Below are 56,823 nucleotides of genomic sequence, written 5' to 3'. Positions count from 1 at the left end.
GGGATCCATGACGATCCGGTCGTTCGGAGCATGGTCGCCCAAGGGCCGGACGAATTCGAAGTTTTTGAACGCGGTAATGAAATTGGAGATGTGCCAGGAACCGGCGCCAACCTGGCTCTTGAGCGCCATGTCGATGGGGGCCCCCATCTCGCGGGAAATCGCCTGTGCCATCTCCTCGGCGCGGCGATTGTAGATGGCCAGCAGCCGCTCGACTTTCGCCAGGCGCTCAGTGGGGTCCGTGTTCGACCAACTCTCGAACGCGCGCTTGGCGGCTTCGACAGCGCGATCCCCATCCGCGTCGCTCCCCAGCGAGATCACCGCGAAAGCTTCCTCGTTGGAAGGATCGATCACCTCGAGGCTTCGCGCCCCGATCGGATCAACCCAGGCGCCGTCAATATAAAACTTCCGCTTCTCAAGCATTGTCGTCCCTTCGTCACGTCATCAAACCAAAACATTACGGCCACCTGCCGCCTCCTTCAGATGGACGCCCAAATGCCATTCGGCAAGGGCTGACTTGACGCAAGCTGCGGACAGAAGCGGTAATTCCATCCAGCCAGTGCGGGCCTGTCACGGGTTCCTCGTCCAAGTCCTTTTTTCCTCTGCGTCTCAGCCGCGCCCGATATAAGGCATGGTGGTTGCCATGACGGTCATGAACTGCACGTTCGCCTCGGCGGGCATGTCGGCCATATGCAGGAGCGAACGCACCACATTCTCCACGTCCATCGTCGGCTCCGCCCGCATGGACCCGTCGGCCTGCGGCATGCCGTGGCTCATGCCGCCGGTCATGTCGGTCAGCGCGTTGCCGATATCGATCTGGCCGCAGGCGATGCCGAAAGGCCTGCCGTCCAGCGAGAGCGCGCGGGTCATCCCGGTCACTGCGTGTTTCGAGGCGGTATAGGCGATCGAGCCGGGCCGCGGCACCTGTGCCGAAATGGATCCGTTGTTGATGATCCGGCCGCCTTGCGGCCTTTGCCGCCGCATCCGGGCAAAGGCGGCGCGGGCGCAAATAAACATCCCCGTCAGGTTGACGTCGATGACCTGACGCCATTGATCGACCGTGATTTCGTCGATCAGCGCGGTTCTCAGACCGATGCCCGCATTGTTGAACAGGACGTCGATGCGTCCCCATTGGTCTGCCACGCGATCGAAGGCCGCCTCGACCGAGGCCTCGTCGGTCACGTCGCAAGGCAGGACCAGCGTATTGGGCGCGTCTGCCGCCACCTGTTCCAGGGCATCCGCACGGCGGGCAATCAAGCCGACCCGCCAGCCCGCCTCGATGAAGGCGCTGGCCGTCGCCGCGCCGATGCCGCCGGAGGCGCCGGTCACGATAATCGTGCGCCCCTTCTCCTGTGTGGAACCGCTGCTCATGCCAACCTCGCTGATTTCAGGAAACCCATCATGGTGGCGTACCAAGCCTTCGTCAAAGGCCATGCCGATGGCGAACGGCGTCGGGGATCAGGCCGGCCGGGTCTTCAGCATGGCCGAAAGATGAGGATCGAAGGCGCGGCTGATCGGCTCCGCCGCCGCGCCGAGCGCGATGGCCCAGGGATCGGCGATGCCGAGCTGCAGCCTCGGCAAGGCGCGGTCGGGACGGTCCGCGATCGACGGAATGAGAGGATGCATCGCCTCGTAAAGACGCCACGCCAGGGATTGCGGCGCACCGCTGGCCAGGATGATCGTCTGCGGATCGAAGATGGTTTCGACAAGGTGCACGCTCCAGCGAAGATCGGGTGCGGCGGCATCGATCCACGAAAGGATCTTGCTGTCACCGGCAGAGGCGAGCTTGTCTATGCGCTCATGGAGATGCCTGTCGGCGGGGTCCATTCCCATATGCTGGTAGAGCGAGGCGAGCGAAGCGCGGTGCTCCAGCGGCGCGCGGTCTTTTCCGGCCGGCGACAAAAGCGCCATGCCGATCTCGCCGGCATTGCCGTTGCCGCCCCGGTAGGACTCCCCGTTCAGGATAAGACCCGCGCCGATGCCATAACCGACATAGAGGCACACCGCATGGTCGACGCCGTGGGCGGCACCGACCAGGCGTTCGGCGGTGGCGCAGGCCGCCGCGTCGTTTTGCAGGCCGACATTCAGGCCGGTGCCGGCGGCCAGGGTTTCAAGCAGCGGAAATTGCTGCCAGGCCGACATCATCCATTCGTTGTCGCCAAAATCCCGCAACCCGAAGGGACCGGGCATAGCCACGCCAAGGCCGACAATGCGCGTGTCGGAGTGCGGCGATTGCGCCGCCAGACTGGCGCGCACCGTACCGATCAGGTCGAGGATGATGCCGACACCCTGCGCCGGATCGTTCGACGGCAAATTGGCCTGCGCCCGCACCATGACGTTGCCGACAAGATCGACGATGAGCGCGCGCGTGACGTGACGATCAATCTGTAGGCCGATCGCGAAGGCCCGTTCGGGAACGAGACGATAAGGTTTCGAAGGCTGGCCCCTGCCATTGCGAACCGTGTCCAGCGAGACGACGAAGCCATCGCGCTCCAGTTCCTCGATGATGTTGGAAACCGCCTGCTTAGTGAGCTGCGTGGCGCGCGCGAGATCGGCCCGCGACAACGCCCCGTTGAAGCGCAGCGCATCGATCATGACGCGGCGGTTGTGCGCACTGGTGCCTTCCTGATTGCTGCCGCTCTTGGCGCGGATCGGGCGAATGTCGTTCATTCTCGCTTCCCTCTTGACTCGACTAGAAGATTGAAGAACTAATAAGTCAAGAGGATTGACTTAATGAACTGTGCGCGATGCCCGAGCCGGTTCGGCGCTCGTGCAAGCTCGATGAAGCCAGCTTGCCACCATCACAACGGGAGGAAGAAAATGTTGAAATCGATCGGTAAGACCCTTTTGGGAGCAGCCGTTATCGGCGCTGCTTTCACGCCGCAGGCTTTTGCGGAAACTTCGCTTAACGCGCTGTTCATGGCGCAGGCTGCCTATAGCGAGGCGGACGTGCGCGCCATGACGGACGCCTTCACCAAGGCCAACCCCGATATCAAGGTCAATCTTGAATTCGTCCCCTATGAGGGGCTGCACGACAAGACGGTGCTCGCGCAGGGTTCCGGCGGCTACGACGTCGTCCTGTTCGATGTGATCTGGCCGGCCGAATACGCCACCAACAAGGTGCTGGTCGACGTTTCCGACAAGATCACCGACGACATGAAGAAGGGCGTTCTGCCGGGTGCCTGGACCACTGTCCAGTACGACGGCAAATATTACGGCATGCCGTGGATTCTCGATACGAAGTACCTGTTCTACAACAAGGAAATTCTCGAGAAAGCCGGTATCAAGAACCCGCCCAAGACATGGGCCGAGTTAAGCGAGCAGGCCAAGATCATCAAGGACAAGGGCCTTCTGGCCACGCCGATTGCCTGGAGCTGGTCGCAGGCCGAAGCCGCGATCTGCGACTACACCACGCTGGTCAGCGCCTATGGCGGCGACTTCCTGAAGGACGGCAAGCCGGATTTCCAGAACGACGGCGGGTTAGAGGCGCTGAACTACATGGTCGACAGCTACAAGTCCGGCCTGACCAACCCGAACTCCAAGGAGTTCCTCGAAGAAGACGTGCGCAAGGTGTTCGAGAACGGCGATGCCGCCTTCGCGCTCAACTGGACCTACATGTACAACATGGCCAACGACCCCAAGGACAGCAAGGTCGCGGGCAAGGTCGGCGTCGTGCCGGCGCCGGGCGTTGCTGGAAAAAGCGAAGTGTCGGCGGTCAACGGCTCGATGGGGCTTGGCGTCACCACCGCCAGCAAGCATCCGGACGAAGCCTGGAAATACATCGTCTCCATGACGTCTCAGGCGACGCAGAACCAGTATGCCAAGCTCAGCCTGCCGATCTGGGCCTCGTCCTATGACGATCCAGCCGTGACCAAGGGCCAGGAAGAACTGATCGCGGCGGCCAAGCTTAGCCTTGCCGCGATGTATCCGCGCCCGACGACGCCTAAGTACCAGGAACTTTCGGTCGCCCTGCAACAGGCGATCCAGGAAGCGCTACTCGATCAGGCGACGCCTGAAGACGCGCTGAAGACCGCCGCCGAAAACAGCGGCCTTTGAGGGCATAATTTCCACCATCCAGGCGGCGTTCGTGCCGCCTGGGTTTTTCATCTGTTCATGAACGAAGAGAGCCGCCTTCGATGTCAGGCACCTGGATGACGACGCGCGCCTGGCTTTTGATGCTGCCACTGCTCGTCGTCATGGTCGCGGTGATCGGCTGGCCGCTCGTCGATACGGTCGGCCTATCCTTCACCGATGCCCGGCTGGTCGGCACCGCCGGCCATTTCGTCGGCTTCGACAACTACACCAAAATGCTTTCCAGCTCGAATTTCCAGCGCACGCTGGTCACCACGACATGGTTCGCGGTGGTATCGGTCGCTGCCGAAATGGTCATCGGCGTGCTCGCGGCCCTGCTTCTCAACCAGCATTTTCACGGCCGCACCATTTTGCGCGCATTGCTGATCCTGCCCTGGGCGCTGCCGACGGTGGTCAACGCCACGCTGTGGCGGCTGATCTATAATCCCGAATATGGCGCGCTTAACGCGGCGCTGACGCAGATCGGCCTGCTGGATGCCTACCGCTCCTGGCTAGGCGAACCGGGGACGGCGCTGGCAGCGCTGATCGTCGCCGATTGCTGGAAGAATTTTCCGCTCGTGGCGCTGATCGCATTGGCGGCGCTGCAGGCGGTGCCGCGCGACATCACCGCCGCCTCGCTGGTCGACGGCGCTGGGCCGTTCAACCGGTTCCGCTTCGTCATCCTGCCCTATCTGGCGGGGCCGCTGATGGTAGCGCTGGTGCTGCGCACCATCGAGGCGTTCAAGGTGTTCGACATCATCTGGGTGATGACGCGCGGCGGCCCGGCCAACTCGACGCGCACGCTGTCGATCCTCGTCTACCAGGAAGCCTTTTCGTTCCAGCGTGCCGGGTCGGGCGCGTCGCTGGCGCTGATCGTCACGCTGCTGGTGACGGTTCTGGCCGTCGCTTATGGCGTTTTAGTGCGCAAGACGGCGGGGAGTGCTGCCTGATGGAACACCGGAGCCCGATCTTCACCGTCTTCATCTATGCCTGCGCGCTGCTGCTCGCCGCCGTCATCCTGGCGCCGGTGCTGTGGCTGTTCATCATGAGCATATCGCCGCCGGGAGACCTCGCCGCCAAGCCGTTGCGCTGGTGGCCGCAGCATGCCGATTTTTCACGCTACGGCGTATTGTTGTCGACCGCCGAAAACAGCGCCGGGGCCGCCTTCACCTCTTCGCTCAGGAACAGCATCGAGATCGCGGGCATGGCGACGCTTGCCGCCCTGGCGCTGTCGATCCCCGCAGGCTGGGCGGTGTCGCGCACGCCGTCCGTCGGCTGGTCGCTGTCGATGGTCATCGCCACCTACATGCTGCCGCCGGTGGCGCTTGCGGTGCCGCTCTATATGGGCCTTGCGTATCTCGGCCTGCTCAACAACGTATTCGGCCTGGCGCTGGTCTATCTCACCATCCTCGCGCCCTTCACCACCTGGCTGATGAAATCCGGCTTCGATACCATCCCGCGCGAGATCGAGGCGGCGGCGATGATCGACGGCGCCAGCCTGTTCCAGACATTGCGCATCGTCACCTTGCCGCTGGCAAGTCCGGTGATGGCGACGGCGGCGCTGTTTGCCTTCCTGCTTGCCTGGGACGAATTCTTCTATGCGCTCCTGTTCACCTCGGACCAGCGCGCCAAAACCCTGACGGTGGCCATCGCCGACCTCGCCGGCGGGCGCGTCTCCGACTACGGGCTGATCGCCACGGCCGGCGTGCTCGCCGCGCTGCCGCCGGTATTGGTCGGGCTTTTCATGCAGCGCGCCCTGATCTCGGGCCTGACCAGCGGCGGCGTAAAGGGATGACGACAAGCATGGGCAAAGACCGGCCGGCAGGCCTGGCTGCGATAGACCGCGAGATGGCGCGCCAGCACGGCGATGCACTCGCTTCGTTCGAGCAGGCGGCGGCGGCGGCCGAAAAGATCGGTGCGTCGCTGAAACGCAGCGGCCGCCTGCTGCTGCTCGGCATGGGCGGTTCGCATGCGGTCGGCCGCGCCGTCGAGCCGCTGTACCGCGCCCATGGCATCGACGCCATTGCCGTTCCGCTTTCCGAACAGCTTGGCCAGCCATTGCCGCTCGAAGGCCGCACCGTGCTGGTGACCTCGCAATCCGGCGAGAGCGCGGAGGTGGTTCGCTGGTTCGCCGAAGCCGGCGACGTGCCCGATACGTTTGGCCTGACGCTGGAAGAAAAATCGTTTCTCGGGCGAACGGTGCCGTGTCTGGTCGGGGCCGGCGGCAGCGAACTGGCCTTCGCCGCCACCCGCAGCCTGACCATCAGCTTCGCGCTGCATCTCGCCGTGCTGGCGGCGCTCGGCGACGATCCGTCCGCCGCGCTCGCGGCCCTTCGGACCCCTGAGGAAAAAAACATTGAAGGCGCGATTGCTGCCCTTGCAGGGGTAAAAACCGTCGTCACCTCGGGCCGCCGCTTGCAAGGCCTTGCCGAAGCGCTGGCGCTGGGCCTGACCGAACTGTCGCGGTGCCCTTGTTTTTCGCTGGAAGGCGGGCAGCTTCGCCACGGGCCGATGGAAATGCTGGGACCGGAGGTCGGCGTCGTGCTTTTCCGGGGCGACGACCCGACCGCATCGCTTGTAACCGCCATGGCGATCTCGGCGGTCGAGACCGGCGCGCCGGTTATCCTTTTCGATGCTTCGGGGGCCGAGCCGATCGCGGGTGCAGTCACGCTGGCGTTCAAGCCCGCTTCCGGGCTGGCGGCGATCTTCGCCATGCTGCCGGTTGCGCAGCACCTGATGATCGCCTTCGCCGACGCGCGCGTCGATAATGCCGGAACGCCGGTGCGTTCCACAAAAATCACCCGGAGCGAGTGAATGCGGCCTCTCGCGGTGATCGGCAACGTCAATGTCGACCTGATCCTCGGCCCGGCCAAGCCATGGCCGAAAGCCGGCACGGAAATCATCGTCGATCACGACGAACTGCGCGTCGGTGGCCAGGCCGGCAACAGCGCGCTTGCCTGGCAGGCGCTTGGCGTCGATTTCGCCATCGCCGCCAATGTAGGCACGGACCAGTTCGGCCGCTGGCTGCGCGAGGAATTTGGCCATCGCGCCGAACATTGGCCGGTCAGTACCGAGGGCACGACGCTCTCGGTCGGCATCACCCACCCGGACGGCGAGCGCACCTTCTTCACCACGCGCGGCCACCTGCCGCGCTTCGATCTTGCCGGTGTCCTGTCGGTTCTCGACGGGCCAAAACTTTCCGGCGGCTGGGCGCTGCTGACCGGTTCGTTCCTGACCGACGATCTGACGAAGGACTATGACGCGTTTTTCGACTGGGCCGACCGGCACCGCATCGCGGTCGCGCTCGACACCGGCTGGCCCATGGACGGCTGGACTGGGGCGAACCGCGCCAACGTGAAGACATGGCTTTCGCGCTGCGAACTGGCGCTGTTCAACGAGATCGAAACGACGACGCTGGCCGAACGGGAATGCCCGGAGGAGGCCGCGCGGCAGCTTCGATCCGGCATGAAAAAAGGGGCGGTCGCGGTCGTCAAGCGCGGACCGGATGGCGCAATCGCAATCGGCGCCGACGGGGTTCTGGCCTCGGCTGAGGCTCCCGCCGTAAAGGTCGTCGACACCATCGGCGCGGGCGACGTGTTCAACGCCGCGTTTCTGGCATTCCATGCCGCTGGCCTGCCGCTTGCCGCCTGCCTCGCTGCTGGAACGCAGGTGGCATCGCGGGCGATCTCCACCCATCCCCGCGCCTATGGCGGATTGCAGTCTTTCGAGGTAATCACGGCATGAGCAGGCTTGAAATCCTTAACGTCCGCAAGAACTACGGCAAGGTCGAGACGCTGAAAGGCATCGACATCGCGCTGGAGGACGGCGAGTTCCTGGTGCTGCTCGGGCCTTCCGGCTGCGGGAAGTCCACGCTTCTCAACATCATTGCCGGGCTGGCCGAGGCAACGAGCGGCGACGTGCGCATCGGCGACCGCTCCATCCTTGGCGTCCATCCCAAGGACCGCGACATCGCCATGGTGTTCCAGTCCTATGCGCTCTACCCGAACCTTACCATCCGCCGCAACATCGGCTTCGGGCTGGAAATGCGCAAGGTTCCAGCGGCCGAGCGGGAAAAAGCGGTGAACGAAGCGGCAAGGCTGCTGCAGATCGAGGACCTACTCGACCGCAAGCCGAGCCAGCTTTCCGGCGGCCAGCGCCAGCGGGTGGCGATCGGCAGGGCGCTGGTGCGCAAGCCGCAGGTGTTCCTGTTCGACGAGCCGCTTTCCAACCTCGACGCGAAGCTCCGCCTTGAAATGCGCTCCGAGATCAAGCGCCTGCACACCATGCTGAAGACCACCGTGGTCTATGTCACGCACGACCAGATCGAGGCGATGACGCTGGCGACCCGTATCGCCGTCATGCACGAGGGCCGGATCGAGCAACTCGGCACGCCCGAGGAAATCTACAACCGCCCGGCGACGCTTTATGTGGCGGGTTTTGTCGGCGCGCCGCCGATGAACATGCTGCGGGCAAGCGTCAGCGGCCATAGCTTGACGATAGAGGGCACCGACGCGGCCTTGCCGCTGCCCAGCCGGTTTGCCGGCGCACTCGACGGCGACCGGCAATTGCTGGCCGGGATCAGGCCGGAAACCCTGCGGCTCGCCGCTGCCGGGAAATCGGATTTCTCCTTTACGGCCGAGATCGAAAGCGTCGAACTGACCGGCCCGGAACTGATCGCCGTCGCGCGGATTGGCGGGCAGCGTGTGACGGCCAGCCTGCCGCCGCGATCCCGTGTCGGCATCGGCGAAACGCATGCCTTCGCTTTCGACGAGGAAGCCCTGCATCTGTTCGACCCCACAACCGGTAAGGCCTACTGACGGGTCACCCAACTTTTAGCGTGTCTGACTTCGCCGCCTGCTTTGCTGCCGTGCCGCTTTGGCCCCATCGGCACCAAGCAGCACGCGCACGGCGGTTTCATGAAGCGGCTGTACCGCGCCCTTGACGACATAGTCGAGGCTGGAGCGGTCGGCGATCAGGATCGGCAGGCGCAACGTGCCGACCAGCCCTTCCGCTTCGAAACGGGTGCGCAGAAGTTCGTAGATGCCAGCATTGCCGGTAAACGGCCCGGTGATGAATACCTTCTCGGGGAAAAGCAGCCGGCAGGCGTTGCCCAGCGCGCGCGCCATGAGATCGACGGCGGTCCGGATTTCGGGAATATCCACCAGGTCCATCGTTGCGATCTGACTGGAAAGCAGTTCCTCTTCCACCGAAGCCTCCGGATATTTCTCCCGTATGACCGGCAGCAGCGCCGATAGCGAAACGGCCGTTTCGAGGCAGCCCCGGTTGCCGCAACCGCAGGGGCGGTCCTTGAGGACATTGAAACGCCAATGGCCGATTTCGCCGAACGGGCCGCCCTGGTGCATCGGCGAATCGCCGCCGGCGCGGTAGGCGAGGCCGACACCCCAGCCCCAGTGCAGGATGAAGACGCCTTCGATCGCACTGTTTCCGGCGGCGGCGTAGCGGGCACTCAACTCGACATCCAGTTGGCGAAACAGGAACACGCGCGGCGTGATGCCTTCGAGCGCCTCGCCGACATCGAAGTCGCGAACGTTCGGCCAGCGCGACGTCAAGATCCAGGTCCGCGTCTTCACGTCTACGATGCCCGAAACGGTAACCGACGTTCCGATGTGGCGCATGCCCGGCGGGCAGTTTTCGTTCAGAACGGCGACAAGCCCCCGCATCGCCGCCGTCATGCGGGCTTTGTCGGCATCGGCCGGGACATGGGCGGTTTGCCGGGCGAGGACATTTCCCCGAAAATCAACCAGGACGCCGATCAGTTCCTGGCTGGAAACGTGAAGGACGGTCGCGCCCGCGCAGCCGGGGTTCAAGACGATGTGCGCCGGCGGCCTGCCGCGGCCGCTCGCCTGGCCGACGCTTTGCTCGATGATGCCCCTGCCGATCAGGTCGGCGATGGCGCGCGACGTCGCCATCGAGGTCATGTCCAGTTCGGCGGCGAGCGCCGCGCGGGATTTGCCGCCGCCATCGTGCAGGTTGGCGATGACGCGCGCGCAGTCGCGCTGATGGGCGTCCGCGAAATCGGTGGTATCGAGCGTCAGCATGCCGGGTAACTTTCAATTCTCTTTTCGGATAACATTATTCAAAAATTTCTTGCAAGCGGTTTCGACCCGTGTAGTGTTTGGACAGCGCAACATTGGCGATCGGCAGCATCATGCTCACTTCCGGCCTGGTCGACATGCAGATCAACGGCTTCGCCGGCGTCGATTTCAACTCGGACACATTGACGGCGGCGGAACTCGACAGCGCGCTGGAGGCCCTTCTGGCGTGCGGCGTGACAACTTGCCTGCCGACGGTCATCACTGCAAGGCCGGATGAATTGGCGGCGCGATTCAGCGCCCTGGACAAAGCGGTTTCCGAGAGCCGCCTCGGCCCGCTCATGTGCCCCGGCTATCATCTGGAAGGCCCTTTCCTCAATCCCGCCCCCGGCTATTGCGGATGCCATCCGGCATCGGCGATGACGGCTGCCGACCCCGCACTCATCGATCGCCTGCAGCGGCTGCTGGCGCGCCCGATCCTGTTGACGACGCTGGCGCCCGAAGTGGAAGGCGGCATCGCCTTCATACGGGCCATGAAGCGGCACAACATCCTTGTTTCGGTCGGCCACTCGGCCTGCGGCTTCGATCTTGCAACGCAGGCCGCGGATGCGGGCGCCGCCCTTTCCACCCATCTCGGCAACGGGGTGCCGCAAACCCTGCCGAAGCTGGACAATACCCTGTTTGCCCAACTGGCCGAAGACCGCCTCGCCGCGACGTTCATCGCCGACGGGATTCACGTTCCGCCAGGCGCTTTGAAAGCTCTTATACGGGCAACGGGGCTGGAGCGGTCGATCCTCGTCACCGATGCCGTTTCGGCAGCGCGTGCGCCGCGCGGCCTTTACCAATTTGCCGGGATGCAGGTCGAGAGCCACGCCGACGGTTCGGTTCGCGTTCCGGGCGGTGTTGGCCTTGCCGGCTCGGCGCTATGCTTGGACGACGCCGTGCGCAATCTGGTGCGCTGGGGCATCGCCGGTTTCGCGCAGGCCGTCGACATGGCTTCGACCAACGCGATGGCGCTGCTCCAGCCCGTTCTGGACGCGCATGGCTTTCGCCTGCCCGCGAGCGAGATCGAGTGGACACCTGACATGACCGTCGCCCGCGTGCGGGTCGGCGAAGAAGAACGCAAATACGATCGGCAAACGACAAAATGGGAAGGAAAACAGCCATGACTGCTCATGAATTCAAGGTAAGCCGCCGCACCGTTCTTGGCGGCATCGGCGGCACGTTCCTCGCCGGAACGACGGGGGCCTGGGCGCAATCGCCCAAACTGCCGGCCTCGCCCGTCACCATCTCGGTGATGGACGTGGGCGGCGCGCTGGCGCTTTCGCAGCCGGCGTTCGAGGACTACGCCAAAAAATATCCCGAGCGCGCCGAGCGCATCGTGTTCACCAAGGCGCCGGTGACCGAGCTTGCCGGAAAGCTGCGCGCGCAGCAGGCAGCGAACCGCGTCGATATCGACATGGTGCTGACCGGGTCCGACGGGCTGGCCGCAGGCCTTGCCAACGACACATGGATAAAACTGCTGCCGGACTATAACGACAAGTTTCCCAATATCGAGGACAACTACGAACCCGCCGCATTGGCGCTGCACAAGAAGCAGGGCGCGGGATTTGGCGTCGTGGTCAATTACTATCCCTCCGGCCCGCTGATCGAATACGCGCCCGAGCGGGTGAAGGACGTTCCGGATTCGGCCGAGGCGCTGCTTGCCTGGGCGAAGGCCAATCCGGGCCGCTTCATGTATGCTCGGCCCACCAATTCCGGCCCCGGCCGCACCTTCATGATGGGCCTGCCCTATCTGCTCGGCGACAAGGACCCGCAGGACCCCGTCGACGGCTGGGAGAAAACCTGGGCCTATCTGGCCGAGATCGGCCAGTATATCGACTATTACCCGGCCGGCACCGGCGTCACCATGAAGGAATTCGGGGAAGGTAGCCGCGACATCATCATTTCGACCACGGGATGGGACATCAATCCGCGCGCACTTGGCATCGTGCCGGAATCGGCGAAGATCGGCACGCTCAAGGGCTTTCACTGGGTTTCGGACGCCTTTTTCATGTGCGTTCCCAAAGGCATTTCCGACGACAAGCTCGCCGTGGTGCTCGACCTGATGGCGCACCTGCTCACCCCCGAGGCGCAGGCCTATTCCTATGACGAGGGCTATCTCTACCCCGGCCCGGCTGTGAAGAACGTGCCTGTCTCCATGGCGCCGCAGCACAGCCAGGACATCGTCAAGCGCTACGGAAGGGACGAATATGCCGGCCTCATCGCCGATAACCCGATCGAACTGCCGCTGCCGCCGGAAAAGATGATCGTCGCCTTCCGCAAATGGGACGAACTGGTCGGTGCCAAGAAGTCCTGAGGCTTCGCTCAATAGCGGCCGGCCGCTTTCTGCGGTCGGCCCTTTTTGTGCGTGCACCCGCGTGAAGCGGAAGGCTTCGTCCGGCGTTCCATCTGTCCGGCGTGAGGTACTCGTTTTTCGTTGCCTTCGAATACTAATAGACTAATATATCATTTGGCCAGAGGAGCCGGGCGAAAGCGCAGCAACGCCGCTTTGCCATGAGAAACTTGAGGAGGACGACGATGTTCACGATTTCACGCCGCCAGGCGCTTGGCGGGCTGGCCGGTTTTGCCGCGCTGCCCTTTGGCAGGGCATTCGCCGATGAGCTTGCCCTTCCCACTTCGCCGGTGGCGCTCAACATCATCGACGTTGCGGGCAATCTGCAGCTTACCCAGGCGGCAATCGAGAAATTCGCCAAGGAAAATCCGGAAATCGTTTCCAAGATCACCTTCTCGCGCGCGCCGTCGCCCGAACTGCCGGCCAAGCTTGCCGCGCAGCAGGCGGCCAACCGGGTCGACATCGACCTGGTGCTGACGGGGCCGGGCGCCATGTCGGACGGCATCACGCAGGGTCTGTGGATCGACGTGTGGACGAAATATCCTCAGGCGCTGCCCAAGGCCGAGGACGTCTATCACGAGAGCGCCTTGATGATGCAGAAGAATTTTGGCCAGAACGAAGGCGTGGCCGTCGTCTATTCGCCGTCGGGGCCGCTGTTCGAGTATGCGCCCGACAGGGTCAAGACGATCCCCAAGAATGCCGAGGAACTGCTGGCATGGGTAAAGGCCAATCCCGGCAAGTTCTGCTATGCGCGGCCGGTAAACTCGGGGCCGGGCTGGACCTTCCTGATGGCCATGCCCTACATCCTCGGCGATAAGGATCCGTCCGACCCGATCAATGGCTGGGAGAAGACCTGGGCCTATCTGAAGGAAATGGACGAAGGCATCGACTACTATCCGTCCGGCACCACGGTGACGATGAAGGAACTGGCCGAGGGCACCCGCGACATGATCGTGTCTACCTTCGGCTGGGATATCAACCCGCGCGTGCTGGGCATCGTGCCGAAGGAGATCGAGACGTTTGCGCTGGAAGGCACGCATTGGGTGCCAGACACGCAGTTCATGTGCATTCCCAAGGGCGTGGCCGACGACAAGGTCGCGGTGCTGGTCAAGCTCATGGCCTTCATGCTCGAGCCGGCGCAACAGGCCTACACTTACGACAAGGGCTATTTCTATCCCGGCCCGGCGGTCAAGGACGTGCCGCTCAGCGCAGCACCCAAGGAAAGCCAGGATGCGATCGCCGAATTCGGCCGTCCGCAATATGACGAGCTGATCAAGAAGTTCCCGGTCGAAGCGCCCCTGAAGCCGGCAGCGCTGGTTGCCGCCTTCGAGAAATGGGACCGCGAGGTCGGCGCCAACAAGACGAAGTAGCGGACTGATGCGGTTTGCCGTTATCGGCATCGATCATCGTCATGTCTATGACCTGATCGGTGGGCTTCTGGATGCCGGCGCGGAGTGCGCCGGCTACTATCCCGCGACGACCGATCCCAAGGTAGCCGCCGGCATCACCGAGCGTTTCCCGAAGATCGCGGCGGTCGAGCGGCAGCGCCTGCTCGACGACCCCGCCGTCGATCTCGTCGTCACGGCCGCTGTCCCGTCGGACCGGGCCGGCATTGCCATCGAGGCGATGCGGCACGGCAAGGACGTTTTGGCCGACAAGCCCGGCCTGACCACGTTCGAGCAGGTTGCCGCAGTGCGGCAGGCGGTGCGCGACACGGGACGCATTTTTTCGATCTGCTTTTCCGAGCGCTTCCTGACGCGGGCCTCGACGCTGGCGACGAAGCTGGTAATGGACGGCGCCATCGGCGAGGTCATCCATGTGACTGGCCTGGGTCCGCACCGCCTCAACCGACCGCTGCGCCCGGCGTGGTTTTTCGATCCGGCGAACTATGGTGGCATTCTCGTCGATATCGCCTCGCATCAGATCGACCAGTTCCTGTTCTATACTGGCTCTTCCGATGCCCGTATCGTATCGAGCGCCATCGGCCATTACGGCGCACCCGATATCCCGGATTTCCAGGATTTCGGCGATGTGTTGCTGCGCTCCGATAAAGCGAGCGGTTATATCCGCGTCGACTGGTTCACCGCTGACGGACTGCCGACCTGGGGCGACGGGCGGTTGATCCTGCTCGGCACCAAGGGCACGATCGAACTGAGGAAATATGTCGACATCGCCGGGCGACCCGGCACCGATCATGTGTTCATGGTCGACGGCCAAGGCACGCGCCATTTCGATGCGTCGGGCGAAAAGATCAGCTATTTCGAACGCCTGCTCGCCGATGTGCGGGATCGCACCGAAACCGCGACGGCGCAGGAACATGTCTTCACCGTCTGTCGGCTGGCGCTTGAGGCGCAGGCCGGGGCCGTCGTCGTGACGGCCAAGGAAAGGAACGCGCGATGAGCAGGCTACGTGTCGCCATGATCGGCCTCGGTCCGGCGGCGCTGCCGCATGCGAAGAGCCTCGTCGATCTTGCCGACATCATCGAGCTGAAATGGGCGGCCAGCCGCAGCCAGGCGACGGCAGACGCCTTTGCTGGCCAGTTTCCCTTCCCCGTGACGACCGACATCGCCGCCGCGATTGCCGATCCGGAAGTCCAGGCGGTGCTGGTGCTGACGCCGGCCAACGCGCATCTGGCAGTAGCCGAGGCAGCCCTTGCCGCCGGCAAGCATGTGCTCGTGGAAAAGCCCCTGGAAACGACGCTGGCGCGTGCCGAAAATCTGGTGGCGCTGGGGCGCAAGACGGGCCTGCTTCTTGGCGTCGTGCTGCAACACCGGTTCCGACCGGCCAGCCTGCGGCTGCGCGAAATACTGGCCGCAGGCGCCATCGGCACGGTCGAGGCAGCCAGCTTGCGTGTTCCGTGGTGGCGACCGCAGGCCTATTACGATGCGGCCGGCCGCGGCAGTTTCGCGCGGGACGGCGGCGGCGTTTTGTTGTCGCAGGCGATCCATGTCATCGACCTGTTCCGCTCGCTGCTGGGAGAGGTCGATGTGCTGGCCTCGCAGGTGCGGACGACCAGCCTGCACAAGATGGAAGCCGAGGATCATGTCACCGCCCTGATGCGACTCGACAACGGCGCACCGGCTTCGCTGCTGGCGACCACCGCAGCCTATCCCGGTTCGCCTGAAACCATGGAGATCATCGGCTCGCTCGGCACGGCCACTCTGACCGGCGGCGCGCTGCACGTTGCCTGGCTCGACGGGCGCGAAGAGCGTGTCGAGGCGGAAGGGAAGACCGGCAGCGGCGCCGCCATCATGGACTTTCCCCATGACGCGCACCGTGCGCTGATTGCCGATTTCGCCGATGCGGTTGCGCAAGGCCGTGATCCCGCTGTGACGGGAGAAGAAGCGTTGGCAACGCAACGCCTGATCGCCAGCATCATCCGCGCCGATCCTACCAGCAACCAGCCGGTATAACGCCCCCTTCAAAATCTGAAACGTTTTCGAGACTACCTCAGAAAGCGGTCTTTCCGCCGCGATCATGCGGCGGAAAGACAAGTTCTTGTCAGGTGGAGGCGGGCTGCTGCTTGGCGCGCGCCACGATCTGCGTCGGGTTGACGAAGCGCAGCGCGATCAAGAGCCAGATCAGCGTCGTTATCATGTAGATCACCGCCATCGCGTCGATCGACTGTACGGCGCGAACGCCCGAGGCGAAGACCGAATAATACAGCGCCACGACGAGTGTCTGGCTGGTCGGACCGGCCGTCAGGAAGGTCAGTTCGAACATGCCGATGGTGCGAACCAAAACCAGGAGAAGCGCCGCCAGAATGCCCGGCACCAGCATCGGCAGCAGGACATGGATAAAAAGCTGGAACGTGCTGGCCCCGAAGACGCGCGCCGCCGCCTCGATCTTGGGATCGATCTGCTCGATGAACGGGATCATCACCAGGATGACGAAGGGCACCGTCGGCACGAGGTTGGCCAGCACCACGCCCCAGAACGTGCCGCCCACGCCCGATTGATAGAGCACGGTCGCCAGCGGAATGCCGAAGGTGATCGGCGGAACCAGAAGCGGCAGCAGGAACAGGAGCATGACCAGCTTCTTGCCGGGAAAATCGCGCCGCGCCAGCGCATAGGCCGCCGTGACCCCGAGCAGGCCCGAAAGCGCGACCACGGTGAAGGCGATCTGGAACGTCACGATCAGGATGTCGTAGAGCTGGAATTCCGCCCAGGCGGAGAAATACCAGCGGGTGGTGAAGCCGGCGGGAATCCATGTGCCCAGCCAGCGCGTGCCGAAGGACGACAGGATGACGGTGGCGATCATCGCCGCGAGGTTGAGGATGAAGAAGCCCACCACCACCCATATTGCGGTGATCCAGAGCTTGGCGCCGATGGTTGTATCGCGGATCATGTCAGCCCTTTCCGCCGGTGGTGCTGCCGCGATAGAACAGGTTGCGCAGCATCAGGATGGCGACGACGATGACCAGTTGCACGCCAGCCATGATCATCGCGATGGCCGAAGCCATGGAGTAGTCATATTGCTCGAAGGCGGCCTGGTAGGCCGCGATCGAGATGACGCGCGTCGGACCGGCCGGCGCGCCGAGCAGGATTGCCGACGGGAAGACGGCAAAAGCCTGCACGAAGGAAAGCAGGAAGGCGATGGCCAGGCCGGGGACCAGAAGCGGCAGGAAAACGTAGCGGAAGCGCTGCCAGGAGCGGGCGCCGTGGGTCGCTGCCGCCTGTTCCAGCGCCGGGTCGATGCCCGTCACGTAGGAAAGCGTCAAAAGGAACGTGAACGGGAAGCCGGTGATGATCAGCGAGGCGAAAACGCCCCAGTAATTGTTGGTGAGTTTCACGGGGCTGCCGATGATGCCCAACAGCATGAGCGTGCGGCTGAACCAGCCTTGTGGGCCGAGATAGTTGAGCAGCCCTTCCGCCACCAGCACCGTGCCCAGCGTGACCGGCAGAACGAGGATGGTGGTCAACATGCGCTGGTGCGTCATCAGGCGCACGCGAAAGGCGATGGGCAGCGCCAGCGCCAGGCTGATGACGGTGACCGGCACCGCCAGCCAGAGCGTCGTGGCAATGGTGTTGTAGAGGAACGGATCGGAAAAGAAGCGCTGATAATTGGCGAGCATCCCGCCTTCCTTCGGCTCGAAGGACAGAAGCAGGCCGTAGAGGAACGGGTAGACGAAGATCGCCAGCGTGAACAGGGCGGCGGGAAACACCAGAAGCGTGACGCCATCGATACCGTGCACGGCCAGCCGCTGGCGCAGCGACGGAGGGGGCGTATGATCGAGCGTCGACATCGCCGCCCTCACGCCGCGTAGATCAGGGCGTGGGCAGGATCGATCGAGAGCGAGACCGTGTTTCCGACCGACGCGGCCTGCTTGGCGTGGAAAATAAGCTCCATGCCATCTGCGGCGCGCGCCGTGCCGACGAATTCGCGGCCGCGATATTCGATGGTTTCGACCGTCGCGTCGAGCGTCTTGGCGCCCCTGGCGGTCATGGTGACATCGTCGGCGCGGGCTGCGATCACGGCTTGCGCGCCGATGGCGAGATCGTCGCGCAACCTGCCGGAAAGGCTGACGTCGCCGACTTTGACCGTGCCGATGTCGCCGTCGCGTGCCGTGACCTTGCCGGTGAGCCGGTTGCGGTAGCCCATGAATTCGGCAACGTCGAGATGGTCGGGGCTTTCGTAGAGATCGCGCGGCGCGCCGACCTGCCGGATCTTGCCGTCGCTCAAAACGATGATGCGGTCGGCAAGCGACAAGGCCTCGTCCTGGTCGTGGGTGACGTAAAGCGTGGTGGCCCCCAACTGGTTGTGGATGCGCCGGATTTCGGCGCGCATCTCGAGGCGAAGCTTGGCATCGAGGTTGGAGAGCGGCTCGTCCATCAGCACCAGCGGCGGCTCGATGACAATGGCGCGGGCAATCGCCACGCGCTGCTGCTGGCCGCCGGACAATTGGCCGGGAAGCTTGTGCCCCTGTGTCTCCAGCCGCACCAGTCCCAGCGCCTCGTCGACGCGCTTGGCGATTTCGGCCTTGGGCGTGCCGCGCATCTTCAGGCCGAAGCCGATATTGGCCCTGACCGTCATATGCGGGAACAGGGCATAATTCTGGAAGACCATGCCGAAGCCGCGGTCTTCCGGCTTCAACTGGTCGATGCGCTTGTCATCGAGATAGATGCTGCCGCCGGTGGTGGAAAGCAGACCTGCGATGCAGTTCAGCGCGGTCGACTTGCCGCAGCCGGAAGGGCCTAGCAGGGCGATGAATTCCCCCTTGCGGACGGTCAGCGAAACGTCACTCAGCGCGCTCACCGAGCCGAACTTTCGGCTCATGTGATCGAGGCGGAGTTCGTCGAATTTCGACGAGGCAAGCAGCATCCGTTCGTAACCCCATTGTTGCAAACGATCCGGGCGGCATGCCCGGATCGTGTCAAGTGCCGACCGTCAGAGACGCGTCATTTCGCGATGGCGGCGACCTGTTCGTCCCAGATGCGGAATGCCGTGACCATGTCCGAGGGCTGCAGCGGCAGTTCGATCGGATTGTTGGCGATCAGGTCGGCATATTCTGGCCGGCCATACTCGGCGATTGCGTCCTGGCTTTCCTGCGGGGCCATGTCGAGCGTGACGCCCTTGACCGCCGGGCCCGGATAGAAATAGCCCGCATCATAGGTGTAGGCCTGCTGCTTGGGGGTCAAAAGGAAGGTCATCAAATCCTTCAGCACCGCCATCTTTTCTTCGCTGACGCCTTTTGGCACGCACATGTAATGGGCGTCGGCGACCCAATGGAAGCCTTTCAGCGCCGCAACCTTGGCTTCTTTCGGCACGACGCCGAGAACGCGCGGGTTGATGTCCCAGCCGGTCGTCGTCACCGTCATGTCGCGCGTGCCTTCACCGAGTTCCTTCATCAAGGCGCCGGTGCCGGTCGGATAGTACTCGATGTATTTGTGCAATTCCTTGAGGTAGGCCCAGGTCTTGTCCCAGCCCTTGACCGGATCGTTGGCATCGGTGTCGCCGAGCAGGTAGGGAAGGCCCATCAGGAAGGTGCGGCCGGGGCCGGAATTGGCCGGGCGTGCATAAAGGAACTTGTTCGGATTTTCCTTGGCCCAGGCCAGAAGCTCCTCCGCCGTGGTCGGCACCGTCTTGACCTTGTCGGGCATGTATTCGAGCAGCGGCCCGGACGGATAATAGGTGACGACGACGCCATGGTCCTTGGCCAGCGACTGCATGCGCACTGCCGGCTCCTGATAGATATCGGCCAGATTCGGCAAGGCGCCCGATTCATCCGGCAAAAGCTTGACCCACAAATCCATCTCCAGGCCCGCCGACAACGCATCCGTTCCGGTGAGCACGAGGTCGATGTCAACGCGGTCCGCCGCCTGCTGCGCCTTGATCTTGCCCGGAAGCTCCGGCGCGGGCGCCTTGGTGAATCCGATGTTCGACACCCATTCCGGCTTGGCTGTCTTGTAGTTCTCGATCGCCTTTTGGGTCAGCGCCAGATTGCCGGCGACGTCGACGACATTGATGGAAACGGGCGAGGTCGGCGCCTTGGCGGCCCCGGTAGCAGCGGTTTGGGCAAAGGCGCGCATAGCCGGCAGCGCCGCCATGCCGGCCAATCCGCCCACTGCCTGCCTGCGGGTGATCTTGATCATCTTCATCTCCTCCACTGGGTGATCCTGTCTTGTCGGGCAGGGTTTCAGTTTTGATATATTAATCTACCAGTCACTAAAGACAACCGCTTTCTGTTCGATTGCCTCACCGCCGGTCGGCCCATCGCGCCACCGTGGCGGATGCGCCGTCGTTCAACAAGTCGGTCAATGCGGATTCGACGGCAGCCCGAAATTCCGGCATGGCCGCAAGGTCGGTGCCAAAAACCTGCTCCAGGCGCAGAAAGGCAGCCGCCAGCTCGGCAGCCGAGCCGGCTCCTTGCGCGCGGTCGCGCATGGTTTCGGCGAGCGGATCGCGCACGTCGATGCGATTGCCCTTTTCGTCCGTGCCTGCTGCATAGCGCATCCAGGCCGCGACACCGAGCGCGAGCCGCGCAAACGGCGCCTTCGCCGCGATCCGGTCGCGGATGGTGTGGAGAAGCCGTTGCGGAAGCTTCTGGGAGCCGTCCATGGCGATCTGCCATGTGCGGTGGCGCAGCGCCGGATTCCGGAAACGCGCCAAGAGTTCCGCCTTGTAGGCGTCGAGGTCTATTCCGGCGAGCCGGGGCAGGGTCGGCGTGACCTCATCGTCCATCAACGCTTCGACCAGCGGGCCGAAGCCGGGCGCCGCCATCGCATCCGACACGGTTTCATGGCCGGCGAGATAGCCGAGATAAGCGAGCGTGGAGTGGCTACCGTTGAGCAGCCGGAGCTTCATCAACTCATAGGCGTCCACATCCTTGACGAAGGTCGCGCCGACCTGCTCCCATTGCGGCCGCCCCGACGGAAAGTCGTCCTCGATCACCCATTGCGAGAACGGTTCGGTGACGATCGGCCAGGCATCTTCCATGCCGAGCGCCTCGGCAACGGAATTGCGGTCGCCATCCGTGGTCGCGGGTACGATGCGGTCGACCATGGTCGACGGGCAGGCGATTTCATCGGCGACATAACGGCCGAGATCGGGGTCGCGCAGTTCCGCGAAACGCGAAACGACGCGCTTCAGCGTCCGGCCATTGGCCGGCAGGTTGTCGCATGACAGCAGCGTGAACGGTGCGCTGCCTGCGGCGCGCCGGCGCGCAATCGCCTCGACGATGAATCCGGCCGCCGTGCGCGGCGCACCCGGCGAGGCGAGGTCGTGGCAAATGTCGGGATGCGCTTCGTCGAGGACGCCGGTTGCCGGCGCATGGCAGTAGCCTTTTTCGGTGACCGTCAGAGACACGATCTTGACTTGGCGGTGCGTCAGCGCGGCAAGCAGCGCCTCGGGGTTCTCCGGGGCGACAAGCAGGCCCGCGCTGGAGCCGATGACGCGTAGTCGTTCGCCGTCGCCGTCGCGCGCAACCACCGTGAAGAGCCCGTCCTGCGGGGCCAGCGCGTCGCGCGTATCGGCGCTGCGCAGCGATGCGCCGACAATGCCCCAGCGCAGATCGCCCTTGCCCAGCACCGTATCGGTATAGACGGCCTGGTGCGCGCGGTGGAATGCGCCGATGCCGAGATGCACGATCCCTGCCTGCATGGCGCTTCGGTCATAGGCGGGGCGTGCGATCCCCGCCGACAGGTCGTCAAGGGTTCGATTGGAAAGCCGCTGCGCCATGGTCAAAGCCGGTAGGCTTGCTTGGCCAGGCGGTAGGCGAGATCGTGCGCCACCTCCTGCGCCTCATCCTCGTCGAGCCGGTGGTCGGCCACCAGTTCGGCCAGGAAATTGCAGTCGACGCGCCGCGCCATGTCGTGGCGCGCGGGGATCGAGCAGAAGGCGCGGGTGTCGTCGTTGAAGCCGACCGTGTTGTAGAAGCCGGTCGTCTCCGTGGTAAGCTTGCGAAACCGGTACATGCCTTCGGGGCTGTCGAAAAACCACCAGGGCGGGCCGAGCCGCAAGGCCGGATAATGCCCGGCAAGCGGCGCAAGCTCGCGCCCGTAGACCGTCTCGTCCAGCGTGAACAGGATCAGCGTCAGGCGCGTGTCGTTGCCGAAAGCGTCGAGGAGCGGCTTGAGGTCGTGCACATAGTCGGTCCGGGTGGGAATATCGGCGCCCTTGTCGAAGCCGAATTCGGAAAAAACCTGCGGGTTGTGGTTGCGGAACGAACCGGGGTGGATCTGCATGACCAGACCGTCCTCGACGCTCATGCGCGCCATTTCCGTCAGTATCTGCGCACGGAACAGGTCGGCGTCCTGCGGCGAGACATCGGCCTTCAGCACCCGGTCGAACAGGGCTTGCGCGTCTGTCTTCGACAGGTCGGCGGTGCGGGCATTGGGATGGCCATGGTCGGTCGAGGTCGCGCCGCGATCCTTGAAATAGGCGCGGCGGATGCGGTGCGCCTCCAGATAGCCGGCATAGCTGGTGGGCGTTCCGGCCAACGCCAGGAACCGCTCGACCTCGGCACGAAAACCCTTGCGCGCCGGATCGACGACGGCATCGGGCCGATAGGCCGGCACAACCCGCCCGTCCCAGCCGGAAGCCTTGATCGCGTCATGCGCGGCAAGTGCATCGGTGGCGGCGTCCGTCGTCGAGATGGCTTCGATGTTGAAGCGCTTGTAGAGCGCGCGCGGGCGCATTTGCGGCTGTTCGAGTTGTTCGGCGATGCGGTCGTACAGCCGGTCGGCATTTTCCGCGCCAAGCCGCTCTTCGATCCCGAACACCGTTTCCAGCGAATGCTCGAACCAAAGTCGTGTCGGGGTTCCTCGGAAAAGGGCGTAATTCTCGGCGAAACGGCGCCAGATCTTGCGCGGATCGGTTTCGATCGGGCCGCCATCCAGCCGCGGCACGCCGAAATCCTCCATGCGCATTCCCTGGGAGTAGAACATGCGCAAAATATAGTGATCGGGCTTGACGAACAGCGTGGCGGGGTCCGGGAACGGCAGGTCGTGCGCATACCACTCCGGCTCGGTATGGCCGTGCGGGGAGATGATCGGCAGGGCATGCACGCTTTGATAGAGGCGTCTCGCGATGGAGCGGACGGTGGGGTCCGGCGAAAAAAGCCTGTCAGGGTGGAGCGGCATTGCAAATCCTTGGCGTCGGGCAGTGAAGCGGCATTCGGAACGGAGGGGCGACCAAACGCCCGCGATCATAATGTGGGATGAAGCGGCGTTCCGATATTGGCGAACTGTAAGGAATAATATATTAATATGTCAACTGGTCGAAGATCGGAGATCGAGGAATGAAATCAGCAAAGGCGCGTGAGAACGTTGCGGGCTCCGAGCCGGCCGCTGTTCCCGCCGCTCCGGCTCGAGCGAAGATGCGGCCGTCCGGTATCGTGCGCACCACCGCCGCATCGGCGGTTTACCGCGAACTGCATGCGGCGATCGTATCCATGCAGATAAAGCCCGGCAACGCCTTGAACGAAAAAGCCCTGACCGAGCGCTTCGGGGTCAGCCGGACGCCGGTGCGCGAGGCGCTGATTCGCCTGGTCGAGGACGGGCTGGTCAACATCTACCCGCAGTCGGGAACTTTCGTCGCGCCGATCCCGATCTCGCTCATCCCCGAGGCTGTCGTCATCCGCAAGGCGCTGGAGGGTGCTACCGTCGAAAAGGCCGCGCAATGCGCGACGAGCGAAGACGTGGCGCTGCTCGACGAGATACTGGCGCGGCAGCGGTTCCTTGCCGAGCGCCAGGACATGAACGGCTTTCACGAGGCCGACGAGGCGTTTCACGAGGCGATTGCCAAGATCGCCAGCTATTCCGGCATCTGGGACTATCTGAAGCCGGTCAAGGTGCAGATCGACCGCGCGCGGCGCATGACGCTGCCCGCACTTGGCCGCATGGACCACGTGATCGGCGAGCACGCGATCATTCGCAACGCCATTGCGGCGCATGACGTGAACGCCGCCTGCGAAGCCATGAAAATCCATCTTGGCGCGGTCATTCCCGATGTGGAGCAGTTGCGCGATACCTACCCCGACTGGTTTGTCTGATCGGACCGGTCCCTAAAATAGTTTGGAGATTGAACGAATGCGTGAGGCATGGAGATGGTTTGGACCGGATGCGGGGGTTCCGCTCGATGCCGTGCGTCAGGCCGGCGCCACCGATATCGTATCGGCCCTGCACGAAGTGCCGATCGGGCGCGCCTGGACCAAGGCGGAGGTGGCGGCGCGCAAGGCGATGATCGAGGATACGCCGCCCGGCCGCTCGCCGCTTACTTGGTCGGTCGTTGAAAGCATACCGATCCCCGACGCCGTCAAGCGCCACGGCGGTGAGGCCAAAGCCGAGATCGAAGCCTGGATCGCCAGCATGGAAGCGGTCGCGGCCAACGACATCCGCATCATCTGCTTCAACTTCATGCCGCTGGTCGACTGGACCCGCACCGACCTCGACTATGAATTGCCAAGCGGCGCGACGGCGATGCGTTTCGATCAGGACCGGTTTGCCGCCTTCGACCTGCATCTCCTGCAGCGCAAGGGCGCGGAAGCCGACTATTCGAAGGAAGACCGCGAGCGCGCGAAGGCCGTCTTCGAGGCGATGAGCGAAGACGAGGCCGCGGCCCTCGTCGCCAATATCGCCAGCGCGCTGCCCGGCTCGACCACGGAGCCGTTGACGGTCCCGCAATTTCGCGAGCGGCTGGAGCGTTACGCCGGCATCGACGCCGCCAAATTGCGCCGCCACCTCACCGAATTCCTGGCGGCGATCGCACCCGCTGCCGAAGCGAGCGACGTCCGGCTTGCGCTGCATCCCGACGATCCGCCCCGCTCGCTGTTCGGCCTGCCGAGGGTCGCCTCGACCGCAGCCGACTACGACGCGCTGTTCGAAGCGGTGCCGTCGCCTTCCGTCGGCATGTGCTTTTGCACGGGGAGCCTCGGCGTGCGCGCCGACAACGACCTGCCGGCCATGGCGAGGCACTTCGCATCGCGTATCCCCTTCGCGCATTTGCGGGCGACCCGGCGCGAAGGCGACGGCCGCAGCTTCCATGAATCCGCCCATCTGGAGGGCGACGTCGACATGGTCGCGGTCCTGCGCGAATTGCTTGCCGAAGACGGCAAAAGGGCAGCGCACGACAGCATCGTCTTCCGCCCTGACCACGGCCACCGCATGCTGGACGATCTCAGCAAGAAGGTGAACCCCGGCTATCCGGCCATCGGCCGGCTGCGCGGGCTGGCGGAACTGCGCGGCATCATCCACGTGCTTCAGTCGAAGGCCTGACGGAGCGGCAACGCTCCCGGCACCGGCCGCCGGGGGCCTCTTGACACACCTCTGTGCAAGCGCTTTCATGCAAGCGCTTGCACAGGAACGCACATGACCGGGCGAAGGCGCAACAATTCATCCTCGACACCGACGCTGAGCGAAGTAGCGAATGCGGCCAACGTCTCCTCGGCCACGGTTTCACGCGCGTTCGGCCGGCCGGAGCTTCTCAATCGCGAGACGGTGGAACGCGTCCATTCGGCTGCGGCGCGCCTCGGTTATGTCCCCAACCATGCCGCTCGCGCGCTGAGCACGGGCAGGGTAGGCAACATCGCGCTGATCGTGCCCGACATCACCAACCCGTTCTTCGCCGCCCTGATGCGCGGCGGGCAGGCAACGGCCCGCGAACGCGGCTATGCAACATTCATCGGCGATTCCGACGAGACGCCGGAACTGGAAGACATGCTCCTCACCAAGCTGTCGGCGCAGGTCGAAGGCTTCATCATCGCTTCCTCGCGCCTGCAGACCAAGCAGATCCTAGAACATGCGCGGCGGCGGCCTTGCGTTCTCGTCAACCGGGATATTCCCGGCATGACGCGGCTGCTGGTCGATACCGGGCCGAGTTACGCGCAGGCGCTGGAACATCTGGTTTCACTCGGCCACCGGTCGATCGCCTATGTCGCCGGGCCGGCATTTTCCTGGTCGAACAGCCAGCGCTACGGTGCCGTGACCAAGGCGGCCACAGAGCTTGGGGTCGACATCGTGCGGGTTGCGACATTGCGGCCCAGTTTCGAAGCGGGCCAGGCCTGCGTTGATGAACTTGTCCAGACCGGGGCAACCGCGGCCCTCGCCTTCGACGACGTCATGGCCCAGGGCATCATGTCCGAGCTTGCCGCGCGCGGCCTGTCGGTGCCGGGCGACTACAGCGTGGTCGGGTGCGACGGCATATTGGCGCCGACCCTTTTCCCGCCCCTGACATCCATCGTCACCCATTGCGCGGAGGCCGGAAGGCAGGCGGTAGAGCTTCTTGCCGCCATGCTGCAAGGCAAGCCCCTGCCCCACCGGCGCATCAATCTCGCCACCGAACTCGTCATCCGGGCGACGACCGAAAGCCCGTCCGCGCTGCGAGGCATGGCGCGGGCCGACCGACTTACAGCAATGGAGTGAACATGCGAATTTACGTGAAACCGGACAAACAGGCGCTGGGCACTGCTGCCGCCGAACTCGGGGCGCAGGCGATCCGGGCCGCGATCGAGGCGCGCGGTGCGGCGAACATCATCGTCGCCACCGGCGCCAGCCAGTTCGAGGTGCTTGCCGCGCTGGTGAAGCGGGACGACATCGACTGGTCGCGCGTCACCGGCTTCCATCTCGATGAATATGTCGCCATGCCTGATACGCACCCGGCGAGCTTTCGGCGCTATCTGAAGGAGCGCTTCACAACGCAATTGCCGTCGCTCGGGGCCTTTCATCTCATCGATGGGGACGTGGCCGACCCGGCCGCGGAGGTTGCCCGCGTCAGCGCGCTGATTGCCCGCCATCCCATCGACGTCACCTTCGCGGGCATCGGCGAAAACGGGCATCTGGCCTTCAACGATCCGCCCGCCGATTTCGAGACGACCGCTCCGTACCACATCGTGACGCTGGACGACCGCTGCCGCCGCCAGCAATTCGGCGAAGGCTGGTTTCCGACGCTGGAGGACGTTCCGCACAAGGCGATCTCGATGACCGTCAACCAGATCATGAAAAGCGGCCTGGTCGTGCTGGCGGTGCCGGACGCCCGCAAGGCCGAGGCGGTGCGCGATACGCTCGAAGCGCCGATCACGCCGATGGTGCCGGCAGGCATCCTGCGCAGACATGGCGCCTGCCACCTGTTTCTCGATCCGCAATCGGCCGCTTTGCTTCGCGAAGTACCGGACACAGTGGGCGAATAGACGCCCACACAACTTGGAAAAAGGGAGGAGATACCGATGACAACTCGACGCAATGCCCTTCTGACGATCTTGGGCGCTGGCGTTGCCGTGACGGCAAGGCCGGTTTTCGCACTCGCCAAGGAGTTTCCGAAACCGAAGGAACCGCTGGTCATCAACGTGGTCGACGTTGCCGGCGACCTGCAACTGAGCCAGCGGGCGCTCGACAAATTTGCCGCGACCCATCCGGAACTGGTGTCGAAATTCGTCTACACCCAGGCGCCCGCGCCGGAACTTGCCGCCAAGCTCATGGCCCAGCAGGCGGCAGGCCGGCTGGATATCGATTTCGTGCTTACCGGCAACGACGCCCTTGCCGCCGGCATCGAGCAGGGGTTGTGGACGCAGATCCTGCCCGACTATGAGGATATGTTCCCAAAACTCGACGAGCGCTACCTGCCCGGCGCCTATGCCATGCAGAAGATGGCGAGGGGGCAGGGCTTCGTCGACAGTTGGTATCCTTCAGGCCCGCTTCTGGAATATGCGCCGGAGCGCGTAAAAGATCTTCCGCAAACCGCCGAAGAGCTGCTTGCCTGGTGCAAGGCGCATCCGGGCAAGTTCATGTATGCGCGCCCGGCGAATTCCGGCCCCGGCCGCACCTTCGTCATGGGCCTGCCCTATCTGCTCGGCGACAAGGACCCGCAGGACCCCATCGACGGTTGGGAAAAGACCTGGGCCTATCTCAAGGAACTGAACGACTGCATTGACTATTACCCGTCCGGCACGACCGTGACCATGAAAGAACTGGGCGACGGCACCCGCGACATCATCGCCACGACGACCGGATGGGACATCAACCCGCGCTATCTCGGCATCGTTCCCGAGGAATACAAGGTTGCGACCCTGAAGGGCTTCCACTGGGTCAGCGACGCCAATTACATGGCGATCCCCAAGGGCGTCTCGGAAGAAAAGCTCGGCGTTCTCCTGCAACTGATCGCCTACATCCTGGAGCCGGAACAGCAGGCGTTCATGTACGACCACGGCTACATGTATCCCGGCCCGTCGATCAGGGACGTGCCGATCGAGATGGCGCCGCAGGACAGCCAGGACACGATCAAGCGTTTCGGACGACCCGAATATGCGGCGATGATCGCCGACAACCCGATCGAGCCGCCGCTCGACGCCAAGCCGCTGGTTGCCATGTTCGAGAAGTGGGACAAGGAGATCGGCGCCGCCAACAACGTCAAATAGGAACCTGTACGCTCCAACCATTCGATTGAGCATCGGAATAGGCCGAAAACCGGTACCTGCTTTCCGATCCGGTGCTCTTGGCCGGCATTTGCATGAAATCCCTCGGTCCGGCGGCGGGTCGAGGGATTTGGCGCTTGCGCCGGCCGGTCTTTGAAAGACGACGCACTCTTATGGGTGGGAAAACAACCGGGGTTGCCCGGAATGGTTTGGTGGAGCCAAGCGGGATCGAACCGCTGACCTCCTGCATGCCATGCAGGCGCTCTCCCAGCTGAGCTATGGCCCCATTCCGGCACAGGCCGGTGCCGTTTCCGGCGAAGTCGACGTGGCTGGAAACCGCGCCGTCAGTGCAGGCGGCTTCTAACCCCGCCTCTCGTCAAGATCAAGCCTTGGTCGCGCGCTTTTTTACGCCCAGGGCGAAAAGCCGGCAGGCAACGTCTCGCGCGCCCGCCCCGGCTTCAGACGTCGTCGTCGTTGTCGCCTACGCCGATGATGTCGCCGACATCGTCGTCTTCCTCTTCATCGTCGGCGAGGAACGTGTCTTCATCGTCGTCGCCGAGGTCGACATCCTCGTCTTCGTCGAGGTCGGGCACGTCGTCGGTCTTCTTTTCTTCGTCCGCCTCTTCAAGCGAAACGACCTCGACGCTCTCTTCCTCGTCGGCGTCGGCTTCCTTGACCTCTTCTTCTTCCTCCTCGAGGGCCGCAGCCTTGCTGTCCTCGAAATAGGAGCGCGGATAGGTCTTGCCGGTATAGGGCGAAACGATCGGATCCTTGTTCAGGTCGTAGAATTTCCGACCCGTCTCGGGGTCGATACGTTTGGTGCCGAGTTCGGATTTTGCCACTGCAAGCCTCGTATGGAAAAGTTTGGTCCCCTTAACCACAGTTTGCGGCCCTGTCAAAGACTTAAAGCCGCGCCCCGAAAACGTGTTTCCAAACAGGCAGGCTCAGGGGATGACCGTTCGCTGCTGCCGTGATACGAGACTGCCGCAACAATAAGAAAACGCCCGCATAGCGGCCGTTGCGCAAGGAAGAATCATGCCGCACGAAGCAGCGCCGCTGCCGGCCGTCAGCCGAAAATCAAACCCGCTTTCCGGCACCGTGCGCGTGCCCGGCGACAAGTCCATTTCGCACCGCTCCTTCATGTTCGGCGGCCTCGCGTCGGGCGAGACCCGCATCACCGGCCTGCTCGAAGGCGAGGACGTGCTGCGCACCGGCGAGGCCATGAAGGCGATGGGCGCGCATATCGAGAAGCACGGCGACGAATGGGTGATCCGTGGCACCGGCAACGGCGCGCTGCTCGAACCGGAGGGGCCGCTGGATTTCGGCAATGCCGGCACCGGCTCGCGCCTGACTATGGGCCTGGTCGGGACTTACGACATGGAAACGACCTTCATCGGCGATGCCTCGCTGTCCGGCCGGCCGATGGGCCGCGTGCTCGATCCGCTGCGGCAGATGGGCGTGCAGGTACTGAAGGCGACGCCGGGCGACCGCATGCCGATCACGCTGCGCGGACCAAAACACGCCGCCCCGATCACCTACCGCGTCCCCATGGCCTCGGCGCAGGTCAAGTCGGCGGTGCTGCTGGCCGGGCTCAATACGCCGGGCATCACCACCGTCATCGAACCGGTGATGACGCGCGACCATACCGAAAAGATGCTGCAGGGGTTCGGCGCGAACCTGGGCGTCGAGACCGACGAAAGCGGCGTGCGCCACATTTTCATCGAGGGCCAGGGCAAGCTGACCGGCCAGACCATTGCGGTGCCGGGCGATCCGTCTTCGGCCGGCTTCCCGCTGGTGGCGGCGTTGATCGTGCCGGGTTCCGATATCATCATCGAGAATGTGCTGATGAACCCGACCCGCACCGGTCTGCTGCTTACCTTGCAGGAAATGGGCGGCAAAATCGACGTGCTCAATCCGCGCAACGAAGGCGGCGAAGACGTTGCCGATTTGCGGGTGCGCTCTTCCGAATTGAAGGGCGTCACGGTGCCCCCGGAACGCGCACCGTCGATGATCGACGAATATCCGGTCCTAGCCGTCGCCGCCTGTTTTGCCGAGGGCGAAACGCTGATGCCGGGACTGGAGGAACTGCGCGTCAAGGAGAGCGACCGGCTGGCGGCCGTCGCCAATGGGCTGAAGCTGAACGGCGTCGACTGCACCGAAGGCGAAGCTTCGCTGGCGGTGCGCGGCTCGGCCGATGGCAAGGGGCTCGGCGGGGGTGCCGCCGTCAAGACCCATCTCGACCACCGCATCGCCATGAGTTTCCTCGTCATGGGACTGGCCAGCGAAAAGCCGGTGACGATCGACGACCAGGCCATGATTGCCACCAGCTTCCCGGAATTCATGGATTTGATGCGCGGACTTGGCGCGGAGATAGATGTCGTGGGGAGCGCCTAATGAAACCGATGCTGTCGCCGCGCAGCCCGATAAGGGGTGCTTGCCGATGACCACTGTTGGCGAAGCGCTTATCAGCCTGCTCGAAGCCCATGGCGTCGATACCGTCTTCGGCATTCCCGGCGTCCATACGGTCGAGCTTTACCGCGGGCTGGCGGGCTCCACCATCCGCCATGTCACCCCGCGCCACGAGCAGGGCGCCGGCTTCATGGCCGATGGCTATGCCCGCGCCTCGGGCCGGCCGGGCGTTGCCTTCGTCATCACCGGGCCGGGGCTGACCAACACGATCACCGCCATGGGACAGGCCCGCGCCGATTCGGTGCCGATGCTGGTGATCTCCGGCGTCAACGCTGCCGCTACGCTCGGCAAGGGCCTGGGCTTCCTGCACGAATTGCCGGACCAGCGCGGCATGATGGAAAAGGTGGCGCTGTTTTCCCTGCGCATCGAAGACGCGGCGGAATTGCCCGCAGCCCTTGCACGCGCATTCTCGCTGTTTGCGACGGCGCGGCCCGGACCCGTGCATATCGAAATCCCTATCGACGTGATGGCCATGCCTGCCGATGGGCTGGTAGCAATGCCTGCAAGCGAGGCGTCGCCTTCTCCCGAACCAAAAGCCATTGCCCAAGCCGCAAAACTCGCCAGCGCGGCTGAGCGGCCCGTACTCCTCGTCGGTGGTGGGGCCAAGGGCGCGGAAGCGGCGCTGAAGCGCCTCTCCGAGCGGCTTGGCGCGCCGGTCGTCCAGACCTCCAATGCGCGCGGCCTGCTGCACGGCCATCGGCTCTGCGTGCCGGCCAGCCCCAGCCTGAAGGCGGTGCGTGCCTTGATCGCCGATGCCGACCTCGTCATCGCGGCCGGCACCGAGTTCGGCCCGACCGACTACGATATGTATGGCGATGGCGGTTTTTCGATGCCGGCCAATCTGGTGCGGATCGATATCGGCGTCGACCAGCTTGATCGCCATCCAGCAAGCGTTTCCATCCACGCCGATTGCGGCGCGGCCTTCGAGGCGCTGCTGGCGCAAATCGAGGCGTTGCCGGGTGCGGCCGACGGCGCTTCCCGCGCCGCATTCGCCCGGGAAGCCGCTTTCGCCGAGATCGGCGCCGCGATGCAGGCGCAGGTGCGGGTGGTCGAAACCATCCGCGACGCGCTGCCGGGCTCGATCATCGTCGGCGATTCGACCCAGCCCATCTATGCGGCTAATCTCTATTATGATCACGACCGTCCTGCCGGCTGGTTCAACGCCGCCACCGGCTTCGGCGCGCTGGGCTTTGGCCCGCCGGCGGCAATCGGTGCGGCTATCGCCATGCCCGATGTGCCGGTCGTGTGCCTTTCCGGCGATGGCGGTTTTCAGTTCACGCTGCCCGAACTGGGCGCGGCACTCGATGCGGACGCGCCGGTCATCTTCGTTGTCTGGAACAATCGCGGCTACCGCGAGATCGAGACATCGATGCGCGATGTCGGCGTCGAGCCGGTCGGCGTCTCGCCGGCCCCGCCGGATTTCTGCAAACTTGCCGACGCTTACGGCATCCCGGCGGAGCGGCTTTCCAGCCCGGATGGGCTGAAGGACGCGCTGTTGCGGGCGAGAGGGTCAAGGCGCTGTTATCTTGTCGAGATTTCGGTTGAGTGACTGGCCGAAAGGCGCGACACTTCTGCCGGAATAGCCGTGGGGTAATCGATTATGGCCGAAACATTGCAGGACAGGCACATCGTCATAACGGGCGGCACCGGTGCGCTCGGCGGGGCGGTACTGGCGAAGCTGCTTGCCGAAGGCGCCGTCTGCCATGTGCCGAACGCGCATGCGTCGGCACCGCCGCATTTTGCCTTTGCCGGCGACGAACGCGTGAAGCTTGCGCATAATGTCGATCTGGCCGATCCAGCCAAGGTCGAAGCTTTCTATGCAAGCGTTCCGGACTTGTGGGCATCGGTCCATCTGGCCGGCGGCTTTGCCATGGCCCCCGTGGAAGCCACGGATCCGGCTTCGTTCGACGAAATGATGGACACCAACGCGCGCACCACCTTCCTGTGCTGCCGCGCCGCGATCCGCTCCATGCTGGGTTCCGGCCTGGGCGGCCGCATCGTCAACGTCACGGCCCGGCCCGGCCTTGACCCCAGGCGCGGCAGCGGCATGGTGGCCTATACGGCAAGCAAGGCCGCCGTCGCGGCAATGACCGTGGCGCTGGCGGAAGAAGTGAAGGGCAAGGGCATCCTGGTCAACGCCATTGCACCCTCGATGCTGGACACGCAGGCCAATCGCGCCGCCATGCCGAAGGCCGATTTCACCAAATGGGTCAGCCTGGAGGCGACCGCCGAGACGGTGGCCGCACTTATCTCCACCCGCAACATCGCGACCAGCGGCGCGCTCCTGCCGCTATATGGCGGGGCTTAGTCCCGCCGCTACATGGTCGGACAAAGCGCGTCCGCGTCTTCGGTCCGGCGATAGAAGCGCAACGGCTTGTCCTTGCCGGACGGACATTGCGTGAGCCACGAAGGCGGGTTCCCTTCCATCAGCATGAAGGCCAGGGGCGATTTTTTTCGAAACGCTTCGGCAAAGCCGGCGGGCGCGGCACAGACGGCAACGAGATTTGCTCCCGTCTCGGCAAGCACACTGTCCGCGTCTTGCGTCGCCGGGTCGAAGAACCGATGCACGCGTTCGATGCCTTGTGCGGCCGGGTGATTGGGTATCGCCACCACCACCGGTCCAGCCGGCTGCGCCAGCAGGTCGGCGCCGACAAGCGGAGGCGCAAGCACGACGGCCCCCGTCGGCCAGTCATATCGTCCCACGGACGGCGTCGCGCCGCAGTAGCCCGCCAGATCGACCGCTGTGACCGGCAGCGGCGCGGTTTTGACGCTCAGGTGATAAAGCGCCAGTAAAAGCGCCAGCGCCATGCCGGGAACGATCAGCATGAGCCGCCTGAAGGTCGTTGTCGGGAAGCGGCCATGGGCATATTTTTCTGCCGCCAGACGCGGCGGCAAAAGGGCAGCAACGACAAACAGCAGGCCTATGCCGGAAAACAGAGGCAGGTAGCGCAAATAGCGAAAATAGACGATGGCCTGGACCAGCGCGAGAAGCGACGCAAGCGCGAACAGGACGAGGCCGCGTTCCCGACGCCGCTCGACCAGGCACAGCATGATGGGCGCCAGCGCGCCGACAAACAGCACCATCATGGCGGGAAAGCTTTCCGACAGCACGAAGTCCGGCCGTTGAAAGAAGCTCAGTTCCTGCGGAATGCCGTCAAGCACCAAGGCGCGCAGATGCGCATCCATCCCGGCATAGGGCCCTTCCAGGCATAGCGGAAAAAGGGCTGCGACCACGGCCATGCTGGCCATAGCGGGGATGACGAGTACGCCCGCCCGCAGCAACGGGCCGTGACGGCTGGCCAGCAATGGTGCTGCCGCGAAGGTCAGGCCGGCCAGAACCAGGGCCAAGGCATAGGGGACGGAATAGGTGTCGCACTTGGCCACGGCATAGGCGGAAGGCGGCACGATCACTGCAAAAAGCACCAGTGCCGTAACCGCCAGCGCCCCGCCGAAGATCGCGATCCGCGCCCGCCCGTCCTTGCGGCCAAAAACGAAGTCGAACGCATAGAGGCCGACGACCAGCGCATGGAAAACAGCGAATTCGAGGCTGATGGCCATGCCGAGAGCGACCAGCGCCCCGCAAGCAACCGTGGCAGTGCGGCGCGGCGACAAGGCGAGCGCAAGCGCCGCGAAAAAGATCAGCACTTCCAGATTGTGATAGTCGATGCGGCCCGGCGCGAACTCGAAGAAGCTTTGCAGCGCGCAGAACACGGCCAGCGGCAAGGCGATTACCGTTCTGGTGAAGCCGGACGCGACCGCCAGCCGATTGTAGAAATACAGGGCCGGAGCCAGCAAAAGCAGCGGCACGGTAAAGGTCGCTACCGACAGGGCGGTTTCGTTGCCGACAAACGGCATGACCAGCCACGCGACGAGCGCATAGGGAAGATCGACGATCCAGGGCCAGTGCGTGACATAGGGTTCCGGCTGCAGGATGCCCGGCAGCGTGCGGTCGAAGACGTTTCCTGTTGCGATGAACGTGCGGATTTCGTGCAGTTTCAAGAGATCGTCGGGATCGTTGGCCATGGCCAGGCCCAGCACATGCCGAAAGATCATGTAGAGGGCGAGGCCGAGATAGCAGAGCGCCAGCGGCAGCAGCCCGCCGCCCGTAGGTGCAGCCGCCCGGCTGACACCCAGACCGTCATAATCCGCCGATGTTAAATCCCGCCCCATGCCCCTGTATAGACCGGCAAGATTGCCTTCGCGTAAACGATGCCGCTCCATGCAAGGGCCGAACGACGGATGCATGGTCCAAACAAAACCCCGCCGGATCGCTCCGGCGGGGTTTTTCGTCAGGTCGCGCGAAAGGCGCGGCCGATAGTTAGGCTTAGCTGCCCTGCTTCTTCAGCGCGGCACCCAGAATGTCGCCAAGCGAAGCGCCGGAGTCGGTCGAACCGTACTGGGCGACCGCTTCCTTCTCTTCGGCGATTTCCAGCGCCTTGATGGAGACCTGCAGCTTGCGGGTCTTCTTGTCGAAGGCGATGATGCGGGCATCCATCTTCTGACCGACCGAGAAACGCTCGGGACGCTGCTCGTCGCGGTCGCGCGACAGGTCGTTGCGCTTGATGAAGGTCTCGATGCCGCTGTCGACCAGCCGCACTTCCAGGCCACCTTCCTTGATACCGGTGACTTCGCAGGTAACGACCGCGTTCTTGCGCAGTTCACCGCTTGTCGCCGCTTCGCCGACCGTATCCTGCGCCAGTTGCTTGATGCCGAGCGAGATGCGTTCCTTGTCGATGTCGACGTCGAGCACCTGCGCTTTGACCATGTCGCCGCGGTTGTACTCTTCGATCACCTGCTCGCCCGGACGGGTCCAGTCGAGGTCGGAAAGGTGAACCATGCCGTCCACGTCGCCTTCCAGGCCGATGAACAGGCCGAACTCGGTCTTGTTCTTGACCTCGCCCTCGACCTGGCTGCCGACCGGGTAGGTACGTGCAAAGGCTTCCCAAGGATTCTCAAGCGTCTGCTTGAGGCCGAGCGAAATACGGCGCTTGGCCGGATCGACCTCGAGCACGACAACGTCGACCTGCTGGGTGGTCGATAGGATCTTGCCGGGGTGCACGTTCTTCTTGGTCCACGACATTTCCGAAACGTGGATAAGACCCTCGATGCCCGGCTCCAGCTCGACGAACGCGCCGTAGTCGGTGATGTTGGTGACGGTGCCGGTGATCTTCTTGCCAATCGGGAACTTGGTGCCGATGTCGGACCATGGGTCGCTCTCGAGCTGCTTCATGCCCAGCGAGATGCGGTGCGTCTCCTGGTTGATGCGCACGATCTGCACCTTGACCGTCTGACCGATGTTGAGGATTTCGGTCGGATGATTGACGCGGCGCCATGCCATGTCGGTGACGTGCAGCAGGCCGTCGATGCCGCCGAGATCGACGAACGCACCGTAATCGGTGATGTTCTTGACGACGCCTTCGACAACCTGGCCCTCTTCGAGGTTCTGGACGATCTCCGAACGCTGCTCGGCACGGCTCTCTTCGAGCACGGTGCGGCGCGACACGACGATGTTGCCGCGACGGCGATCCATTTTCAGGATCTCGAAGGGCTGCGGGTTGTGCATCAGGGGCGTGACGTCGCGGATCGGGCGGATGTCGACCTGCGAACGCGGCAGGAAGGCAACGGCACCGTCCAGATCGACGGTAAAGCCGCCCTTGACCTGGTTGAAGATGACGCCTTCGACGCGCTCGCCCTTGGTGAACTTCTCTTCGAGCTTGACCCAGCTCTCTTCGCGGCGGGCCTTTTCACGCGAAAGCATGGCTTCGCCCAGCGCGTTCTCGATGCGCTCGACATAGACTTCGACGGTGTCGCCGACCTTGAGGGTCGAGTCCTTGCCCTTGACGCCGAATTCCTTCAGCGGCACGCGGCCTTCGACCTTCAGGCCGACGTCGATGATGGCCATGTCCTTTTCGATCGCGGTGATGATGCCGCGCACGACCTGGCCTTCACCGGAATGACCGGTGGCAAATGTTTCTTCAAGCAGGCTCGCGAAATCGTCGCGAGTGGGATTTGCAGCTGACATTGTTTCTCCTGAAAGGCTCCGCCTGGCAGCGAAGCAGGCGCCGTGGGTTAGCGTTGCGGTTTACCTGCCGGCGTTCCGGGTCTTTTCAAAACCCTGGCCGCCTTTCGAGGCGGCAATTTCGGCGCATAAAGAATGCTGGCAGGCTGGTTTGTTTGCCCGTTCTTTTTTCTCCGCTTCCACTTTCCGGAAACGAGAAGAAAATCGATCAGACGGCGTCTCTCTTGGCCGTCGCGTCGTCTATGATCGCCATGGCTGCAAGAAACGCGGCTTCTATAGACATTTCCGACGTGTCGAGCAAGTGCGCGTCCGCCGCCGGCTTCAACGGCGAGTCCGCGCGGCCCATGTCACGTTCGTCACGACGAAGGATGTCGACAAGGATGTCCTTGAAATCCGCTTTCCCGCCGATGGCCTCGATCTCGTCGAAACGGCGCCGTGCGCGCACATCCGCACTTGCCGTCACGTAGAGTTTCACCGTGGCGTCCGGGCAGACCACCGTTCCGATGTCGCGCCCGTCAAGCACCGCGCCGGGCGCTGTGTTGGCGAATTCGCGTTGCTTTTCCACCAATATCCGGCGAACGCTCGGGAATACAGCCACTTTCGAGGCCGCTTCGCCCACGGCATGCGCCGAAAGAACCGTCCGGTCGAGCTTTTTCAGATCGACCTGGCGCGCCGCCGTCTCGGCTGCCGAGACATTGGCCAGCGGCAGGCCAAGTTCCAGCAGCGCATGCGCCACCGCGCGATAGGTCAGGCCGGTGTCGAGCAGGTTCAGCCGGTAGTGGTCGGCAAGCCGCCTTGCCAGCGTTCCCTTGCCGGCGCCCGCCGGCCCGTCGATGGCGACGACGATATTGGCATCCGTGGCGCTCATGCCCGCCCCTCCATCATGCCCGATGCACCGGCCGTGTCAGGCAGGTCGGGCCTCCTTCGCAAGCGACGCACAGCGCATCCGCCTCGAAGGTCGTGACGGTGCAGCCCGCCGCTTCCATGGCGGCCTTGGTTTTCGGGAAGCCGGCAATGGCGATGACCTGCCGATGGTCGGTCGGCAAAACGTTGAGGCTGAGGCCGTTGGACAGGCGAAACTCCTCCGCATCGCCTTCGACCAGTCGAATGCCATGCGCCTTCAGCATCTGATAGAAGGGTGCCGGCAGCAGCGGCGAATAGACGAGCGCCAGATCGTCGGCCAGCGGGCTGATGACCGACATCAGGTGCAGGCAGGCCTCTTCGCCTTGCCACAGCGGCAGGTCGAAGCCGTAAACCGAAATGCCTTTGGGGCCAAGCATTTCGGTAAGTTGCCGCACGCCCTCCTGGTTGGTGCGAACGCCCCGCCCGACAATCAACGTATGCTTGTCGAGCCAGATGGTATCGCCGCCCTCCACCTGGCCCGGCGCTTCGATGCGGCCGAGAATGGGAATGCCCATGCGCGTATAGGCCGCCTCATGCAAGCCGGGCTCCGGCAGCCGCAGCGCCTTGCCCATCGAAAGGATGATCGCGCCGTGATCGCTCATCAGCGACGGATCGAAGGTGAAGACAGAATCGGCCAGGCCGTCATCCTCGTCGGTCAGCCATTCGATTGTCGCGCCCGAATCGGCCACGAGCCTGGCCAGGCCCTCATGCTGAACGGCCGCCTTTTGCGGATCGAAACCCGGCCCGTAGTGCCACTGGCTGGCGTCGGCCCGACGCATGGCGCTGGCCGCCGAACGCATCATCACCCGCTTGAGTGGCCCCGCCATCGACTGCGATCCGTATGCCTTTTCCACCGCGCTCTCCTTGAAAATCCCTGACTGAAATATGCCGTGGCTCAATAACCATTGCAGCACGGTGCGATCAATGGTCCAAATACGATGGTTGACGCCGGCAAGCGGAACGGTCCATCTTGAAAAGAAAAAGCTGGCTAGTGGCGGGTAATGGGTAGGAAATTCCAGAGACGACCGGTTGATCCTCGCCACGGGGCGGCGAAGCGCTGATGGTGTCCAGCACGGCAACGACCTTGAGGCCGGGCGCGCAGCAGGATGCGCCCGAAGCCATCCACATCGACAATCTGCATAAGAAATTCGGCCAGTTGCATGTGCTGAAAGGCGTTTCCCTGTCCGCGCGCGACGGCGACGTCATCGCCATCATCGGCGGCAGCGGATCGGGCAAGTCGACCTTGCTGCGCTGCATCAACTGCCTCGAAAACCCGACCAGCGGCGTCGTTCGCGTCAATGGCGAAGAAATCCGCATGAAGGCCGATAGCCAGGGCAACACCCAGCCCGCCGACCGAAAGCAGATCGAACGTATCCGCTCCAAGCTCGGCATGGTGTTCCAGAACTTCAATTTGTGGAGCCACATGACGCTGATCGACAACGTCATCGAGGTTCCGGTGCATGTGCTGGGCGTCAAGCGCGACGAGGCCATCGCGGAGGCGGAAAAGCTGCTTGCCCGCGTCGGGCTGGCCGAAAAGCGCGACGTCTATCCAGCCTATCTGTCCGGCGGCCAGCAGCAGCGCGCGGCGATCGCCAGGGCGCTCGCCATCAAGCCGCGCGTCATGCTGTTCGACGAGCCGACCTCGGCGCTCGACCCCGAACTGGTCGGCGAGGTGCTCAAGGTCATCGGCGACCTGGCGCGCGAGGGCCGCACCATGGTGCTGGTCACGCACGAGATGAAGTTCGCGCGCGAGGTCGCAACGCATGTCGTCTATCTCTACAACGGGGTAGTCGAGGAGGAAGGGCCGCCGGAGGCGATTTTTGGCGCGCCGAAGTCGGAGCGGCTGAAGCAGTTCATCCGCAGTATCGGATAATTTGGGGCTAACAGACAGGAACGTCACAAAGTGGGAGAACGAAGAATGAAGACTTTTCTGAAGATGGCGACGGTGGCCGCCGTAATGACGCTGACCGGCGCATTTTCGGCGAGCGCGGAGCAGACCAAGGTCGGCTTTTCGCCGGAGGCCTATCCACCCTTCTACACGCAGGATTCGTCCGGCAACTGGACCGGCTGGGAGGTGGATATCACCATGGCGATCTGCGCCGAGGCCAAGCTTGATTGCGTGCTGACCCCGATCCCGTGGGATGGCCTGATCCCGGCGCTGAAGACGAAGAAGATCGACACGATCATGAATTCGCTGTCGATCACCGCCGAGCGCAAGAAGGAGATCGACTTCTCCGACAAATATTACAACACGCCGACCGTGATCGTCGGGCCGAAATCCGAGAAATTCGATGCGACGCCCGAAGGGCTGAAGGGCAAGATCCTCGGCGTTCAGGTTTCCACCGTTCACGCAGCCTATGCCAAGAAGCACTTTGCCGACAGCGCAGCCGAGATCAAGGAATACCAGACGCAGGATGAGGCCAACCAGGATCTGGTTGCCGGCCGCATCGATGCCACTCAAGCCGATGGCATCGCGCTCGATGCCTTCCTGAAATCCGACCAGGGCAAGGAATGCTGCGAACTCAAGGGTGCTGTCGCGCCCGATCTTGAAGTGCTTGGACCCGGCGTCGGCGCTGGCGTGCGCAAGGGCGACACCGAACTTGCCGGCAAGATCAGCGAAGCCATCAAGGCCATCCGCGCCAACGGCAAATATGCCGAAGTCACCAAGAAGTACTTCGATTTCGACATCTTCGGCGACGAACCCGCCGCCAACTGACGGTATCGGCCGCCGGCCAGCTACCCCTTTATCGACAGGGGACGGCTGGCCGGTCGCTTCCTGAGCGGCCCGTTCCGGCAGCCGTTCACTTTCCGTTGATTTCGTATCGGGTCACAAAAGCATCTGCGCTTTGATCCGATGCCACACCGTGAGGAACTACCCTGTACGACATTCTTGCCGCTGCCTTCGGAAGCAGCACGCTGGCGCTGCTGTCGCTTTCGCCTCCGGGCTGGGGCGCGAACCTGCTGGTCGGCCTCGTCAAATCGATCGAGATCGCGGCGGGCGCATTCGGCCTCGGCCTGTTGATCGGCATTTGCGGGGCCTATGGCAAGCTCTATGGTGGCCCGGTCGTCCGCGACCTGTTCGAAGTCTATACGACGGTCGTACGCGCGGTGCCCGAACTGGTGCTCATCCTGCTGCTCTATTATGCCGGCACCGACCTCATCAACCAGTTGCTGGGTGTGTTCGGCCATGCGCCGGTCGATATCAACGGGCTTGTCGCGGGCATCGGCGTGCTGGGTGTCGTGCAGGGCGCCTATTCGACGGAAGTCTTGCGCGGGGCGATCCTCGCCATCCCGCAAGGGCAGATCGAGGCGGCGCGTGCCTACGGCATGCCGCCTCGCCTGCTGCTGCGGCGCATCACGCTGCCGGCGATGCTGCCTTTCGCCATTCCGGGCCTTTCCAACCTATGGCTCATCGCCACCAAGGACACCGCCCTTCTGGCCATCGTCGGCTTCAGTGAACTGACGCAGACGACCCGGCTCGCGGCCGGTTCCACCAAGGCCTATCTGACCTTCTTTCTCGCGGCGGGCGCCTTGTATCTGACGCTGTCGCTGGTTTCCAATTTCTACATCGCGCGCATCGAGCGGCGGGCGCGGCGCGGCATGCCCTCGCTCAAGGACGCGCGCTGATGTCCGCCGGCATGGATCCCCTTATCCAACGCGCGGCGCGCGCTTCGCTGTGGCTGCAGCCGCACCGGATCGTCATGCTGGCCGTCGCGCTGGGTCTCGTGCTGTCGGCGGCATTCTTCATGCGCTGGGATTGGCTGCCGCGCTACTGGCCGCTGGCGCTGGAGGGCATCTGGCGGACCCTATGGCTGCTGGTGGTCACCTGCGTGCTCGGCATCGCGCTTGCCATCCCGCTTGGGCTGGCGCAAGCGGCGGGGCCTAGATATCTCAGCGGGCCGGCGCTGGCCTTCTGCTCGATCATTCGCGGCACGCCGCTTTTGCTGCAATTGTGGCTGCTCTATTTCGGGCTGGGCTCGCTGTTTCCGCAATTCCCGTGGATACGCGAATCCTTTCTTTGGCCGTATCTGCGGCAGGCCTGGCCTTATGGCGTGCTGGCGCTGACGCTGTCCTATGCCGGCTACGAGGGCGAGGTGATGCGCGGCGCCTTTGCCGGCGTGCCGCGCGGTCAGCTAGAGGCCGCCCGCGCCTTCGGCATGACCCGCTGGACCGCCTTCCGGCGTATCTGGCTGCCGCAGGCGCTCTACCGGGCGTTGCCGACGCTGACCGGTGAAACCGTGCTGCAATTGAAGGCGACGCCGCTGGTGGCGACCATCACCATGGTCGACATCTACTCGGTGGCTTCGCGTGTGCGGCAGGAGACGTTCATCACCTACGAGCCATTGCTGCTGCTTGCCGTGGTCTATATGGCGATCACCGGCATCCTCGTCTTCGTTTTCCGCAAGATCGAAGCCCGGATGCCGAACAGGGTAGGATAGAACCGCTATCCAAAATCAGGATCGCGTCATGCAACTCAGTCTCGATCAGGCAACCGGCCTGTGCCGCATGGCGGCGCTGGGGGCCGGCGCTGGCGACGAGGCGGCGCAATCGCTGGCGTCGGCGACCGTGACGGCGGAAGTCGAGGGCAATACCGCAGTCGGGCTTTCGCATTTCATCGATTATCTCGATGCGCTGGAGGCGGGCCGTATCGACGGCAAGGCCGATCCCGTCGTGACGAGGCCCGCGCTGGCGCTCTATCTGTCGGATGCCAAGGGCGGCATTGCCCATACCGCCTTCGACCGCACCATTGACGATCTCGCCAAGGCGGCCCGGCTGTTCGGTGTCGCCATCTTTTCGCAGAATAACGCCTATACCTGCGGCGCGCTCGGCTATTTCACCCGGCGGCTGGCCGAACGGGGGCTGGTTTCCTTCGCGGCCACCAACGGGCTGGCGCTGCTTGCCGGGGCGGGATCGATCAGGCCGGTCTATTGCACCAACCCGATGTCGTTTGCAGCACCTGCCGCCGATGGCACGCCGCTGGTCATCGACCAGGCCTCGAGTGCCGCCGCCTTCGTCACCATCCGCAAGGCGGCTGAGGCGTGCGAAAAAATCCCCGAAGGTTTTGCGCTCGACGCCCTCGGCAACCCGACCACCGATCCGGCGCAGGCCATGAAGGGCGCGCTGCTGGCTTTCGGCGGCAACCGCGGGGCCAATATCGCGCTGATGGTGGAAGTGTTGGCGGCAGGTCTGTCGGGCGCGAACTGGTCGCTCGACGCGCCTTCCTTCGCCGATGGTTCGCAAAGCCCCGGCAGCGGCCTGTTCATCCTCGCCATCGAGCCAAAACTGCTCGACGCGGATTTCGAGCAGCGCATGGCGGATCAGCTCGAGCGCTTGCGGGGGCACGGCGTGCATCTGCCGGGTCGCGCCGGCGTGGAAGCCTCGCAACGGGCGGCCTTGCATGGCCTGACTGTCTCAAAGGATGTCGTGCAGCGCATTTCGGAATTCGCGGCCCGCTATTCGGCCTGAACGGCGCATTCCGTTAGAGAATAGGCGCCTCGATCAACTAATGTTCATTTGACTGTGAGCGAGCGGATCGAGTCGTTCGGCTCCTCAGCAAAGGAGATATTTTACCGATGACGTCCGAAAATTCCCGTGAACGCCTGATCGTACCCGTCCTTGGCTGCGTCTACGCAAAGCTGCACGACAGCGCCGAGACGCTGCTTCGTGTCGTCGCCGGCGGCATTCTCGCCGTTCACGGCTCGTCGAAGATCGGCAATCCGTTCGGCGCTGCCGAAATGGTCGAAGGCCTCGGCTTCTATCCCGGCGTCTTCTGGTCGCCCTTGCTGGCAGTCACCGAATTCTTCGGCGGCATTCTGCTGGCGCTCGGCCTGTTGACTCGGCCCGCCGCCTTCGCCGGCATGATCGTCCTGCTGGTCACGGTGTGGTTTCATTGGGTCACGATGGGTCAGGGTTTTTCCGGCGCCGAAAAGTCGATCCTGTGGGCGGCCATCATGGCCTTCTTCGTCGTTCGCGGTGGCAATCGTCATTCCGTGGACGCCCGGCTCGGCAAAGCGTTCTGATTGTCCGGGAAGCGGGTGCGGCGACCAGTCGCCGCCCTTTGCCTTTGGCGAAAAACCGACTATGAAACGGCTTCAGCCAGACCCCTGACGATCCACAGGGGCGCAGTTTGTCGGAGCGTGTCATGACCGAAATCCTGGAAACGCCAAAGCTCGTCGTCGTTTTCGGCGGCTCGGGCTTCATCGGTCGCCATGTCGTGCGAGCTCTGGCCATGCGCGGTTATCGCATCCGCGTCGGCTGCCGCCGCCCCGATCTCGCCGGCCATTTGCAGCCGCTCGGCAATGTCGGCCAGATCCAGCCGGTGCAGGCCAATCTTCGCATGCGCTGGTCGATCGACCGGGCCGTTCAGGGCGCAGACCATGTCGTCAACCTTGTCGGCATCCTGCATGAAAGCGGCCGCCAGCGGTTCACAACCGTGCACCAGTTCGGCGCACGCGCCGTCGCCGAGGCCGCGCGCGCGGTCGGCGCGGGCCTCACCCACGTTTCGGCGCTGGGCGCCGACCGAAATTCTGAATCGTCCTATGCACGCACCAAGGCGCTGGGCGAAAAGGCGGTGTTCGAAACCGTCCCTGATGCTGTCGTGCTGCGGCCGTCGGTTGCTTTCGGACCGGAAGACGCTTTTTTCAACCGGTTCGCCGCCATGGCCCGTATTTCGCCGGCGCTGCCGCTGATCGGCGGCGGCCAGACCCGCTTCCAGCCGGTCTATGTCGCCGACATCGCCGGGGCGGTAGCCCGTTCCGTCGATGGCGATGCAGCGGCCGGACAGGTCTATGAACTCGGCGGCCCAAGCGTGCTCACCTTCAAGGAGTGCATGGAAGAACTTTTGACCGTGATCCACCGCAAGCGGCCGCTGATCCCGGTGCCGTGGTGGGTCGCCAACGTCCAGGCCTCAATCCTCGGCCTTTTGCCGAACCCTCTTCTTACGCGGGACCAGGTGACGCAACTGCGTTCGCACAACGTCGTTTCCGCGGCCGCCGCCGCGGAAGGCCGGACGCTGGCGGGACTTGGCATCCAGCCGCAGGCCATCGGCACCATCCTGCCCAGCTATCTGTGGCGTTTCCGCGCCGCCGGACAATTCCAGCGCAAGCCCGCGGCTTAGGAAACCGTTTGAAAATCTCGTGAGACCGGGCTGCAAACGGCGCTCGGCTGCACTCCGGTGCTCACGTACTTAAAGTACGCTCCGCTCCGGCACTCGCCGTGCACCGTTTTCGCCTCGGCCTGACGATTTTTCAAACGGTTTCCAAGGTGCCGTTAACCCCAGACCAGCAGCGCGATCATCCCCGTACGTGAGCACCGGAAGCGCAGAAACCTGCGTCAGATGGCCGGCTGGGTAGAGTTTGCAAACAGACTCTCAGCCCCAGATCAATAGCGCGATCATCCCCACCCCGCCGACGATCAGCCGCCACCAGCCGAACAGCGAATAGCCGTGGCGCGAAACGTAGTCGAGCAGGAAGCGCACGACGAACAGGGCCGAGACGAAAGCCGCCACGAAGCCGATGGCGATGAGTGAAAGATCGGAGCTTGTCAGCACGTTCCGGTTCTTGATCAGGTCGAAGGTGAAAGCGCCGAGCATGGTCGGCATGGCGAGGAAGAAGGAAAATTCGGCCGCCGCCCGCTTTTCGACGCCCAACAGCATGGCGCCTACGATGGTTGCGCCGGAGCGCGAGGTTCCGGGTATCATGGCGAGGCACTGGAACAGGCCGATCTCGATATAGCGCCGGAGCGGGAAGCGCTCGACGTCGCGATAGATCGGCTTGAGGTCCATGCGGTCCACCCAAAGCAGCACGACGCCGCCGATGATCAGCATGGTGCAGATCAGCTTTGGCGATTCGAACAGCACCGTCTTGATGAAATCATGCGCAAGCGCGCCGATGATCGCTGCCGGCAGAAACGCCAGCACGATGCCGAGGACAAAGTGCCGTGTCAGCCGATCATGCCGAAAATCGACCAGCATCTTCCACAGGCGCTGGAAATAGAGGCTGAGGATAGCCAGGATCGCGCCCAACTGGATGAGGATTTCGAACGCCTTGCCGGTCGATTCGAAGCCGAGAAAGTGCCCGGCGAGCAGGATATGCCCCGTCGAGGATACCGGGATGAACTCCGTCAACCCTTCGATCAGGCCGAGCAGCAGCGCTTCAACGATGGTATGGGTTTCCATGGAACCTCGATCACGGCTTGCTTGTCATGGCGCGGAACTAACCCTATAGGTCGCTGGACATGACCGCCCTCAGATCGGGCGGACAACACTTACCGGCGCGAGCGGCGATTCGCCAGAGCGCTTTTTTCACCGCTGGACCATGCTGACGCTTTTTCATCACCCGATGTTCGCCTCCTGCCGCTTCGTCCGCCTCGCCTTCGGCGAGTATGGCGAGGAACTGGCGTTGATCGAGGAAAAGCCGTGGACGCGGCGCAAGGAGTTTCTGGCGCTCAATCCGGCGGGCACGCTGCCCATCCTGCTGGCCGAAGGAGACGTGCCGATCGTCGGCGCCAGCGTCATCGCCGAATATCTCGATGAAACGCGCGGCGTGCTGAAGCGCGAGAAGCGGCTGTTTGCCGAAGACCCGATGGACCGCGCCGAAATTCGCCGGCTGACCGACTGGTATCTCAACAAGGCCGACAGCGAAATCACGCGGCATCTGGTGCGCGAACGCGTGCTGAAGCCGGTCATGCCCGAAGCGTCGGGCGGCGGCTCTCCGGATTCGGCCGCGATCCGGGCGGCTCGGGCCAATATCCGCCAGCACATGAAATACACCAACTGGCTGGCCGGCACCCGGCCGTGGCTGGCCGGCGGCAGGATCACCTATGCCGACCTGGCCGCGGCAGCGGCGCTGTCGGTGCTCGACTATCTCGGCGAAATCGACTGGCGCGAGCATAATGCCGCGCGCGAATGGTACACGCGCGTCAAGTCGCGGCCATCGTTCCGGCCGCTTTTGGCCGACCGCGTGCGCGGCCTAACCCCGGTGTCGCACTATGCGGACCTCGATTTCTGATCCGACCAAGCTTCGCGCGCTGATCGACCGCGAGGCGCAGGCTGCCGGTTTCGATGCCGTCGCCGTCACCACGCCCGATGCCATCCCGATGGCGCCAGCGCGGCTTGCCGAATTCGTCGATGCCGGCTTCCATGGCTCGATGGGCTGGATCGAAGAGACGCTGGAGCGCCGCAGCAGCCCCTCCACGCTATGGCCGGAAGTGCGCTCCATCGTCGTTTTGGCCATGAACTACGCGCCCGACCACGACCCCCGCGAAATCCTCGGCCAAAAGAGCAGCGGCGCGATTTCGGTCTATGCGCAAAACCGCGATTACCACGACGTGATGAAAGGCCGGCTGAAGGAGATCGCCGGCAAGCTCGTCGCCAGGGCCGGCGGCGACGTAAAGGTGTTCGTCGATACCGCGCCCATCATGGAAAAGCCGTTGGCGGGGGCCGCCGGCCTTGGCTGGCAGGGCAAGCACACCAATCTGGTCAGCCGCGAGCATGGTTCGTGGCTGTTCCTCGGCACGATTTTCACCACGGCCGAACTGGAGCCGGGCGCGCCGGAAATCGACCATTGCGGTTCGTGCCGCGCCTGCCTCGACGCTTGCCCGACGAATGCCTTTCCCGCGCCCTACAAGCTCGATGCGCGGCGCTGCATCTCCTACCTCACCATCGAGAACAAGGGGCCGATCCCGCTGGAATTCAGGCAGGCCATCGGCAATCGCATCTATGGCTGCGACGATTGTCTTGCCGCCTGCCCGTGGAACAAGTTCGCCCACGCCGCATCGGAGGCGAAGCTGGCCGCCCGCGACGATCTGCGCGAACCGGCGCTGGCCGAGCTTTTGCGGCTGGACGATGCTTCGTTTCGCAGCTTTTTCTCCGGTTCCCCGGTCAAGCGCATCGGCCGTGACCGTTTTTTGCGCAATGTTCTGATCGCGGCGGGCAATTCCACAGACGCTTCGCTCGTCCCTACTGTGCGCGCCCTGCTTGCCGATCCGTCGCCGCTGGTGCGCGGCGCGGCCATCTGGGCGCTGTCGCGGCTTGTGCCGGATGGCGAATTTTCCGATCTTGCCAAAGTGGCCCTGCGCACCGAAAGCGACGACGACGTGCGCAGCGAATGGCTTCCGGTCATTCCGGGCCAAATCGAGATGGAAAGCCAGGCATGAGTCGGGAAAAGATATTCATTTTCGGAGCGGGTTATTCCGGCCAAGCGTTTGCACAGGCTAGCCCCAGTGCGACGATTGTCGGCACGACGCGCTCGCCGGAAAAATTCGATGCGCTGCGGCAGGCCGGCATCGCGCCATTGCTTTTCAACGGTTCTCTGACGCCAGAGATCGCGGCAGCGCTTCGCGAAACCACCCATCTCGTCATCTCCACCGCGCCCGAGGAAGCCGGCGATCCGGTACTGAATGCGGCGCGTGAAGCCATCGCGAAAAACATGCCGGCGCTGACTTGGATCGGTTATCTGTCGACGGTCGGCGTCTATGGCGACCATGGCGGCGGGTGGGTCGACGAGGCCGCCGAATGCCGGCCGCAGTCGCGCCGATCCGTCATGCGGGTGGCGGCCGAGCTGGAATGGCTGGCGCTCGGGCGGGAAATCGGCCGGTCGGTCGCGGTGCTGCGCCTGTCGGGCATTTACGGGCCGGGTCGCAATGCCTTCGTCAATTTGCAGAACGGCACCGCCAAGCGGCTGGTCAAGCAAGGCCAGGTGTTCAACCGCATCCACCGCGACGACATCGGCGGCGCGCTCAGCCATTTGGCCGGGCAAAATCGCGGCGGCGTCTTTAACGTCACCGACGATTTGCCGGCGCCGCCGCCGGATGTTGTGGCTTACGCGGCAAAATTGATGGGCGTCGAGCCGCCGCCTGAAATTGCCTTCGAGACGGCCCAACTTTCGCCCATGGCGCGTTCTTTCTATGGCGAGAACAAGCGCGTGGCCAATGCGGCGATCAAGGCTACCGGCTATCATTTCCGTTTCCCCGATTACCGCGCTGCGCTGGACCGGATGTGGGCGGACGGCAACTGGAACGACGGTGCGGCACGCAGCCCTATTCGGCGTTAAGTTTTGCGTAACCACGACGGCTCAAGGTCCGGCAAAAAGCTCGAAGGTCCGTGATGAGAAAAATCCAGCCCTGTTTTCGTCGTGGCGGTCGCCTGCTGGCCGGCCTGATCGCGATTGTGGCGCTTCTGGCGCTTGGCGCGCAGCCCTCGGCGGCGGCGGAAAAGGCCAAGGACCTGTTCGGCGCCAAGAGACTGCCGGCGGTGGCGGCGCCGCAATCCTTCGGTTTCTATTCCAAGGGGTGTTTTGCCGGCGGCATGGCGATCGCCACCGACGGCCCGACCTGGCAGGCGATGCGGCCATCGCGCAATCGCCGCTGGGGCCATCCGACCATGATCGCCCTCATCGAAAAGCTGTCGCGGGACGCGGTCGCCATCGGCTGGCCGGGCCTGCTGCTGGGCGATATTTCGCAGCCGCGCGGCGGCCCGATGCTGACGGGCCATGCCTCGCACCAGATCGGGCTCGATGCCGACATCTGGTTCACGCCGATGCCCGACCGCCGCCTGTCAATCAGCGAGCGCGAGAACATGAGCGCCGTTTCGCTGGTCAACGAAAAGACGCACCGTGTTAAGGAAAATATCTGGAACCCGGTTTATGCGCGCCTGCTCCGGCAAGCGGCGAGCTATCCGGAAGTCGAACGCATCCTGGTCAATCCCGGCATCAAGAAGAAGCTGTGCGATACGGTGACCGGCGACCGTTCCTGGCTGCACAAGATCCGGCCGTTCTGGGGCCATGACTATCATTTCCATATCCGCATCGGCTGCCAGCCGGGTTCTCCTTCCTGCAAGCCGCAGCAGGCGACGCCGATGGACGACGGTTGCGGCAAGCCGCTGGCATGGTGGTTCACCGAGGAGCCATGGCGGCCCAACAAGAACCCCGATGCGCCGAAGGCACGCGACCTGATGACCATGGCCAACCTGCCGAAGCAATGCCAGGCCGTGCTCGACGCGCCAAGCCCGGTGTCTGCGGAAGCGGTCACCTACCATGGCGTCGGCGGCGCGCCGGCGGTTGCCGCGGCCCCGACCACGACGGTTCGCGCGGCCATCGAAGCCGCCGCGCCTATCCCGTTCAGCGCCAGCGCTTTTGCCCCGACTCCGGAGATCGGCATTCCGTTGCCGCTGCCCCGCCCCGGCCATTAGGGCCAATCGGCATTCAATCGATTCACGCGGTGTTTTTGGCGCTGTTTATAGGGCGCGCGGTGCTCGTTTCGCCATTGCGCGCGGCGGCGATCCTGCATAAGCCTCTTTCGCCATCATGGCCGACCGCCATTTGAAAATCGGAACGATCAGGACACTACATGCCGGCCACCAGCGACATCGAAACGCCATTGCGGTTTCCGATCCTGATCGGCGACATCGGCGGCACCAATGCCCGTTTCTCCATCGTCTTCGACGCGGTGACGGAAGCCTCCGAGCCTATCATCGTGCGAACGGCCAGTTTCGACACCATCGACGAGGCGATCCGGTCCGCGGTGCTCGATCATGCGCCCGTGCGCCCGAACTCGGCCGTTCTGGCCGTTGCCGGCCCCGTCGAAAGCGACGAAATCCCGCTCACCAATTGTCCGTGGATCGTCAAGCCGAAGCAGATGCTCGCCAATCTGGGCTTGAGCGACATCGTCGTGCTCAACGATTTCGAGGCGCAGGCGCTGGCGGTCGTGGCGCTGGGCGAAGAACATATGGAAAAGATCGGCGGCGGCGCGCCGGAACCGAATGCCGGGCGCGTCGTGCTCGGCCCCGGAACCGGCCTTGGCGTTGCCGGGCTGATCCATTCGGGCGGGCGCTGGATACCCGTTCCCGGCGAGGGCGGCCATATGGATATAGGTCCGCGCACCACGCGCGATTTCGAGGTGTTCCCGCATATCGAGAAACTGGAAAGTCGCATTTCCGGCGAGCAGATTTTGTGCGGGCGCGGGCTGGTCAACGTCTATCGGGCCGTGGCGGTTGCAGACGGCAAGCCTTCGCCGCTTGACCAGCCGGCCGAAATCACCGCTGCCGCGCTGGCTAAAACCGACCCGGTGGCGCAGGAGGCGCTGTCGATCTTTACCGCCTGCCTGGGACGCACCGCAGGCGATCTGGCCTTGGTGTTCATGAGCCGGGGCGGCGTTTTCCTGACCGGCGGCATCGCCCAGAAAATCCTGCCTGCTCTGAAGGACGGTAATTTTCGCGCCGCATTCGAAGACAAGGCCCCCCATCGCGCTCTGATGGGGACCATGCCGGTTTACGTCATCACGCAGCCGCTGGCGGCCCTGGCCGGCCTCGCCGCCTATGCGCGCATTCCCTCCCTTTTCGGCGTCGAGACGAGGGGACGACGCTGGAGAACGGCTCTGGCCTGAAGTTTCCATAGGCAAGCCGGCCTCCTGCCGCTATGAGGTGCACCGGAAGGTGGGGCTTCAAACAGGCAGCGCCGGCAATCGCGGAATGGCTCGTTGAAAGCAGATACCGAAAAGCACAGGGCCCAGCCCAGCGAGATCGTGGCGGTCATTCGCCGCATCCTTGCCGAGAACGGCCGCGAATATGCGTGGTACTACGCGCTTGCCATCTTGTGCCTGGTGCTGGTGGCGGGAACGACGGCGTTCACCGCCTGGATTATGCGCGACGTGATCGACGAGATTTTCTATCGCCAGCGCAGCGACCTGATCCTGCTGATCTGCGCGACGATCATGGCCGCCTTCGTCATTCGCGGGCTTGCCTCCTACGGCCAGGCGGTAACGCTGGCCAAGATCGGCAACAATCTGGTCGCGCGCTACCAGCGCCGCATCTTCGACCATGTGATGAAGCTGGGCGTCGGCTACTTCAACGACACGCGCTCGGGCCGGCTTGCCGCCCAGATCAACGAGAACGTCAACGGCATCCGCGACCTGCTCGGCATGACGCTGACCTCGATCGCGCGCGACGCGGTATCGCTGATTGCTTTGGTCGGGGTCATGATCGCGCAGGACCCGCTGCTGGCTGCGATGTCGCTGCTGATCGGCCCGCCCTTGGTCTACTCCGTCTCCTATCTCATGCGCCGGCTGCGCCGCGCCACGCGCGAGGCTGTGCAGATCAACTCGCACCTGATCGGCGCCATGCAGGAGGCGACGCAGGGCATCGCCATCGTCAAGGCCTTCACCATGGAGGAAGAGCTGGCGCGCCGCATCAGCATCCTCGTCGGCGAGGCCGAGCAGAAGGCCAACCGGATCGCCCGCGTGTCGGAACGGTTGACGCCGATCGCCGAAATTCTGGCCGGCTTCGCCGTCGCCGGCGTCATCGGCTATGCGGGCTACCGCGCCACCGCCGGCGGCCACCCGCCGGGCGCGATATTCTCGTTCATTTCAGCGTTGCTGCTCGCCTACGATCCGGCACGGCGGCTCGCCCGCGTTCAGGTCAACATGGAGCGTTCGCTGGTCAATGCGCGCATGATCTACGAATTGCTCGACCTCAAGCCGCAGCAGGGCGACGCACCGGACGCGCCCGCAATCCAGGTCGGCAAGGGCGAGGTCCGCTTCACGGATGTGTCCTTCAGCTATGCGCCGGAGGTGCCAGTGCTGCGGAGCTTGAGCTTCGTCGCCGCTGCCGGCAAGACGACCGCCATCGTCGGAGCTTCGGGAGCCGGCAAATCGACGCTGGTGGCCTTGCTGCAACGCTTTTACGACGTCGAGTCTGGCTCCATCGAGATCGATGGCCAGGACATTTCGAAGGTAACCAAGCGGTCGCTTCGCCAATCGCTCGCCTATGTCTCGCAGCAACCCTACCTGTTCGAAGGCACCATCCGCGACAATATTCGCTATGGGCGGCTTGAGGCGAGCGACGCCGAAATCGAACTGGCCGCACACCAGGCGGCGGCCGACGAATTCATCCGCCAGCAGCCGCAGGGCTACGACACGCCGGTCGGCGAAAACGGCGCGACGCTGTCGGGCGGGCAGCGCCAGCGCGTGTCGATTGCGCGCGCCATCGTGCGGCAGGCGCCGGTGCTTTTGCTGGACGAGGCGACATCGGCGCTGGACAATGAATCGGAAGCGCGGGTGCAGGATGCGCTGACCGAAATCATGCAGGGGCGCACCACCATCGTCATCGCGCACCGGCTTTCAACGGTCGTCAACGCCGATAACATCCTCGTTCTCGAGGAAGGCAGGCTGGTCGAAGAAGGCACGCATAAGTCGCTGATGGCACGGCCACACAGCATTTACGCACGTTTCCACCGCTTGCAGGGCGCGACCGGGCTAGGCCTCGTCGACGACGGGCAGCCGGCCCAGGTCTCGGCCGGCGAGACCGCTGCACAGCAGCCGGCGCGTGAACAGCAGGAGAACGAGAAAAAAGCATGAGCGACATGGAACTGGTGGTCGTGGGTGCTGGGGGCCGCATGGGCCAGACCTTGATCCGCACCCTTGCCGAAATGCCGGGCGTGCGCCTCGGCGGAGCCGTCGAAAGGGCCGGCTCGCCGGCGCTTGGCAAGGATGCAGGCGAACTTGCCGGGACCGGCGCGAACGGCATCATCATCGGCGATGACCCGCTACCCGTCTTCGCCAAAGCGGACGGCGTTGTCGACTTCACCGCGCCGGCGTCCAGCGTGGAATTTGCCGGCTATGCCGCGCAGGCCCGCATCGTCCACGTCATCGGCACCACCGGCTGTTCGACCGAGGACGACGCCAGCATCGCCGCCGCCGCGCGCCACGCCACCATCGTCAAGTCGGGCAATATGAGCCTCGGCGTCAATCTGCTCGCGGCGCTGGTGGAACAGGCCGCCGCCGCGCTGGATGCGGACGATTTCGACATCGAAATCCTGGAAATGCACCACCGGCACAAGGTCGACGCGCCGTCCGGCACGGCGCTGCTGCTCGGCGAAGCGGCCGCCGCAGGCCGGGCCGTCCCGCTTCCCGGCAACGATGTGCGTGTGCGCGACGGTCATACGGGCGCGCGAAAAACCGGCTCGATCGGCTTCGCGACACTGCGCGGCGGCTCGGTGGTCGGCGACCACTCCGTGCTGTTGGCTGGAACCGGCGAAACCATTACCCTTGCCCACCATGCCGGCGACCGGGCAATCTTCGCGCGGGGCGCAATCAAGGCGGCACTTTGGGCGCAGGGCAGGAAGCCCGGCCTTTATTCCATGCGCGACGTGCTCGGCCTGGGCTGAAATTTCTATCACCGAAGGGAGAAAATATGTCGGGAACTCTCGTGCTCGTGCGCCACGGCCAGAGCGAATGGAACCTGAAGAACCTGTTCACCGGCTGGCGCGATGTCGACCTGACAGAACAGGGCCATGCCGAAGCCAAGGCCGCCGGCCAGAAGCTGAAGGCGCGCGGGCTGAAATTCGACATCGCCTTCACCTCGGTGTTGGTGCGTGCGCAAAAGACATGCCAGCACATTCTGGACGCGGTCGGCCAAAGCGACCTGAAAACGATCCGCAACGTCGCGCTGAACGAGCGCGACTACGGCGACCTCTCCGGCCTCAACAAGGACGATGCGCGCAAGAAATGGGGCGAGGAGCAGGTGCATGTCTGGCGCCGCTCCTATGACGTGCCGCCGCCGGGCGGCGAGAGCCTGAAGGACACCGGCGCCCGTGTCTGGCCCTATTATTTGCACGATCTGCAGCCGCATGTGCTGTCCGGCGGCACGGTGCTGGTCGCGGCGCACGGCAATTCGCTGCGCGCGCTCATCATGGCGCTGGACGGAGCTTCGGGTGAAGACATCGTCAATCTCGAACTCGGCACCGGCGTGCCGATCATCTACCGGCTCAATGCCGATTCGACCGTCGCGTCCAAGGAAGTTCTGGCCGGCTGAACGCCGTTTTGCACGCCAAAGCATGGCAGCGCCGCGCCAAGTCGAAAAAGCGCGTTGACACTGCCGGTATGCCCGCTTACATGAGCGCGCACCAGCCCAGATGGCGGAATTGGTAGACGCGCACGGTTCAGGTCCGTGTGCCGCGAGGCGTGGAGGTTCGAGTCCTCTTCTGGGCACCATTCCATTCGAAAAAGCCTAGCAACTTCAATAAGTTGCTAGGCTTTTTCTTTTTCATGTCCCCGCTTCAATCCCTTTCCTTTCCCGTTCGATTGTGACCCCGACGCTTCACCCGGCCGGCGCGAAGGTGCGGCAGGGCTGGGGGAAAATGAATGCTTCGACCATTTTTGATCGCGCTGACAGCCAGCGGTCCTGCTCAGCCGACACAGGAGCAGACGATCGAAGAGCGAGGATCAGGCTATCAGGACGGCAAGAGCGCTGGCTGACAAGCACGTCGGCGTGATCGCCTGGAGCCGGGAGGCCAACCCGGATATCGGGGAGTATGGGCCGCCAACGACGCTGTTCGTTGCCGGCGACGTGCCGGATATGGAGTAAATGGAAAACCGCGTCAGGGATGGCGGCCTTAGCTCGATGCCGTGATGCCGCTTTAGAGCATCGGCCGAAGCAGCAACCAGCATCTTGCGCCTTACCCGGCATGTGATCTTCCGAACATAATCGATACGGTCGCCCCGCCTTATCGTCATCCCCATGCCGAATTAATTGCCTCCATGACTCCGTTTTTGCTTGCGCCTTGCCCTGTTGGGCTGATTATTTGTGCATTGACATTGAGCGAATTGGTCGAGGCGCGGGAGACGGCCTGATTTGATCGGTCGGTTGAGTGCATATTTGGGGGGTAGGATGTTTGGGACTTTTAAAGCTACCACAAACGATAATGACTACACAGATATTAAATCCTATTTTAATCATACCAACTTAGAGAATCTTATCACTAATGGACAAAGTATTACTATTAGTTTCAATAACGGAGATCTAAGCTACGGACTGCCGTCGACTCCATTTACTACTCTGGAGGATGGTAACCAAGATTTTATATCACGCTCTTCACATGGATTGCACCTCGATTTTAGCGGAGGAATTGGACAAGCCACATTCGTAGGCGGTGATCGGCATGATGTATTGATAGGTGGGAGCGCAGGCGATTTCCTGTTGGGTGGTGATGGTGACGACACGCTGGTGGGTGGTCCAGGTGCTGACACCCTGACCGGTGGCGCTGGAAACGATACCTTCAGTGGCACAGCAAGTGAACTGAACGGGGACACGATCACTGATCTTTCGATCGGCGATATAATTCAGCTTACGGACGGGAAAATATTTGAGAGTGTGGGCGTCAATCTAGGCGTAACTGAACTACAATTTTTCGTAAATGACGGCGTCTCTTCATTTTCAGAATACCTCAATACCGGCAATATCGGTGTCACAGGTGGCACGTTCAACCTCGCAAAGACAGAATTCAAAGTTACCGACGTCAACGATGCACCAACCGGCATCTCGCTGTCATTGACAACTATTGAAGAAAATGCCCCCGGAGCCATAGTCGGAACGCTGACAGCCACCGATCCCGATAGCTTCGACGCACATACCTATTCGCTTGTGTCCGGTGCTGGTGATACCGACAATGCCGGTTCGAGATCGACGGTACCCAACTGAAGCTACAAAGTGGCGTGGCGTTTGACTACGAAACCGATCCAACCGCCTCCGTGCGAGTGCAGGTGACCGATGCGTGGGGCAAGACCCATCAAGAGACACTGACGATCAACATCACGGACGAGAACGACGCGCCAACCGTGACCGGTCCGGTGACACTTATAGCATCCAACGAAGATGCGCTGCGCCTGATCACGATCACTGAGTTGACTGCCAGTGCATCAGATCAGGACGGCGATGCATTGGGCATTGAGAACTTGATCGTTAGCTCGGGCGGGCTGGTCAAGAATCTCGACGGCACATGGACCTATAAACCGGCGGCCAATGACGACACTGGCGTTACCTTTACCTATGACGTAATCGATGGCAATGGCGGCAGTATTTCGACCACTGCGACCCTCGACCTCCTGCCTGTCAGCGACGCGTCACCCAACACCGCGCCTTCCTTCACCGGCCCGAACCAGTGGAGTGTCGGGGAAAACCAGTTCTTCATCGCTCCGCTTGCCGCCAGCGATCCTGACGGCGATGCGTTGAGTTATACGATAGCCGGCGGCGACGATGCCGCTTTGTTCAGCATAGACGCCAAGACCGGCATGCTCTCCTTCG

General features: G+C 63.6%; 52 protein-coding genes and 2 tRNA genes (2 of these 54 cut by a window edge). 37 read left to right on the top strand and 17 right to left on the bottom strand.

The window, feature by feature from the left end; all coding sequences use genetic code 11:
* From ACX3P0_RS11755 to ACX3P0_RS11745, 3 genes are all read right to left on the bottom strand, one after another.
* Positions 1-420, bottom strand: partial view of an aldehyde dehydrogenase family protein gene (locus tag ACX3P0_RS11755; RefSeq protein ID WP_459088631.1) — the start only. Its footprint begins 1,017 nt before the window's first position; 420 of the gene's 1,437 nt are visible here — the first part of the coding sequence; it begins with the start codon at positions 418-420; the stop codon falls past the left edge of the window.
* Positions 421-606: 186 nt separating this feature from the next.
* Positions 607-1,368, bottom strand: a complete 762-nt coding sequence (locus tag ACX3P0_RS11750) for an SDR family oxidoreductase (RefSeq protein WP_459088629.1) — start codon at positions 1,366-1,368, stop codon at positions 607-609.
* Between the two features lie 87 nt (positions 1,369-1,455).
* Positions 1,456-2,667: an ROK family transcriptional regulator gene (locus tag ACX3P0_RS11745; RefSeq protein ID WP_459088627.1), complete on the bottom strand. Its 1,212-nt coding sequence runs from the start codon at positions 2,665-2,667 to the stop codon at positions 1,456-1,458.
* A 150-nt stretch (positions 2,668-2,817) separates the two neighbouring features.
* On the opposite strand from ACX3P0_RS11745, the gene ACX3P0_RS11740 reads away from it, so the two are divergent.
* From ACX3P0_RS11740 to ACX3P0_RS11715, 6 genes are all read left to right on the top strand, one after another.
* Complete coding sequence (locus tag ACX3P0_RS11740; protein WP_459088625.1) at positions 2,818-4,053, top strand: extracellular solute-binding protein; 1,236 nt, start codon at positions 2,818-2,820, stop codon at positions 4,051-4,053.
* A gap of 80 nt (positions 4,054-4,133) precedes the next feature.
* Entirely contained in the window at positions 4,134-5,018 is an 885-nt protein-coding gene (locus tag ACX3P0_RS11735) for a carbohydrate ABC transporter permease (RefSeq protein ID WP_459088623.1), read from the top strand.
* Entirely contained in the window at positions 5,018-5,863 is an 846-nt protein-coding gene (locus ACX3P0_RS11730) for a carbohydrate ABC transporter permease (RefSeq protein ID WP_459088621.1), read from the top strand. The genes ACX3P0_RS11735 and ACX3P0_RS11730 overlap by 1 nt, the downstream gene beginning before the upstream one ends.
* Positions 5,864-5,871: 8 nt before the next feature.
* Positions 5,872-6,882: an SIS domain-containing protein gene (locus ACX3P0_RS11725; RefSeq protein WP_459088619.1), complete on the top strand. Its 1,011-nt coding sequence runs from the start codon at positions 5,872-5,874 to the stop codon at positions 6,880-6,882.
* Positions 6,883-7,812, top strand: a complete 930-nt coding sequence (locus ACX3P0_RS11720) for a PfkB family carbohydrate kinase (protein WP_459088617.1) — start codon at positions 6,883-6,885, stop codon at positions 7,810-7,812.
* The gene (locus tag ACX3P0_RS11715) at positions 7,809-8,885 is read left to right on the top strand and encodes an ABC transporter ATP-binding protein (RefSeq protein ID WP_459088615.1); all 1,077 of its coding nucleotides are present in this window, start codon (positions 7,809-7,811) and stop codon (positions 8,883-8,885) included. The genes ACX3P0_RS11720 and ACX3P0_RS11715 overlap by 4 nt, the downstream gene beginning before the upstream one ends.
* Positions 8,886-8,900: 15 nt before the next feature.
* Here ACX3P0_RS11715 and ACX3P0_RS11710 read toward each other — a convergent pair whose 3' ends face one another.
* The gene (locus ACX3P0_RS11710; RefSeq protein WP_459088613.1) at positions 8,901-10,127 is read right to left on the bottom strand and encodes an ROK family transcriptional regulator; all 1,227 of its coding nucleotides are present in this window, start codon (positions 10,125-10,127) and stop codon (positions 8,901-8,903) included.
* A gap of 92 nt (positions 10,128-10,219) precedes the next feature.
* Between ACX3P0_RS11710 and ACX3P0_RS11705 the strand changes: the two genes are divergently transcribed.
* From ACX3P0_RS11705 to ACX3P0_RS11685, 5 genes are all read left to right on the top strand, one after another.
* Positions 10,220-11,290, top strand: a complete 1,071-nt coding sequence (locus tag ACX3P0_RS11705; protein ID WP_459088611.1) for an N-acetylglucosamine-6-phosphate deacetylase — start codon at positions 10,220-10,222, stop codon at positions 11,288-11,290.
* Positions 11,287-12,480 carry an extracellular solute-binding protein gene (locus tag ACX3P0_RS11700; protein WP_459088609.1) on the top strand — a complete coding sequence of 398 codons (1,194 nt, stop codon included), beginning with the start codon at positions 11,287-11,289 and terminating at the stop codon, positions 12,478-12,480. Before ACX3P0_RS11705 ends, ACX3P0_RS11700 begins: the two co-directional genes overlap by 4 nt.
* A gap of 221 nt (positions 12,481-12,701) precedes the next feature.
* Entirely contained in the window at positions 12,702-13,886 is a 1,185-nt protein-coding gene (locus ACX3P0_RS11695; protein ID WP_459088607.1) for an ABC transporter substrate-binding protein, read from the top strand.
* Positions 13,887-13,890: 4 nt separating this feature from the next.
* Complete coding sequence (locus tag ACX3P0_RS11690; RefSeq protein WP_459088751.1) at positions 13,891-14,916, top strand: Gfo/Idh/MocA family protein; 1,026 nt, start codon at positions 13,891-13,893, stop codon at positions 14,914-14,916.
* Positions 14,913-15,929 (top strand): Gfo/Idh/MocA family protein, encoded by a 1,017-nt coding sequence (locus tag ACX3P0_RS11685; protein WP_459088605.1) that lies wholly within the window; start codon positions 14,913-14,915, stop codon positions 15,927-15,929. The genes ACX3P0_RS11690 and ACX3P0_RS11685 overlap by 4 nt, the downstream gene beginning before the upstream one ends.
* An 88-nt stretch (positions 15,930-16,017) precedes the next feature.
* On the opposite strand, the gene ACX3P0_RS11680 is transcribed toward ACX3P0_RS11685, so the two are convergent.
* The 6 genes from ACX3P0_RS11680 to uxaC all read right to left on the bottom strand — a co-directional run bounded on the left by ACX3P0_RS11680 (position 16,018) and on the right by uxaC (position 23,096).
* Entirely contained in the window at positions 16,018-16,863 is an 846-nt protein-coding gene (locus tag ACX3P0_RS11680) for an ABC transporter permease (RefSeq protein ID WP_459088603.1), read from the bottom strand.
* A gap of 1 nt (position 16,864) precedes the next feature.
* Positions 16,865-17,761: an ABC transporter permease gene (locus ACX3P0_RS11675; RefSeq protein WP_459088601.1), complete on the bottom strand. Its 897-nt coding sequence runs from the start codon at positions 17,759-17,761 to the stop codon at positions 16,865-16,867.
* An 8-nt stretch (positions 17,762-17,769) separates the two neighbouring features.
* Positions 17,770-18,837 (bottom strand): ABC transporter ATP-binding protein, encoded by a 1,068-nt coding sequence (locus ACX3P0_RS11670; protein WP_459088599.1) that lies wholly within the window; start codon positions 18,835-18,837, stop codon positions 17,770-17,772.
* Between the two features lie 77 nt (positions 18,838-18,914).
* Positions 18,915-20,105: an extracellular solute-binding protein gene (locus ACX3P0_RS11665; RefSeq protein ID WP_459088750.1), complete on the bottom strand. Its 1,191-nt coding sequence runs from the start codon at positions 20,103-20,105 to the stop codon at positions 18,915-18,917.
* 106 nt (positions 20,106-20,211) lie between these two features.
* The gene (locus ACX3P0_RS11660) at positions 20,212-21,693 is read right to left on the bottom strand and encodes a mannitol dehydrogenase family protein (RefSeq protein WP_459088597.1); all 1,482 of its coding nucleotides are present in this window, start codon (positions 21,691-21,693) and stop codon (positions 20,212-20,214) included.
* 2 nt (positions 21,694-21,695) lie between these two features.
* Positions 21,696-23,096, bottom strand: coding sequence for a glucuronate isomerase (uxaC, locus tag ACX3P0_RS11655; protein ID WP_459088595.1), 1,401 nt, complete (start codon positions 23,094-23,096; stop codon positions 21,696-21,698).
* A 158-nt stretch (positions 23,097-23,254) separates the two neighbouring features.
* Here uxaC and ACX3P0_RS11650 point away from each other — a divergent pair, with 158 nt between their 5' ends.
* From ACX3P0_RS11650 to ACX3P0_RS11630, 5 genes are all read left to right on the top strand, one after another.
* On the top strand, positions 23,255-24,007 hold the full coding sequence (locus tag ACX3P0_RS11650; RefSeq protein WP_459088593.1) for a GntR family transcriptional regulator: 753 nt from the start codon (positions 23,255-23,257) through the stop codon (positions 24,005-24,007).
* A 37-nt stretch (positions 24,008-24,044) separates the two neighbouring features.
* A complete protein-coding gene (uxuA, locus tag ACX3P0_RS11645; RefSeq protein ID WP_459088591.1) occupies positions 24,045-25,229 on the top strand; it encodes a mannonate dehydratase in 1,185 nt (394 codons plus the stop codon).
* A gap of 93 nt (positions 25,230-25,322) precedes the next feature.
* Positions 25,323-26,375: a LacI family DNA-binding transcriptional regulator gene (locus ACX3P0_RS11640; RefSeq protein WP_459088590.1), complete on the top strand. Its 1,053-nt coding sequence runs from the start codon at positions 25,323-25,325 to the stop codon at positions 26,373-26,375.
* Between the two features lie 2 nt (positions 26,376-26,377).
* Positions 26,378-27,139, top strand: coding sequence for a glucosamine-6-phosphate deaminase (locus ACX3P0_RS11635; protein WP_459088588.1), 762 nt, complete (start codon positions 26,378-26,380; stop codon positions 27,137-27,139).
* Between the two features lie 36 nt (positions 27,140-27,175).
* Positions 27,176-28,363 (top strand): extracellular solute-binding protein, encoded by a 1,188-nt coding sequence (locus ACX3P0_RS11630; RefSeq protein ID WP_459088586.1) that lies wholly within the window; start codon positions 27,176-27,178, stop codon positions 28,361-28,363.
* A 207-nt stretch (positions 28,364-28,570) separates the two neighbouring features.
* Here the strand turns inward: ACX3P0_RS11630 and ACX3P0_RS11625 are convergent.
* Together ACX3P0_RS11625 and ACX3P0_RS11620 are read right to left on the bottom strand one after the other, a co-directional pair.
* Positions 28,571-28,646: transfer RNA gene (locus ACX3P0_RS11625), tRNA-Ala, on the bottom strand.
* Positions 28,647-28,818: 172 nt separating this feature from the next.
* Positions 28,819-29,202 carry a TIGR02300 family protein gene (locus tag ACX3P0_RS11620; protein ID WP_459077565.1) on the bottom strand — a complete coding sequence of 128 codons (384 nt, stop codon included), beginning with the start codon at positions 29,200-29,202 and terminating at the stop codon, positions 28,819-28,821.
* A 193-nt stretch (positions 29,203-29,395) separates the two neighbouring features.
* Here ACX3P0_RS11620 and aroA point away from each other — a divergent pair, with 193 nt between their 5' ends.
* Genes aroA through ACX3P0_RS11605 form a run of 3 tightly spaced genes read left to right on the top strand, consistent with a single transcriptional unit; the run spans position 29,396 to position 33,137 of the window.
* A complete protein-coding gene (gene aroA, locus ACX3P0_RS11615) occupies positions 29,396-30,754 on the top strand; it encodes a 3-phosphoshikimate 1-carboxyvinyltransferase (protein WP_459088584.1) in 1,359 nt (452 codons plus the stop codon).
* Positions 30,755-30,800: 46 nt separating this feature from the next.
* Positions 30,801-32,378, top strand: coding sequence for a 5-guanidino-2-oxopentanoate decarboxylase (locus tag ACX3P0_RS11610; RefSeq protein ID WP_459088582.1), 1,578 nt, complete (start codon positions 30,801-30,803; stop codon positions 32,376-32,378).
* Positions 32,379-32,429: 51 nt separating this feature from the next.
* Positions 32,430-33,137, top strand: coding sequence for an SDR family NAD(P)-dependent oxidoreductase (locus tag ACX3P0_RS11605; protein ID WP_459088580.1), 708 nt, complete (start codon positions 32,430-32,432; stop codon positions 33,135-33,137).
* Between the two features lie 8 nt (positions 33,138-33,145).
* Here ACX3P0_RS11605 and ACX3P0_RS11600 read toward each other — a convergent pair whose 3' ends face one another.
* The 4 genes from ACX3P0_RS11600 to ACX3P0_RS11585 form a co-directional block, all read right to left on the bottom strand.
* Positions 33,146-34,999, bottom strand: coding sequence for a hypothetical protein (locus ACX3P0_RS11600; RefSeq protein ID WP_459088578.1), 1,854 nt, complete (start codon positions 34,997-34,999; stop codon positions 33,146-33,148).
* Between the two features lie 154 nt (positions 35,000-35,153).
* Positions 35,154-36,851, bottom strand: coding sequence for a 30S ribosomal protein S1 (gene rpsA / locus ACX3P0_RS11595; protein ID WP_459088576.1), 1,698 nt, complete (start codon positions 36,849-36,851; stop codon positions 35,154-35,156).
* A 205-nt stretch (positions 36,852-37,056) separates the two neighbouring features.
* The gene (gene cmk / locus ACX3P0_RS11590; RefSeq protein ID WP_459088574.1) at positions 37,057-37,716 is read right to left on the bottom strand and encodes a (d)CMP kinase; all 660 of its coding nucleotides are present in this window, start codon (positions 37,714-37,716) and stop codon (positions 37,057-37,059) included.
* 13 nt (positions 37,717-37,729) lie between these two features.
* Complete coding sequence (locus ACX3P0_RS11585) at positions 37,730-38,578, bottom strand: dimethylarginine dimethylaminohydrolase family protein (RefSeq protein WP_459077902.1); 849 nt, start codon at positions 38,576-38,578, stop codon at positions 37,730-37,732.
* A gap of 233 nt (positions 38,579-38,811) precedes the next feature.
* Between ACX3P0_RS11585 and ACX3P0_RS11580 the strand changes: the two genes are divergently transcribed.
* The 7 genes from ACX3P0_RS11580 to ACX3P0_RS11550 all read left to right on the top strand — a co-directional run bounded on the left by ACX3P0_RS11580 (position 38,812) and on the right by ACX3P0_RS11550 (position 44,868).
* Positions 38,812-39,624, top strand: a complete 813-nt coding sequence (locus tag ACX3P0_RS11580) for an ABC transporter ATP-binding protein (protein WP_459077558.1) — start codon at positions 38,812-38,814, stop codon at positions 39,622-39,624.
* A gap of 45 nt (positions 39,625-39,669) precedes the next feature.
* Positions 39,670-40,467, top strand: coding sequence for a transporter substrate-binding domain-containing protein (locus ACX3P0_RS11575; protein WP_459088572.1), 798 nt, complete (start codon positions 39,670-39,672; stop codon positions 40,465-40,467).
* A 200-nt stretch (positions 40,468-40,667) separates the two neighbouring features.
* A complete protein-coding gene (locus tag ACX3P0_RS11570; RefSeq protein ID WP_459088749.1) occupies positions 40,668-41,378 on the top strand; it encodes an ABC transporter permease in 711 nt (236 codons plus the stop codon).
* Entirely contained in the window at positions 41,378-42,190 is an 813-nt protein-coding gene (locus ACX3P0_RS11565) for an ABC transporter permease (protein ID WP_459088570.1), read from the top strand. Before ACX3P0_RS11570 ends, ACX3P0_RS11565 begins: the two co-directional genes overlap by 1 nt.
* Positions 42,191-42,218: 28 nt before the next feature.
* Positions 42,219-43,217 (top strand): Ldh family oxidoreductase, encoded by a 999-nt coding sequence (locus tag ACX3P0_RS11560; protein WP_459088568.1) that lies wholly within the window; start codon positions 42,219-42,221, stop codon positions 43,215-43,217.
* A 107-nt stretch (positions 43,218-43,324) separates the two neighbouring features.
* Positions 43,325-43,771, top strand: coding sequence for a DoxX family protein (locus ACX3P0_RS11555; RefSeq protein WP_459077554.1), 447 nt, complete (start codon positions 43,325-43,327; stop codon positions 43,769-43,771).
* Between the two features lie 122 nt (positions 43,772-43,893).
* Positions 43,894-44,868, top strand: coding sequence for a complex I NDUFA9 subunit family protein (locus tag ACX3P0_RS11550; RefSeq protein WP_459088566.1), 975 nt, complete (start codon positions 43,894-43,896; stop codon positions 44,866-44,868).
* Positions 44,869-45,120: 252 nt separating this feature from the next.
* On the opposite strand, the gene ACX3P0_RS11545 is transcribed toward ACX3P0_RS11550, so the two are convergent.
* Positions 45,121-45,927 (bottom strand): undecaprenyl-diphosphate phosphatase, encoded by an 807-nt coding sequence (locus ACX3P0_RS11545; RefSeq protein WP_459077552.1) that lies wholly within the window; start codon positions 45,925-45,927, stop codon positions 45,121-45,123.
* 139 nt (positions 45,928-46,066) lie between these two features.
* Between ACX3P0_RS11545 and ACX3P0_RS11540 the strand changes: the two genes are divergently transcribed.
* The 11 genes from ACX3P0_RS11540 to ACX3P0_RS11490 all read left to right on the top strand — a co-directional run.
* Complete coding sequence (locus tag ACX3P0_RS11540; RefSeq protein WP_459088564.1) at positions 46,067-46,759, top strand: glutathione S-transferase family protein; 693 nt, start codon at positions 46,067-46,069, stop codon at positions 46,757-46,759.
* A complete protein-coding gene (gene queG, locus ACX3P0_RS11535; protein ID WP_459088562.1) occupies positions 46,740-47,906 on the top strand; it encodes a tRNA epoxyqueuosine(34) reductase QueG in 1,167 nt (388 codons plus the stop codon). The genes ACX3P0_RS11540 and queG overlap by 20 nt, the downstream gene beginning before the upstream one ends.
* On the top strand, positions 47,903-48,802 hold the full coding sequence (locus ACX3P0_RS11530) for an SDR family oxidoreductase (RefSeq protein WP_459088560.1): 900 nt from the start codon (positions 47,903-47,905) through the stop codon (positions 48,800-48,802). The genes queG and ACX3P0_RS11530 overlap by 4 nt, the downstream gene beginning before the upstream one ends.
* Positions 48,803-48,855: 53 nt before the next feature.
* Positions 48,856-49,938, top strand: coding sequence for a penicillin-insensitive murein endopeptidase (gene mepA, locus ACX3P0_RS11525; RefSeq protein WP_459088558.1), 1,083 nt, complete (start codon positions 48,856-48,858; stop codon positions 49,936-49,938).
* A 158-nt stretch (positions 49,939-50,096) separates the two neighbouring features.
* Positions 50,097-51,131 (top strand): glucokinase, encoded by a 1,035-nt coding sequence (locus tag ACX3P0_RS11520; RefSeq protein ID WP_459088556.1) that lies wholly within the window; start codon positions 50,097-50,099, stop codon positions 51,129-51,131.
* A gap of 93 nt (positions 51,132-51,224) precedes the next feature.
* The gene (locus tag ACX3P0_RS11515) at positions 51,225-53,099 is read left to right on the top strand and encodes an ABC transporter ATP-binding protein (RefSeq protein WP_459077546.1); all 1,875 of its coding nucleotides are present in this window, start codon (positions 51,225-51,227) and stop codon (positions 53,097-53,099) included.
* A complete protein-coding gene (gene dapB / locus ACX3P0_RS11510) occupies positions 53,096-53,908 on the top strand; it encodes a 4-hydroxy-tetrahydrodipicolinate reductase (RefSeq protein WP_459088554.1) in 813 nt (270 codons plus the stop codon). The genes ACX3P0_RS11515 and dapB overlap by 4 nt, the downstream gene beginning before the upstream one ends.
* Positions 53,909-53,934: 26 nt before the next feature.
* The gene (locus ACX3P0_RS11505) at positions 53,935-54,555 is read left to right on the top strand and encodes a 2,3-bisphosphoglycerate-dependent phosphoglycerate mutase (RefSeq protein WP_459088552.1); all 621 of its coding nucleotides are present in this window, start codon (positions 53,935-53,937) and stop codon (positions 54,553-54,555) included.
* Positions 54,556-54,649: 94 nt separating this feature from the next.
* A tRNA-Leu gene (locus ACX3P0_RS11500) sits at positions 54,650-54,734 on the top strand.
* Between the two features lie 676 nt (positions 54,735-55,410).
* Positions 55,411-56,220 (top strand): hypothetical protein, encoded by an 810-nt coding sequence (locus tag ACX3P0_RS11495; RefSeq protein WP_459088550.1) that lies wholly within the window; start codon positions 55,411-55,413, stop codon positions 56,218-56,220.
* Positions 56,221-56,234: 14 nt separating this feature from the next.
* Positions 56,235-56,823, top strand: the 5' end (the start) of a protein-coding gene (locus ACX3P0_RS11490) for a DUF4214 domain-containing protein (protein WP_459088548.1). Its footprint extends 740 nt past the window's final position; only the first 589 of its 1,329 coding nucleotides appear in the window; it begins with the start codon at positions 56,235-56,237; its stop codon lies beyond the right edge, outside the window.

This window comes from Mesorhizobium sp. A556, from assembly GCF_054489545.1.
Note: the sequence above shows the minus strand (reverse complement) of the source record. Positions and strands in the feature narration are given on the sequence as shown.

Bases quoted from the DNA above. Each gene is read 5' to 3' on its own strand.
- ACX3P0_RS11750 (WP_459088629.1), bottom strand. From the start codon at position 1,368: ATGAGCAGCGGTTCCACACAGGAGAAGGGGCGCACGATTATCGTGACC.
- ACX3P0_RS11745 (WP_459088627.1), bottom strand. From the start codon at position 2,667: ATGAACGACATTCGCCCGATCCGCGCCAAGAGCGGCAGCAATCAGGAA.
- ACX3P0_RS11740 (WP_459088625.1), top strand. From the start codon at position 2,818: ATGTTGAAATCGATCGGTAAGACCCTTTTGGGAGCAGCCGTTATCGGC.
- ACX3P0_RS11735 (WP_459088623.1), top strand. From the start codon at position 4,134: ATGTCAGGCACCTGGATGACGACGCGCGCCTGGCTTTTGATGCTGCCA.
- ACX3P0_RS11730 (WP_459088621.1), top strand. From the start codon at position 5,018: ATGGAACACCGGAGCCCGATCTTCACCGTCTTCATCTATGCCTGCGCG.
- ACX3P0_RS11725 (WP_459088619.1), top strand. From the start codon at position 5,872: ATGGGCAAAGACCGGCCGGCAGGCCTGGCTGCGATAGACCGCGAGATG.
- ACX3P0_RS11720 (WP_459088617.1), top strand. From the start codon at position 6,883: ATGCGGCCTCTCGCGGTGATCGGCAACGTCAATGTCGACCTGATCCTC.
- ACX3P0_RS11715 (WP_459088615.1), top strand. From the start codon at position 7,809: ATGAGCAGGCTTGAAATCCTTAACGTCCGCAAGAACTACGGCAAGGTC.
- ACX3P0_RS11710 (WP_459088613.1), bottom strand. From the start codon at position 10,127: ATGCTGACGCTCGATACCACCGATTTCGCGGACGCCCATCAGCGCGAC.
- ACX3P0_RS11700 (WP_459088609.1), top strand. From the start codon at position 11,287: ATGACTGCTCATGAATTCAAGGTAAGCCGCCGCACCGTTCTTGGCGGC.
- ACX3P0_RS11695 (WP_459088607.1), top strand. From the start codon at position 12,702: ATGTTCACGATTTCACGCCGCCAGGCGCTTGGCGGGCTGGCCGGTTTT.
- ACX3P0_RS11685 (WP_459088605.1), top strand. From the start codon at position 14,913: ATGAGCAGGCTACGTGTCGCCATGATCGGCCTCGGTCCGGCGGCGCTG.
- ACX3P0_RS11680 (WP_459088603.1), bottom strand. From the start codon at position 16,863: ATGATCCGCGATACAACCATCGGCGCCAAGCTCTGGATCACCGCAATA.
- ACX3P0_RS11675 (WP_459088601.1), bottom strand. From the start codon at position 17,761: ATGTCGACGCTCGATCATACGCCCCCTCCGTCGCTGCGCCAGCGGCTG.
- ACX3P0_RS11670 (WP_459088599.1), bottom strand. From the start codon at position 18,837: ATGCTGCTTGCCTCGTCGAAATTCGACGAACTCCGCCTCGATCACATG.
- ACX3P0_RS11660 (WP_459088597.1), bottom strand. From the start codon at position 21,693: ATGGCGCAGCGGCTTTCCAATCGAACCCTTGACGACCTGTCGGCGGGG.
- uxaC (WP_459088595.1), bottom strand. From the start codon at position 23,096: ATGCCGCTCCACCCTGACAGGCTTTTTTCGCCGGACCCCACCGTCCGC.
- ACX3P0_RS11650 (WP_459088593.1), top strand. From the start codon at position 23,255: ATGAAATCAGCAAAGGCGCGTGAGAACGTTGCGGGCTCCGAGCCGGCC.
- uxuA (WP_459088591.1), top strand. From the start codon at position 24,045: ATGCGTGAGGCATGGAGATGGTTTGGACCGGATGCGGGGGTTCCGCTC.
- ACX3P0_RS11640 (WP_459088590.1), top strand. From the start codon at position 25,323: ATGACCGGGCGAAGGCGCAACAATTCATCCTCGACACCGACGCTGAGC.
- ACX3P0_RS11635 (WP_459088588.1), top strand. From the start codon at position 26,378: ATGCGAATTTACGTGAAACCGGACAAACAGGCGCTGGGCACTGCTGCC.
- ACX3P0_RS11630 (WP_459088586.1), top strand. From the start codon at position 27,176: ATGACAACTCGACGCAATGCCCTTCTGACGATCTTGGGCGCTGGCGTT.
- aroA (WP_459088584.1), top strand. From the start codon at position 29,396: ATGCCGCACGAAGCAGCGCCGCTGCCGGCCGTCAGCCGAAAATCAAAC.
- ACX3P0_RS11610 (WP_459088582.1), top strand. From the start codon at position 30,801: ATGACCACTGTTGGCGAAGCGCTTATCAGCCTGCTCGAAGCCCATGGC.
- ACX3P0_RS11605 (WP_459088580.1), top strand. From the start codon at position 32,430: ATGGCCGAAACATTGCAGGACAGGCACATCGTCATAACGGGCGGCACC.
- ACX3P0_RS11600 (WP_459088578.1), bottom strand. From the start codon at position 34,999: ATGGGGCGGGATTTAACATCGGCGGATTATGACGGTCTGGGTGTCAGC.
- rpsA (WP_459088576.1), bottom strand. From the start codon at position 36,851: ATGTCAGCTGCAAATCCCACTCGCGACGATTTCGCGAGCCTGCTTGAA.
- cmk (WP_459088574.1), bottom strand. From the start codon at position 37,716: ATGAGCGCCACGGATGCCAATATCGTCGTCGCCATCGACGGGCCGGCG.
- ACX3P0_RS11585 (WP_459077902.1), bottom strand. From the start codon at position 38,578: ATGGCGGGGCCACTCAAGCGGGTGATGATGCGTTCGGCGGCCAGCGCC.
- ACX3P0_RS11580 (WP_459077558.1), top strand. From the start codon at position 38,812: ATGGTGTCCAGCACGGCAACGACCTTGAGGCCGGGCGCGCAGCAGGAT.
- ACX3P0_RS11575 (WP_459088572.1), top strand. From the start codon at position 39,670: ATGAAGACTTTTCTGAAGATGGCGACGGTGGCCGCCGTAATGACGCTG.
- ACX3P0_RS11565 (WP_459088570.1), top strand. From the start codon at position 41,378: ATGTCCGCCGGCATGGATCCCCTTATCCAACGCGCGGCGCGCGCTTCG.
- ACX3P0_RS11560 (WP_459088568.1), top strand. From the start codon at position 42,219: ATGCAACTCAGTCTCGATCAGGCAACCGGCCTGTGCCGCATGGCGGCG.
- ACX3P0_RS11555 (WP_459077554.1), top strand. From the start codon at position 43,325: ATGACGTCCGAAAATTCCCGTGAACGCCTGATCGTACCCGTCCTTGGC.
- ACX3P0_RS11550 (WP_459088566.1), top strand. From the start codon at position 43,894: ATGACCGAAATCCTGGAAACGCCAAAGCTCGTCGTCGTTTTCGGCGGC.
- ACX3P0_RS11545 (WP_459077552.1), bottom strand. From the start codon at position 45,927: ATGGAAACCCATACCATCGTTGAAGCGCTGCTGCTCGGCCTGATCGAA.
- ACX3P0_RS11540 (WP_459088564.1), top strand. From the start codon at position 46,067: ATGCTGACGCTTTTTCATCACCCGATGTTCGCCTCCTGCCGCTTCGTC.
- queG (WP_459088562.1), top strand. From the start codon at position 46,740: ATGCGGACCTCGATTTCTGATCCGACCAAGCTTCGCGCGCTGATCGAC.
- ACX3P0_RS11530 (WP_459088560.1), top strand. From the start codon at position 47,903: ATGAGTCGGGAAAAGATATTCATTTTCGGAGCGGGTTATTCCGGCCAA.
- mepA (WP_459088558.1), top strand. From the start codon at position 48,856: ATGAGAAAAATCCAGCCCTGTTTTCGTCGTGGCGGTCGCCTGCTGGCC.
- ACX3P0_RS11520 (WP_459088556.1), top strand. From the start codon at position 50,097: ATGCCGGCCACCAGCGACATCGAAACGCCATTGCGGTTTCCGATCCTG.
- dapB (WP_459088554.1), top strand. From the start codon at position 53,096: ATGAGCGACATGGAACTGGTGGTCGTGGGTGCTGGGGGCCGCATGGGC.
- ACX3P0_RS11505 (WP_459088552.1), top strand. From the start codon at position 53,935: ATGTCGGGAACTCTCGTGCTCGTGCGCCACGGCCAGAGCGAATGGAAC.
- ACX3P0_RS11495 (WP_459088550.1), top strand. From the start codon at position 55,411: ATGTTTGGGACTTTTAAAGCTACCACAAACGATAATGACTACACAGAT.